This is a genomic window from Actinoplanes sp. NPDC051513 (genome assembly GCF_044454685.1).
Taxonomy (GTDB): Bacteria; Actinomycetota; Actinomycetes; order Mycobacteriales; family Micromonosporaceae; genus Actinoplanes.
This window is the reverse complement of the sequence record NZ_JBITDW010000027.1, coordinates 57672-113255: the sequence shown is the minus strand read 5'-3', so window position 1 is coordinate 113255 and position 55584 is coordinate 57672. Positions and strand designations below refer to the sequence as shown.

Here is a 55584-nt window from a genome sequence, read left to right as displayed (position 1 = left end):
GCCAGATCGACCTCAAGCAGGTCGTCTGCCCGCTGCACCTGAACGCCTGGGACCTGACCACTGGTCGCTCGCTGAGCGGCCAGCAGCCGGTGTCGGTCTATCCGGTCCATGCAGCCAACGACCAAAATCCTGCTGGGAGACTGACATGGCCGCGACCTTGCCCATTGCCCGCCCTGCGGTGACCGTCCGCGGTCACTGGATCGACGACTGGCGCCCCGAGGACCCCCGCCTTCTGGGAGACCACAGGCGCGCCGATCGCCCGCCGCAACCTGATCTTCTCGATCCCCGTTCCGCGAACCGGAACGATGTGTAGTTCTTAGGTTCAAGGAGTCGTCGCAACGTCGGCTCGTTGGATCGATCGTAGGTGTTCGTTCAGAGTTTCTGCTGACGTTCTCCACCCCAGAGACTTGCGGGGCCGGTTGTTGAGTGTGGCGGCGATGGCGTCGAGGTCGGTGATGCTGTGTCGTGATAGGTCGGTGCCTTTGGGAAAGTACTGGCGCAGCAGACCGTTGTTCTCGTTCGTGCCTCTCTGCCAAGGGCTGTGCGGATCGCAGAAGTAGACCTCGACGCCGGTGTCCAGACGCAGGTGGAGGTGCTGAGCCATCTCAGTTCCCTGGTCCCAGGTCAGCGAGCGGCGTAGCTGCTCGGCAGAGTCGTGATCTGTTCGGTGATCGCAGCCACCACAACCAGCACACGCGTTCACCCCAGGCCGCGTCCGGCAGGGTTTCAGCCATCTACTGCCCCGGATCGGCACCCCAGCCAGCCACCCGAAACCCACCCGGCCCGGCCCCGGACGCCCGAAAGGCTCCCGATCCGCGCCCGCCCAACGACATCCCGCCGTCAAGAAGAACCAGGTCAAGACCCCGAACCAGCGAAACCCACGTTAAACGCGAAGCTAAGGGGACTCGGGGGTTCTCGCCTGACGCGACTTCCCGCCAACTCGCCGTCCCCGGCCAGGCCGCGTGGCGAACTCGGGCCGGGCCCGTCCGCCGACCAATCCGATCGCGAGGTGGGCGCGAATTACTGCTATGGAGGTGCAACTCGACCTGAGGAGGCCAGCATGACTCCGCTTCGTCGTTCGGGGATCCGTCGCGGTGGGATCGCGGTGATCGCCGTGGTTGCGGTACTGCCGGTGTTTGCCGTGACCGTGGCGGCGTCCGCCGGCGCCACTACGCGGCCGGCGCAGGTTCCACCCCTGGGCCGGCCCGGCATCCTTGGCCTGCACGTTGGCCCGGGCACCGTTGACAGGGCGGGCTCGCCGGCGGCGACCAGCGGGAACCTGCTGCTGGACAAGGGCGTGCTGACCCCTCTCGCGGACGTCCCCGGCTCGGCGATGACCGCGTACGTCGACACCAACAACCGCGGGGAGTTCGCTGGCTACGCGGATGCCGCCACCGCGACGGCGCAGCTTCGTGGCTTTCTGCGGGACGCGCGTGGTCGCTTCACCAAGTTCGACGCGCCCGGCGCCACGCAAACGCTTGCCTTCGGGCTCAACGACCGGGGCCGGGTCGTGGGCGGCTACGTCGACGGCGGCGCCGTCCACGGCTTCGCGCGGAACCCGGGCGGCGGCTTCACCACGTTTGACGTTCCCGGCGCGGCAGTCACCCAGGCCATGGGCATCAACAACCGAGACCAGATCGTCGGCGTGTACGGCGATGCCGGTGACGGGGCACGCCGCGGCTTTATCCGCACCGGTGATTCCTTCACCACGATCGACGTCCCCGGCGCCGTCGGCAGGAGCGGAGCCTTCGACATCAACGACCGCGGCGAGATCGTCGGCGGCTACCAGGACACCCAGGGCATGACCCATGGCTTCCGGCTGCGTGATGGCGTGTTCACCACGATCGATCCCCCCGGCGCCCGCGACACCCTCTGCCCCGGACCTCCTGGCTGTCGTGCGGACATCCCGGGCTTCGCGGCGACCGCGCCGCTGGGCATCAATAACCGCGGTCAGGTCGTGGGCCAGTACGCCGACGCCCAAGGACTGCACGCCTACCTGCTCGACCACGGCGTCTACACCACGATCGATCCCCCCGGCGGAACCACCATTGCCGCCGACATCAACGACCGCGGCCAGATCGTCCTGCCCGGCCCTCTCGGCCTCTTCATCCAATACAGCGGACCGTCCTGAGGCCGGCCGCGGGCCGTACCGTCCATGGAGGGTGTCTCATGACGAAACGCATACTGATCGGGTTGGCCGCCATCGGATTCGCCGTGGCGAGCGTTGGGGCCTCGTCCGCGGCGACGGCGCGACCGGACCAGCCCGGGTTGCGGCCGGTCGCCGCATCGATCGACGATGTGCGGCAGCAAAGCCCGGTATTCGTGTACGTGCGGGGCCGGTACACCGCGTTCGACGTGCCGTTCGGTCAGTCCGGGGGCGACGGTGCGGCGATCAACAACCCTGGCCAGGTCGCGGGCGGCTACCGCGATCCGGCAACCGACTGTCTGCGCGGCTTCCTGCGTACCAGGAACGGCGCGTTCGCCCGCATCGATGCCCCTGCCGCGAACGGCGGCTCCACCCAGCCGATGCGGATCAATGACCGCGGCGTGATCGTCGGCAGCTACCGGGCCGATCCGTCGTGTCAGGACGCGGTGCCGGCGCGCGGCTTCGTACGCGACCAGCACGGCCGGTACACCACGATCCACATCGCCGGTGCCGTGCGGACCCAGGCCACCGGAGTCAACAACCGCGGCCAGGTGGTGGGCGACTACCTCAACCCCGATGGGTCCGTGCACGGCTACCGGTTCGACCGCGGCCGTGTCACCACGATCGACGGGCCGGCCGGCGCCGGCCAGGTGAGCGTGCTGGACATCAACGACCGCGGTCAGATGGTCGGCGTCTACGCCGATGCGGCCGGAGCGCCACACGGGTTCCTGCTCACCGGCGGCATCTACACCACCATCGACATGCCCGGCGTGACGTACACGTTTCCGTTCGCCATCAACGACCGCGGCCAGATCGCCGGCTTCACCACCGACGCGCTGCCGGTTCCCACGGCCACCGACGTGCACGGCTTCGTGCTGGGTGACGGAGCCGGCGGACCGGTGACCCGCATCGACGTCCCCGGCGCGGTTATCGGCACCGTCGCCCTCGACATCAACGACGCCGGCACCGTGGCCGGCATGTACGGCAACCCGAACGCGGCCCCGAGCGCGCCCGACGCCGGCCTAGCGATGCCCGGCATGGCCAACCTGCTGAAGGGAGCACCACATTGACGTGGCACCTCGGCCGGGCGGCCGGCCTCCAGCGGCCGACCGGAGCCACGAATTTCGTTCATCGACATGGTTAGGAGGAAATCGTGGATCAGCTCACCCCCCATCATCGCCGCGCCCTGCGGCTGGTCGTCGCCACCTCACTCGTCGCCGCCATGCTCGGTACTGGAACGTCTGCCGCGGCAGACGGACGCCAATCAGGGCCGCGAGCTCCTGTCCCGGTGTTCGTCCTGGAACACGGCCGCTACCACGGCTTCGATGTCCCGTTCGGTCCCTACGCGGGTGAACTCGTCGGGATCAACAACCGGGGCGACATCACCGGCGGCTACGCCCAAACCGCGGATGCGTGCGTGCATGGCTTCCTGCGCGACGTGCGCGGCCGCTTCAGCCGGATCGACTTTCCCGGCGCCGGCGCCACGCAGCCGATCGACCTCGACGACCGCGGCACGATCGTTGGCAGTTACCAGATTGCCGACTGCAACGACACGTTGCACGGTTTCGTGCGCGACCCTCGCGGTCGGTTCGTCAGCCTGGACGCGCCGGGGTCGGTCGCCACCCAGGCATTCGGAATCAACAACCACGGCCAGGTCGTGGGCCAGTACAACACCGGCGACGGCGGGACACACGGGTTCGTGTGGGACCGTGGCAGATTCATGGTCATCGACGGGCCGGCCGGCGCGATCGGCGCGACCATCCTTGACGTCAACGACCGCGGCCAGATGGTCGGCCTGTACGCCGATCGGGCCGGAACCTTACACGCGTTCCTATTGATCGGCCGCGACTACACCGTCATCGACGTGCCGGCAGCCCCGGTCACGTTCCCGTTCGGCCTCAACAATCGCGGCGACGTAGCCCTCACCACCGCCACCCGCCTGGTACTCGAGCCGGGAGTCGGTGGATACGCGCTCCGCGCAGGTACGCGCACGGAGGTGGCCTTCCCCAAAGCCGCGGTCACGGCGGCGCTTGATATCAACGACCACGGCACGGTGATCGGCGTCTACAACAATCCGGCACCCCGGACGGACCGGTGACGAGATGACGACACGCCCTACCACCACGCCACCGCCGACGGCCAACCAAACACCCCACCAACCTGGACGGGCGGATCGAGCGCCCAACTGAGTGCTCCGCACAAATTCGTGCCCACTTCGCGTACATGATCAATCTGGGTCAGCCACAGGGCCAGGGCGGCCACGGCGACCGCGATGCCCAGCAGGTAGACCAGGTGCCAGGTGGCCGGTCGCCGCCCGAGCAGCGCAGCCCGGCGGCGGGTCGATGAACGGCCGCAGCAGTGCGCCGAGCCACAGCCGCTGGTCGTGACCGCTGGCCTGAAGCTCGCCGAGGGTCATCGACCCGAGCACGAGCGCCACCGAGCGCGCGAGGCGGCCGAGCGCGCGAGGCGGCCGAGCAGCACACCCACGCAGCCCGCCAATGCGATCAGGGCCGGGCCGGTGCCGGCCTCCGCCAGATGGGGGGTACCGACGCTACCGGGCAGTGCTTGGTGGACGGCCGTGTGAACGTGATCAGGAAGCGGTCGATGGCCTCGTCGGTGCCGGCGATGCGTCCGTAGACGCCGTGGCCCAGCCGACAGGTAGAGCACGAACCAATGCCGCTGGTTCCTGGACCTTCGTGAGTCATCGGGGTGGACGGGGCGGCATGGCACTTGAGCAATAGGTATCGGGTATGTATCCTCGCTAGCCATGAAGGAAGTAGTGCTGGCCCTGCTCCACGGTGACGGCGCACACGGGTATGAGGTGAAGCAGACCCTGGACGGGAAGTTCGAGGACCTGTTGCCGGCGTTGAACGCGGGGCAGATCTACACCACCCTTGCCCGGCTGACCCGCGACGAGTTGGTGACCAGTGAGCAGGTCCGAGGGGACGCGCGGGGCAAGCGGGTTTACCGGCTCACCGCGGCGGGCCGGGCGGTGCTGGAGGAATGGGTCAACCGTCCGGTCTCCGGCATGCGGCTCAAAAGCGAGTTCTTGATGAAGCTCGTTGCGGTGGCGGCGGCGCAGCTGGCGGAGCCGGGCCGGCTGATCGAGAACCAGCGCCACGAGTACCTGCAGTCGTTGCGTGACCTCGACGGGCTGCTGCAGTCCCGTCGGCACGGTCCGACCGCGCGGTTGCTCGTGGAGGGCTCGATCCTGCATCTGCGCGCCGACCTGGAGTGGCTCGACCTGATCGAGTCGAGACTCATCGAAGAAGGGAAGATCGCGTGATGCCGGTATTGGAGGCGCGGGCGCTCGTCAAGACGTACCTGTCCCGTGGTGCGCCGGTGCGTGCCCTGGATGGGGTCGACCTGGCAGTCGAGCGGGGCGAGTTCGTCGCGATCATGGGACCGAGCGGGTGCGGCAAGTCCACGCTGCTCAACCTCTTGGCGGGCTTCGATCGTCCGTCGGCCGGAGAGGTGTGGCTCGGCGGGCAACGCATCGACGGGTTGAGCGAGGCGAAGCTGGCGCGCCTGCGCCGGCGCCGCATCGGGTTCGTCTTCCAGTTCTTCAACCTGCTACCGGCGCTGTCCGTGGCGGAGAATGTCGAGCTGCCGCTGCTGCTGGCCGGCCAGCGTCGACGGGCGGCGCGGCGCGGTGCTATCGGACTGCTGAACGAGCTCGGCGTTGCGGACAGGCGCGACGCGGGACCCGCCCTGTTGTCCGGGGGGCAGCAGCAGCGGGTTGCACTGGCTCGCGCGATGGCCAACTCGCCCGACATCGTGCTCGCGGATGAACCGACCGGCAACCTGGACTCCGCGGCGGCACGGGGAGTGCTCGACCTGCTCGGCGAAGCCCGACGGCGCGGGCAGACGCTGCTTATGGTCACGCACGATGCCCGGGCTGCGGCGGCCGCTGACCGGGTGATCCGGCTCCGGGACGGGCGGATCGTCGCCGACGGCCGACTGGAACCGGCCCGGACAGTACCGGACCTGCTCGACCTGGGCGGCGACCAGTGACGCTCACCCTGGTCCGACTCGCGCTCGCCGGTATCCGTTCCAGCCTGCTCGCGGCCACCTTCACGATAGTGATCACAGCGGCCGCCGCGGCGACGCTGGTCATCGCGCTGGAGGTACGAGCCAGCGCGGTCGATCCGTGGCAGCGGACGTTCCAAGCCGCGCACGGCGCAGACGTGCTCGCGGTCGTCCCGTCGCTCGACGACGCACACACGGTCGCCGCGTTGCCCGTCGTTGCCGAGCGGGACGACCCGGTTCCAAGCGCATTCGGAACCGCCATTATCGGTGGCCACAGCGAACCCTTGGAGTTCGCCGGGCTGGGCGGCCCGCCCGCAATCAACGCTCCCGTCCGGACCGAGGGCGCGTCGCAGCCGGGCTCCGGGATCGTGCTCGAACGCAGTCTCGCCGCCGCCCTGCACATCACGGTCGGCAGCGTGATCGGGGTGTCGACGCCGGCCGGCGCCACGAGTCTGACGGTCGTCGGTACCGGTATCTCACCCAGCCAACCGCGATACCCCCGGCACAACCCCGGCCTCGGCTGGATCAGCCGCGACGCCCTGCAGAAGATCCAGCCCGACCAGACCCGCTGGGTGTGGACCCAACCGGTCCGGCTGAGCGACCCCGCAGCCGCGCCGGCCTTCGCCACCGCCGCCCTGGCCGCACTCCCGGCGGCCGCCCACCCCAACAGCGGGATCGCCATGCTCTCCTGGCAGCAGCAGCGCGAAGACGCCCTGCTCGACAGTCAGCCGATCACCATCATCCTGGGCATGTTCACCATCCTGCTGCTGATCGTCGGCTTCGCCGTCACCGGCATCCTCACCGCCGCCCGGGTCAGCGCCCAGTACCGGGAAATAGGGCTGCTCAAGGCCGTCGGGCTCACCCCGGGTCAGGTCAGCACGGTGTTCCTGGTCGAGACGGCCGCGCTCGGACTCGCCGCGGTCGCCGTCGGGTTCCCGGTGGGCGCCGCCCTGGCCCCGCGCCTGGCCGCGCCCAGCGCGCAGACCCTCATCGGCGCACCAAGCCTGGCGATCCAGCCGTGGCACGCGTTGCTGGCCAGCGCCGTGGTGCTCCCGGTCCTGCTGCTCAGCGCCTTCCTGGCCGCCCGGCGCGTGACCCGGTCCAGCACCCTCAACGCCATCCGCGCGGGCTCCGCCGCACCCACCCCGACCGGACGGCTCGCCCGCGCCGTTGCCCGCGCCGGCCTGCCGCTGCCGGCCACCCTGGGCCTGAAGGATCTGATCGCCCGCCGCAGGCGCACCTTCTGGACGGCGACCGCGGTCGCCGTGACCGGCGCGGTTGTCGTCGCCACCATGCAGATGCGGGCTGCACTGCGTATCCCCACGGTCGGCACCGTCAGCGATGTACCCACCGAACTGTCCACGCTTATCTACAGCCTCGACGCCGTCCTCATCATCATCGCCACGACGACGCTGGTGGCGGTGATGCTGCTGACGGTCCGCGAACAGATCCGCGACTTCGGAGTGCTCAAGGCCATCGGACTGACGCCCGCACAGATCACCGCCAGCCTCGTCAGCGCCCAGGCGCTCGTGGCAGTGTTCGCTGCGCTGCTGTCGATCCCCTTGGGAGTCGGGCTCTACCTGGCGGTGGTGAGCATCACCGGCGGCGCCGAGAACGGTGCAGTCTTCGCACCATGGTGGTATCTCGCGCTGGTCCCGGTCGCGGTCGCCGCGGCGGTGGCCGTGACCACCAGCGTGCCGGCCCGACTCGCCGCCCAGATCCGAGTCACCGAGGCCGTCCGCTACGAGTAACGGGCCCGCCCGGACTCGCCCACGAACGTGCCAGCCAACACAGGGGAGGCACCCGACCATGACCACTCGTCGAACGCTGCTCCGCACCGGCTTCGCCACCGCAGTAGCAGCGACCACTGCCGTCGCCACCGGATCCCACACGGCCCTGGCGCAGCGGGCTCCCACATTGAGCCTGCCGGCACCCACCGGCCGGTACCGGGTCGGCACCACCTCCGTGCACCTGGTCGACCACACCCGTATCGATCCGCTGGCACCGACCCCCCAGGCGCGCGAACTGATGGTCCGGCTGTGGTACCCCGCCGCCGGCGACCAGCGTCAGCACCCGGCAGCGGCATATCTGCCCACCGCCGTCGCCACCCGCTACGTCCAGTTCATCAACGAGAACTCCGGCGCCCACCATCCGACGACCTGCTGGCCCTCCCCACCCACAGCCGCCAGGACGCCGCCGCTATCGCCAACCGGCGCCCGATCCTGCTGTTCTCCCACAGCTACGGCGTCAGCGTCGCCCTCAACACCGGGCTACACGAGCAGCTGGCCAGCCACGGCTACGTCGTGGCCGGCATCGACCACACCTACGACGCCGGCGCCGTCGAGTTCCCCGACGGCAGGGTCGTATCCCAAAAACCAGACATACCCATCGACGACCTGCTCCGCTCGGTCCGCACCGCCGACACCCTGTTCGTGCTGGACCGACTCATCCAGCTCGTCGCCGCCGGACGCAACCCCGCTGCCGGTTCCCGCCTGCCCCACGGCCTCCACCGAACCCTCGACCCGACCCGCATCGGCGGGTACGGCCACTCACTCGGCAGCCCAACCATCGTGACCGCCATGCAACTGGACCGGCGCATCGACGCCGGCGCCGGACTTGACGGCGACCTGCGCGACGGCGACCTAACCGGTACCGGCCTCGGCCAACCGTTGAGCCGCCATGATCTTTCCGGACAGGTGCACCAAGTAGAATTGGTTCGCCTGGGGAGGAAGAACTTTGCCTCGTGTGCTCGACGGTGTCGGCGGTTCGGCACGCTCGACGCCGTGGGAGTAGGCCGGAGGCACCGCGGCGGAAATGCCGGCGTCGCCATCCCGACGACCGGTTTGTGCTCGCCGGTGCCAGCGCGCTGTCCTTGACGTGCAAGACGCTATGCGACCAAGGACGGCCGCTGCCCGATCGACGGCGCCGCCTGGCTCTGTCTCGAATCAGGTCCGCGAAGTGACCCCGGGCCACTACCCGGCTCGGTCTCCAGCCAGAGGTGCGCGCGTGCGTACTAAAAGTTGCGCGCCCCGACCGCTACCGTGCCTGGCGTGGCGATCCAAGGGCTGGCCGGCGGCCCTTTTGGCCGCAGCTGGATGTCGCGATAGGACACGCTCCCGGGCGTCCGTCGCCTACCTCGAGGAGCGCCCCGTTCGGTGAACGACATCGACGCCGCCTGCCGACGCGCCGACGACCTGGCCGACGTCGGCCGGTACGCCGAGGCAGAACAGATCGTGCGCACCGACTTGGCCCAGGCGCCGAGCAGTGCGGAGCTGCTGACCATGCTCGGCTACCTGCTTCGCCTGCAGGAGCGCTATCTCGACGCGCTGGCCGCCTGCAATGCCGCCCTGGCGACGGCGCTTCGCTGGCTCTTGGCCGGTCAGATGACGTTGACCGCGTCCAGGAGACGGGCGGCGAGTTCGGTGTCGCCGTTGACGGTCACGTCGCTGTCGCGCCAGGAGGAGCGTTGTGTGCCCCAGTCGGGGAAGCTCAGTGCGGGGGCGGTGACGTGCGCGGCGACGGGGCCGCCGGCCGGAGTGAGGACACCCGCTGCGTCGATCCACCAGGTTCCGCCGGCGGGGCCGGTGAGAGTGAGGGCGACGCGGGCGTCGAGCCCGGCGACGGGCTTCTGCGTGATCTGGTTGTTCAGTACGGCGATCATCCAGGTCAGGACCGCCCGCATCCGGTCGGCGTCGGTGGGCGGGGTGGGCCGGTTGAGCGCGGGGGCCATGTCGTGGCGTAGGTGGGTGTGGTGGTCGAAGACGAGCGCACCGCCGATCATGAGGCCCAGGGGGTAGCGGCCGAGTTCGGCCAGCGGTACCCGCGCGCGGGTGGCGGGTGTGCGCCGCACGACGTCGAGCAGCGTGGCCGCTCGCCGGCTGGTGCGGGTGTATTCGGCCATGACCTGTGCCCGGCTCCAGGCGCGGCGCCGGTCGACGGGGCGCTCGTTGAACTGTTCGAGGCTCGGGGCGAGGACCGTGCGGAACCCGGCTGGGGTGTAGAAGTTCCGCGCGGTCGCACCGATGTGGGCGACGATGTCGGCGATGCGCCAACCTTTCGCGGCGCTGGGTGCCGCCCATTCGTCGTCGCTGAGGGAGTTGGTGAAGTCGAGCATTTGGGTGCGTTCGGCGCGCAGGGCGGCGACCATGTTGCGCAGGTCCGCTGCAGGGAGGCGAGAGGCCATGTCATCTTCTTCTCTCTGTTTTGGGGTCGCTGGCGGGTTTCGGGTCGCTGAAGGCAGCGACGTCCTGGTGATGTGGGTGGTCTAATACGTCGGACTGCGCGGCGGGGATGGGCTCAGCCGGGACGGCGGACGGCCCGTACGGCCGTGTCGTAGAGGTCGAACAGGTCGACCTGCCCGCCCAGCCGGACCCATTCCTCGTTGGCTGTCTGCAGGCAGGTGATCGCCGCGGCCGCGATCGCGCGGGCCTGGAGGGTGCGACGGTCGGAGTCGGGCAGTCGTGGCTCGATCAGTGGCGCGAGCAGGTCCTGCCAGCGAGCCTGCTTCTCGGCGTGACCGGCGCGCAGGGAGTCGTTACTGAACAGGAACGTCACCAGCTCAAGTCGCCGCTGCGCCGTCATCTGGATCTCGTCGAGGACCTGGAACGCCGCGCGTAGCGACGCCCAGGCGCCCTCGTCGGCCGGGCGCTGCGCGAAGCGCGCGGCGATCAGCTCGCCCTGTTCGTCCAAGCCGCTGAGCGCCAGGTCTTCCTTGTTGCGGAAATAGTTGAACAGCGTCCTCCGGGACACACCGGCCGCCGCGGCGACCTCCTCGACCGTCGTGTCATCGAACCCCTTTTCGGCGAACAACTCGACCGCGGTGCGGGCGAGCAGCGAGCGCACCACCGAGCGGGTCTGCTCACGCAGAGGTACCGGTTTCTGAGCCATGCACCGACGGTACATCTATTCATATCGTGTAGCAACTTGCACTCCGTGCAGGGCCGTGCATATAGTGTTGACATGACGAAGATTGACTACTCGAACCAGACCACCATCGTCACCGGAGCCAGCTCCGGTCTCGGCGCGGAATTCGCGCGTCAGCTGGCCCGCCGCGGCTCGAACCTCGTGCTCGTCGCCCGCCGAGCGGACCGGCTCGAAGCCCTGGCCGGCGAGCTCACCCGTGCCCACGGCGTCACCGTGACCACCATCGCCCGCGACCTCGGCCTGCCCGACGCCGGGCGCACGCTGCGCGCCGAGCTGGAATCCCGCGGCATCTACGCCACCGGGCTGGTGAACAACGCGGGCTTCGGCACCCACAACACCTTCACCGACGAGGACCCGGACCGTCTGCAAGACATGATCGCGCTGAACATCGGCGCGCTGGTCGACCTCAGCCGCGCCTACATCGACCCGCTGACCGCCGCCCGTACCGGCGTCCTGATCAACGTGGCGAGCCTGCTGGGCTTCCAGCCGACCCCGTACCTGAGCGTCTACGGCGCCACCAAGGCGTTCGTGCTCAGCTTCACCGAATCGCTGTGGGAGGAGACCCGCGGCACCGGTCTACGCGTCCTGGCCGTGTGCCCGGGTGCGATGCAGACCGAGTTCTTCGACGCCGCCGGCAGCCAGGCGGCCGACTACGGCGCGAAGCGGGCAATCCCCGAGGACGTCGTGCGGATCGCCCTCGACACGCTCGACCGCCGCTCCGCCCCACCGTCGGTGATTACCAACGGCCGGACGCTGTCGCTGGCCAGCAAGTTCCTGCCGCGTCGCCTCGTCGTCCGGATCATGGGGTCGACTCAGCGCCGCGCCATGAGCAACGCCTGACGTCACCGAGAGCAGACCCGCCGGGCGCTGCCCTCGTCGCCGCCGCCACCACCAACCGTCGATCGAGGAGCCATCCCATGACCAGCGCCATACCGCAATCCCCCGCCACGTCCGCCGGCCAATCCGACGCGGAACGCTTCGAAACAATCCTCGCTGTTCAGCGCGCCGCCTACCTCCGCGACGGGGCGCCGTCACTGACGAAGCGGCGCAGTGATCTGAAGAACTTCAAGGCGGCACTGCTCGCGCGACGCGGCGCCATCGAAGAAGCGGTCAACTCCGACTTCGGCAACCGCTCACGACCGGGATCCGCGGAGAGGCGGTTGGCGAGCACACACCCCGCGGGGCCGGCGCCGACGATCACGTAGTCGAACAGTGTCACAACGAAACTCCCGTCCTACCCGTCACGTCGCCGCCCGCACACGATGTGGACGGCCAGGCCGGCAGCACGTGCCGCCGGGGCCGACGCGCCGTCGTCGCCGTGAACACCGGCGCGAGCACGGCGGCCGCGACCGTCACGGTGGCCAGCCCGACCACGACAGCGGCGATCATTACGCCGCCATCACCCGTCGCCAGATTGCTGATCATGTGTTTGCCGTCGGTCAGGAATGTCGCGGCGTCGTAGCGGGTCATCGCGCGGCCGAGGGACAGCCCGGTTCCCCACATCACGGCGGCGACCAGCACGCTCAACTTGATGTTCACGAGCAGCACGAGCTTGGCGTACATGGCTTACCCTCGCGGCGGCACCTGTAACGGTCCGATGTGGACGCTGCCGAGCAGCCACCTGCCGGCCGACCGTACCGCGGTCAGCGAGATCCGGAACCGGCCCGAGTCGTACACCACTCCCGTGGACGCAACCCAGGACGTCTGCTGATACAGCACACCGACCACGACGGCGGCCGTACCGTGCTCGTGCACCTGCGGGTCGGCCACCGCGAACGCCCGGTTCTCAACGCCGTCTCCGAAGCGTTCCAGCCACTGCTGGCGGCCGAGAAGTCGCGAGCGGAACACCATGCTCAGCGCCGCGGCTGGCCTGACATCACGGTTTGCGGCCGATCACGGCGCCGTTCGCTCCGGCCGCCTCGAACCAGACCGTGCGTACGTCGTGGAAGCCGAGGTCGGCCAGCCATGCGCCGTACTCGGCCGGTGTGTAGTTGCGGCCCTCGGTCTCGACCAGCATGTTGAGGCTCATCAGTGCTGCGGCCGGGGGGCCGGTTCGCTCGTCGTTGACCAGCAGCTCGGCGATGATCACCTGACCACCGCTCGGCAGTGCCGCCCAGCATTTCCGGAGGATCGCGCGGCAACGGTCCTCCGCCCAGTCGTGCATGATCATGGACAGCAGGATCGTGTCATGCCCATCGGGCAGCGCGGAATCGGCGAAGAAGTCGCCGGCCACCGTACCGATCCGTCCCGCAAGGCCCGCCTCCTCGACCTTTCCGGCGGCGATGTCGGCCACCTTCGGCAGGTCGTACACCGTCGCGGTCAGGCCGGGGTAGAGCCGGCACAGTTCGATGTCGTACGCCGCGGAGCCGCCCCCGACATCGAGCAACCGGCGCGCGCCGCTGAGGTCGACGGCCCGGCCGAGCGCGCGGGCGGTGAACGTCGACAGCGAGTGCATCGCCTCCCAGAACACGGCGAGCAGCCGGGGATCCTCGCCCTCGAAGAGAGAGCTCTGCTTATCCGGATCCCACGTGGTCGGGCGGTTCGTGCGGATCGCCTCGGTCAGCCTGCCCCACCCGGGATACAGCCGCTGGTCGAGCATCTGCACAAAGCCACCGAAATAGTAGGGCGTGCCTCGGACCAGGAACTCCTCGGCGATCGGGCTGTTGACATAGCGGCTGTCGTTCTTCACGAGCAGCCCGAGTGCGGCGCACCCGGTGAGCAGCATGTCCGCCGGTCGATCCTCGATCGCGAGCGCCTCGGCAAGCTCTCCGGCCGTCGTACCGGCCGTACCGGACAGGCGGGAGAACAGGTCGAGCTCATGGGCTGCGGCGAGCGTTTTGAACGCCCAGAAGCCGGTCGCCAGTTGCATCAAGGGGACGGGCGACAATGCTCGATCGGTGTCCGTGGTCATGAAAACCTCCACAGGGTGTCGGTCATGGTGGTCGGCTCAGCTGGCATGCCTGAAGACGAAGCCCTCCATGGAGGTGGTCAGCTCGTCCCGGTTCTCCCGGTAGCGCAGGCAGTACCTGGTCGGATACCAGCCGGATCGCTCCCACGCGTGGGGCAGCTTGAGTGGGAAACAGGCGTCGTCCCGGGTGCCGTCGACCAGACCGCGGTACCACTCGTGGGTCACCATCGGCTCATAGAAGGTCACATCGTCGTCCCAGGTGCCGTAGACGAAGGCGTGGGTGAACCGTTCACCGTTGAACTCCGGCCCGGTTGGGTCGACCAGATGGTTGCCCATCGCCGGCTCCACCGCGTCGACGTCGGCGTAGTCCGAGTGCCGGTACCGCGGCGCGGGCAGATCCTTGCCCAGCCGGTAGTCCGCACAGTTCACGAGCGCCGGACACGGACCCGGCCGGATTGCGAGCCGCGCGGAGTTGTCGTTGACGTAGAAGTGCACGTCGAAATGCGGCAGGTCGTAAACCCCTGGCGGGACATGACCGGTCGGGTTCCAGTTCACCAGCACGTAGGTGAACGGCGAGTTCACGCTGCGTCGGAAGGCGTCGCTGAGGTGCAAGGCGTTCTCGTAGCCGCCGCTGCACTCGGTCATCCGGTCCTCGGTGCCATCGCCGTCGCGGTCGTAGCACCAGCGGCCTTCGTTCGGCGGATCGTAGGGCAGGCCGTCCAGGGTGCTCGCGTCGAACACCAGGCCGATCCCCCGCGGCACGCCGTTCTCGGACTGGGAGTACGCCCTCAGTACGCCGTTCCCACGTTGCGCGGACTCGCCGTACTGCGCGCACGGACCCCGGTACGACGCCGTGGCACGGACAAGATGCGGCACGGCCGAGTCCGGCACGTGCCGGGTGCGCTCGAGATCCGGGTTCCCGCGCGGCGCGAAACACACCGCGACGGTCCGACCGGCCTCGCTCGTAGCCGCGGAGGCCGCGGCGGGGACGGACAGGTTCGAGACGAGGACGGAGACGATTGCCGCCGCGCTGGTCAGGACTGTTTTCGGCATGAGACCTCCTGGATCGACGGCCGCGTTCCAGCCGGCTTCCGACCGGGGTGGGGATCGGTTGCTCGATGACAGGTGCCGGCGGCGGGCGCGAGCGGCACGGCGGCACCGACCACGCGCGGTGCCGTGTACGCCGCCTCGCCGGTGGCGACCGTCGCGCTGCGCGGCCTGTACCGGTGGGCGCCGGCGTTCGAGCGGAGCCTGCCGGTGCGGTGCAGTGGGAACTCGAAGGCGTGGAGAACCGCTCGACCAGCGCCCACGATGCGAGCAGCGTCGCGTTCGGGCAGTGTTCCATGACCTGGGCGAGGTTGCCGGTGTGGTCGACGTCGTCGTGGGAGATGAAGACGTAGCGCACATCGGCCGGATCGACCAGCCCGAACACGTCGTCCAGCCACTGCGCACGGTTAGCGACGGTGCCGGTGTCGACGATGACCGGCTCGGCGCCGCGGATCACCAACGAGTTCAGGTACACGCGCAGCGGCGCGCCGAGTGCCTCTTGCACCTGATGGATCAGCCACGCCTCATCGGCGACCCGCTTGGGACGGCGGATGATCGTGGGAACGGCAGGTTCGTAGGCCATGAGTATCGAGCGTACGAATGCGTCGACGCGCCGTGGATCCCGCGACCTCGGGTTTCACTGGAATGCTCCACGGGGGTTGACCCCCATGAACGAGGGGGTGACTGGACCCTTGACCCGTCGTACGCTGCCAAGAGTGGGCATCGACCAGGTTATTGCCGCACGGGACCGTGTGCTCGCCGCCGACGCCGCCGAGCGGCCGCTGACCGAGCTGCTCGGCGACGTGCTGGAGGCGCTGCACGGCGTCGCCGCGTTCTCGGTCGCGGCGCTGCTGCTGACCGACACCGACTCGATGCTGCCCTTCGGCGGCATCGTCGAAGGGCTCGACCCCTCCCAGTGCACGCCGTTCTGGGACAACGAGCTGCTTGACCCTGACTTCGCCAAGTTCACTTCTTTGGCGCGTAGCGCTGAACCCGTCGCCACGCTGTCGCAACTGACCGACGGCGACCTCGCTCGCAGCCCGCGCTACCGCAAACTGTACGAACCCGCCGGCGGCGGCGACGAGATCCGGGTGGCCTTCACCACCGGCGCGTCGTGCTGGGCCGTCGCCGCCCTGGTCCGCAGCGCCGAGCTGGGACCGTTCCCCGCCGCAGAATCGCACGCGGTCCTCGAACTCGTCCCCGTCGCCGCCCGAGCGATCCGCTCCGCCGTGATGCGCCGCGACCGCGCCACCGCCGACCAGGCGCCGACCATGCTCGTCATCGACAGCGACGCGTCACTCGTCTCGGCAACGCCCGGCGCAGCCGAGGTGCTGGCCGAGTTCGCCATCCACGGCGTCGACGTCGACGTGCCGACGGTCGCCCTGGCCGCAGCGCGACGAGCCGAGAATCTGAAGAACGCCACCGGGATCTCGATGCGCGCCCGCGGCAGCTCGGGCCGCTGGTTCCGCCTCCACGCTGCCCCGCTCGGTGAGTACCAGGTCGGCGTCGTGGTCGAGCCCGCCGGTCCAGGCGACCTCGTCTCCATCGTCCTCGAGTCCCACGGCCTGACCCAACGCGAGTCCGAAGTGGTGCCACTCCTCGCCCGGGGACTGTCGACCAAAGAGATCGCCACCGAGATGTGCATCTCGCGCCACACTGTCAACGACCACCTCAAAACGATCTTCTCCAAGTGTGGCGTGACCAGCCGCGGCGAACTCGTCGCCAGACTGTTCGCCGACCACATTCTCGAACATCACCACGCAGCAACCGTGCACCGCTGATCCGCCACAGTTCAGGGGTCGACGAGTCCTGATTGGTAGGCGAAGACGACCAGTTGGGCGCCGTCGCATGCGCCCGGCTTGACCATGGCCCGGCTGACGTGGGTGCGGGCCGTAGCGGGGCGGACCACGAGTCGTTCGGCGATCTCGTCGTTGCTGAGCCCTTCGCCGACGAGTCCGACGATCTGCCTTTCCCGTTCGGTGAGCGTGTCGATGTGCGGGTGCGGGTTGCGCGGGCGGGTGGGTCGAGACGCGAATTCGCGTACCACGCGGCGAGGGGGTCAGCAGGGCCTCGCCGTGGACGACCAGGCGGATCGCGCGTAGCAGTTCCGCGGCCTTGGTGTCTTTGGTGAGGAACCCACTGGCGCCCTGGCGTAGCGCGTCGAACACGTACTCGTCCAGTTCGAACGTGGTGAGCACGATGACCCGGGTGTTGTCATCGAAGGGTCGGCGGCCAGCCGGCGGGTCGCCTCGATCCCGTCGATGCCCGGCATCCGTACATCCATCAGGATGATCTCGGGGTGCGTATTGCCGGCCAGGGCAACGGTGGTGAGACCGTCGGCGGCCTCCCCGGCCACCCGCATGTCGTCCTCTGCTTCGATCAATGCCCGCAGGCCGATGCGGACGAGGTCCTGGTCGTCGGCGATCAGCACGCCGATCACGACGCGGCCTCGCCACTGGCCGGGGGCAGGGGCAGCACGGCGTGCACGCGGAACTTCTTGATCTGCTTGAGCAGCAATTCGTTCTCCTGGTCCCAGGCCGAGGCGGGCCGGTCCTTCATTCGTAGTAACCCGACCGGCACACCCCCAGCAACTGGCAGGACACCGCGACATCGATACCGTCGACGGCGAGCTCTTGGACCAGCCGGAACACTACTTTGGGAGAATGTTCTCCTTAGCGAAATACGCCGCCCGCCCGCTTGAGGATCTCGTTTTCCATCTCCAACTGACGGTTACGCCGGCGCAACTCGGCGAGTTTCTTTCTTCTCCTCGGTGCTCAACCGATCAGCGCGGCCGCCGTTGTCTGCGTCAGCCTGAGCCATCCAGTTCCGCAGGCACGACTCGCTGAACCGAAGATCTCTGGCCAGCTCAGGGACCGGCTTGTCGCCGATCCGCGCCTGCTCGACCGCCCGCTGGCGGAACTCGGCAGGGTGTGGGACAGGCATAGACGACATCCTTCCTGGACGCCGCCGGCCACCTCACCCCAGGTGTCCGGAAAACCGGGGGAAGCTCACGCGGTGTTCGCGCCGGGCCCGGTGTGCGTGTACGGCTGCTGGCTGCGGGCGGCGGGATCTTCCTCAGCGTCGGTGACGTCCTGGATCGTGCCGATCAGTAAGTGGCGTTCCCGCCACAGCCGCAGGCCTTAACTGGACGGGCCGAACCAGGTGGTGAGTGCGGCACGCAGAGATTCCCGGTCGTGGTGATCCGGGCGAGGCGTGTCGGTGGCCCAGGCGAGGTAGCAGTCCGGGCGCAGGAGCAGGCCGGTGGTCGAGGTGTCCTTGGTGTGGGCCGTGACGGTGTCGACGCGGTCGCGGCACTCGTGCGCCGCTGTTGCGAGCGATGCGTCTTCGGTGAGGTCGAGCAGCAGCGGCCGGGCGGTCGTGGTCAGCTCGGCGAGCCGGACTTGGCCCTTGCCGGTCGTGAGGAGCAGGTCGGGGGCCCACCGGCCGACGAGCGGGTGGGTCTCGCCGATTCCCATGTCGTAGCGAATGTCCGCGCCCGCCATCAGGTTCGCGATGTGCGCCACGGTGGTCTGGTCACGCAGGAGCTCGGTGAACAGTTCACGCAAGGCGGTGACCTCGGCGCCGGGGGCTAGCAGCGCGAGCTGGGCCTGGCTGTGCATGGCCACCCGCTCACCGACCGGCCGCCGCTCGGCGTCGTAGCTGTCCAGCAGCCCGGCCGGCGCCCAGCCATGGATCACCGCCGCCAGCTTCCAGCCGAGGTTGACCGCGTCTTGCAGGCCGAGGTTGAGTCCCGGTCCGCCGATCACGAAGTGCACGTGGGCGGCGTCGCCGACCAGCAGCACCCGGCCGTCGCGGTACCGGTCGGCCAGCCGGGTGTCGACGCCGATCCACCGATCCATCCGATACGGTCCCGAGCCGTCGGGTGGCCGCAGCGGCAGGTCCGCGCCCATGACCCGGTGGATGCTGTCGTGAAGTTCCTCGAGTGTCAGCGATCCGTCGACATCGATCCCGCTGGTTGTCCACTCGAGCGTGAACACCATTTCCGGTCGGGACGGAAGCCGCGCGTAGGCGAAGACTCCCTGTTCGGTGCGGTTGTACATCGGCGGGATGTAGCCATGACCAGGCAGGTTCAGCCCACCGGTGGCCGGGTCGACGAACTCCTCGGGTACGGCGACTTCTGCAAGGCGGCAGACGATGTCATCGCTTGCCGCGCCGGGAAATCCAATGCCGGCGAGTTTGCGGGTCATGCTGTGCGCACCGTCCGCGCCGACCAGGTAGCGGCCGTCGATCTGATAACGCCCGTTCGGGCCGGTGACCTCGACGGTGACAGTGTCGGCGTTCTGGGACAGCCCGGTCAGCTCGTGGCCCCTGCGGACCTCGACGCCCAGCTCGGCAGCGCGTTCGGCCAGCACCCGCTCGATATGGGTCTGCGGTACGGGCAGCAGATAGAAGGGGTTGTCGTCGAGCATGTGCAGGTCCATGGGCACGGCGCCGAAGAAGAACGCCGGGATCGGTTGCGGTGGCTCGGATGTCCCGGCTAGTGGTTGATACAGACCGCGGCGGTCGAGCATCTGGACCACCTGGCCGATCAGGGCGTTGGCCCGGTTCTCCCGCCTCGGCTCAGGCAGACGTTCCAGCACAACGGGATGCACGCCGGCCAGGCTCAGCTCGCGGGCGAGCATCAGCCCGTTCGGACCGGCGCCGGCAATCACGACATCGGCAACCATTGCAACGCTCCTCAGTCAGCGAAATCAATCGCCATCGTGGCGCGCCGCCGGCATACCCGGAAAACGTTTCGGCCGAGCCCGAAATGACTGCTACCCGCCGCCCGGTCGCATCGTGACGACACGATCAACCGCATGCTGAACACCATCGGAGCTCGATGACGGGGTGTTGAGCCTGATGAGGTCCAGGCCCAAGGCGGTCGTGCGGTGGATCACCGCCTTGCCGTCGCGGCGGCTGAAGATCAGGCGGGCCGCCCGCAGCGCCGCGCTGTGCGCCGACGCCGACGCCGCGCTGATGCCAAGCTGCCGTGCGATGTCACCGGTGGTGTGCTCGGTGGACAGCAGGCGCAGCACCGCGGCCCGGGTCGCGCCGAGGATCGCCGCGAGGGAGTCGGGCTCGGTGCCGACCCGGATGCTCAGCACGGCCGGGGCGGGGTAGGCGAGCAGGACCGGTTGATCAGGCAGTTCGCCCACCAGCGGCGGTCCCGTCCAGAACGCGGCCGGCGTGATCAGCAGCCCCCGCCCGCCCAACCGGACCGTGCGGTCCTGAGGACTGTCGATCAGCAGGCAGTCGCCGCGCCAGCGCGCCCCGGGTATCACCGTGGTCAGCGCGGCTCCAACCCCACGGCACGCCAGTAGCCGTCCGTGGTGCGCCAGTTCGCTGTGATGGTTGGCCCGGATATCGGCCCAATATGGTTGCGCCGCCGCCACGAACGCGGCTTTCGTCCCGTGCGCCAGCACCCGTCCGGCCTCGCGGTCGCCCTCGAATGCATAGCGGGGCAACAACGGAACACCCGAGTTGGGGGCGCTGAAATACAGCGCCATCTCCTGACGCAACCGCTTTGTGCCGATACCCAGAAACGTTTCCATCCCTTCGTCGAAGTCAGCGCTGACGGCGATCGTGGGTGACAACGCCCAGGAGAAGTGTCCGCCGAGTTGACGCACCGCCGGCCGCGCCGACACCGGGATCGCCGCCAGCGCGGCGCTGCGCCACCGCTCTCCCCACGACGCACGAATCCCCCGGCGCAGCCCGACGGCCACGAACTTCAGCTCCAGCATCGGAGCGGGCTCGGGCAGGAACCGCGTCGACGCGAGGTCTTCCGGGGTGAACAGGATTCGCAGCATGCTGTCCCCCTGACAGTCGCACCACAAGGTCCGTACCCATGAATCCTGCCCCGCTAACGGCTGGCTGCGGCGAGCTACACCTCGACATGGCCGTCCAGGTGAGAGCCTGACCTGAGGTTCACGGCGCTTCTCCAGCTGTTGTACCCCGTTGATCCGCCGTTCCCGCCGCACCGGGCCCACCCCCGGCCCGGACAGCACCTCCCCGATGCCCAGCGACGCGTCGACGCCACTGACGGCCGGCCCGGCATGACGCAGCCACACGATGAACAGGCCCAACTGCCCTACTACAACAACAAAAGGCTGCATTCCACCGTGAAACACCAGACACCACGCGAAGCGCGTGTCTGCTACCGTCCACCCATCGCCCTCGCGGCATGAATTTCCGGTGTCCGGTCCCGGGGTGGAACTTCAGTCCTGACTACCGTGACCGGGTCGACGCCGGGCGGGCCCTGGCAAGTTTCGTCGAGACGCCCCGTGCCCGGAGGCCGCTACAGAGACTCTTGCTCGACGCCGGCGACACCGCCGTCACCCTGGCGACTGCTCAAGCGCTGCTGCGGCGCGAGGATCCTGCCGGCCTTACCGCTGTCGCTTCGGCGCTGGCCGTCGCTGACCCCAACCACGCAGACTGCCTACAAACCGCCGTCTACGACGTTTTCGGCGTCTATGCCACCCAGCCGGCGCGGCGGTCCATGCGTGCGACGCGATCGCGGAAAGCCCGGACCAATCGCTTCGCGTGGAGCCGATCGGCTCGGCGAGCGCAGGTCGCTGCCCAGTCGCAGCCGGCCTACCGCTGCGACCTACACCGCGCGCGTAACCGGTGGCCCGGCACGCGGTGTGCTGGTGATGGCTCTATCCCTGACTAGGCTCTGGGCGTGAGAGCTATCGCCGAGCGGCGCCTGCGAAGCGCTCTTCTGGCCGGCGATCCCGTCTTGCGGGCGCCTGTGGACGTCGTGCGATGGTTTGGAGCGGTGCAGTCGCAGGACTTCGGGCCGGCCAAGTGGTCGCTTGGCGAGCGGCTGCCCGGCACCACCGACGCCGAGGTGCAGCGTTCCTTTGACGCGGGCGAGTTTCTACGTACCCACGTGCTGCGGCCGACCTGGCACTTCGTGACGCCCGACGACATCCGGTGGCTGCTGCGGCTTACCGGCCCGCGGGTGCACGCCACGAACGCGTACGCCTACCGTCGGGCCGGTCTCGACGACGGCGCCTTCGCCAAGGCACACGACCTGCTCGCCGAGGCGCTCGACGGCGGCGCCCACCGCACCCGCAAGGAGTTGGCCGATGTCGTCGGCGGCGCGGGCCTGCCGAACACGGGCTTTGGCTTGGGGTACCTGCTGATGCACGCGGAGCTCGACGGCCTCATGTGCAGTGGGCCGGTACGCGGAAAGCTGCACACGTACACGCTGCTGGAGGCGCGCGTGCCGCCCGCGCCCGAACGCGACCCGGACGAGGCGCTCGCCGAACTCGTCACCCGCTACTTCGGTAGCCACGGCCCGGCCACCGCCAAAGATCTCAGGTGGTGGTCCAGCCTCACCCTCGCCGACATCGCGCGGGGCGTGGAACTGGCCGGCGACCGCCTGCGCCACGACCTCGTCGACGGGGTGTCCTACTGGTCCGGATGGCATGAGAACGCCGTGCTGGCGTCGCCCACCGTCCATCTGGTGCAGGGGTACGACGAGTACGTGGTGGCGTTCGCGGAGAGCAAGTACGTGCTCGATGCCTCCGGCACAGCGCGCTCGCTCCCACCCGGCACGGCAGTGCCCAACGGAATACTGCTGCTGGACGGACAGGTGGCGGGGCACTGGCGGCGCACCTCCACCAAGGACACCCTGTTGGTCGAGGCGGTGCTCTACCGCGCGCTCACGCCCGCCGAGTCGGAGGCACTCGACGCGGCGGCGGCCCGGCAGGCGACCTTCCTCAACCTCTACCCACGGGTCGTCACCAGCCTGCTCGCCGGACTTGGCCAATAGCGTCAGCTCACTACGCCGGCGGCACGCACATCCTCTTCTGCCACCGAGCATGCGCGGGTCGCCCGAAACGCCATTACGGTTCGTAACCGTTCCTGATTGGCCGAACGGGGCTGCCTCGCCGAGTTCTGTGCGACGCACGGACGCGGATAGCGTCGTTCCCGATGCGACGGGTGGGCTGCCCATCCCGGTCGCGGGCTTCCGCCGGAGACCGCTGCATAGATCAACAGAACTTCTGGGTGCGGCTGGAGTTCGCGAGCCAGCCATACCGGAGGCTCGAGCTCCGCATCGGTGCCGAGTTCCGCGGATTCGACGACGAACAGCTGCGCGCGATCTGGTGCGACGGCCTAGTGCATCGTGATGCTGATCGGTTTACTTCTGGTTGTTCGCGACGAGTTTCTTGACGTTGAGCTGAGCGAGCCGGACTTTGGCCAGGATTTCGTCGGTGGTGGCGGTCCACTGGAACGGTCGCGCAGCGGTGTTCCACGAAGCGATGTAGGCCCGGATGGTCCGGACGAGGACTTGGACGACGGCGAAGGTTGTACCTGCCGACAATACATCCGCGCTGGTCAGTGGGTTTCCGGCAGGTGAAGACGATCTTGGATCGTCGGTCCCGTTTGCTCCTTGCCCTTGCCGTCGGTGACTGCACGATGATGCTGTCTCATGCTGCTGCGACTGGCGTACCTGGCTATCACGAACGCGTTCGCGTTGCTGCGGCTGTTGCGAGTACGAGGTCTCCTACAACACCCACAGACCGCACCAGGGCATCGCCAACGCCCGGCCACTCGCCCTGCTACCCGAACCGATCACCGATCCGGACCGGATCGCGCATTTGAACATCCACCGGCATGACCGCCTCGGCGGCATCCTGCACGAGTACAGGCAAGCTGCCTGACCTGCCCGGATGGCATCTTCGGCAGGTACAAGGTCGCGGCATTGCACGTCAGATACATGGACACCGACATGGTCGCGTCCGTCGACGCCCCGAAGTGCGATCCCGCGGTGATCGCCGCGCTGTCGCTCGACGCCCTCGAGGACGGCTCCATCGAGATACTCGCCGACGAGAACGCACGCCAGGTCCAGGCGAATCTGGCCGGCGGGGTCGCCCGCCTCTATTCGACCGCCAACTGAATGGGCGGACCCGGGTGCGACGAGGCCATCCGGCTCGCAGGCGAGTTGATGCCCGACGGCGAGGCCCGGGCCCATTGGCTGCCTTCCTCGCGCCGATCATGGTCCTGCGACCGCCTACTGCTGCTGTCCCAGGAGCCACTCGTCGAACGTAGTTTTGGCGAGGCGAGCGTCCTCACCCGGAAGCAGCACGTCTCCGGCCATCTCCAGGCCGAGCAGCCCTGACCAGGTCGGAACGAGCCGCACCGCGCGGTTACGTGCGTCGTTGGTGCGCCTGGCCATGTCGACGAGGTCATGCGTCTCCGGGCCGGCAAGGTCGACGTGGCGACCGCCCGGATCACCTGCTGCGATCTCGGCAAGGGCGTCTGCCACGTCCGCCGGCGCGATCGGCTGCACAAGCAGCGGCGCGATCGTGGCGACACCGTCCTGCTCGGTCCAGCTCGTCACCGTGGCGGCGAAGTCGTGGAACTGCGTTGCCGGGACGATCGTCCACGGCACCGGGCCCGCGCTCACGATCCGCTCCTGCTCCTGTTTGCCGGCGTAGTGTGCGTTGCCCTGGATCCGGTCGACACCGACGATGGACAACAGCACGTGATGACGAACTCCGGCGATCTTCTCGGCGGCGAGCAGGTTTCGCGCGGCGGCGCCGAAGTAGGCGACCGTCTCGGCCCGATCGCCCGGCGGCGCGCTCGTCACGTCGACAACCGACTGGACACCGTCCAGGGCGGCGTCAAGTCCTTCCCTGCTCACCAGGTCCACGCCGAGCGAGCGGCTGATCCGTACGACCTCGTGGCCGTCGCGCTGGAGGGCCGCGACAGTAAGTCTTCCGATATTGCCGGTGGCGCCGGCAACTGCGATCCGCATGGTGGTTCTCCTTCTCAGACGAGCCGACCTTATCTCGGATAAAAAAGGTCCGCAATATCTGCGATAGACTAGCACCGTGAAACTGCCTGTGAGCACCGAGTGGGTCCTGCACTGCGCCAGCACGCTGGCCCAGCTGGAACCGGGTACCACCGCGTCGGCGGCGCAACTCGTGGAGTACTACGACCTGCCGGCAGCCTCACTGGCCAAACAACTTCAGGCCCTGGTCAAGGCCGGTGTGCTGTCGGCGACGCCCGGTCCGCGGGGCGGGTTCCGCCTGGCGCGGCCGGCGACCGAGATCACATTGCTGCAGATGGTCGAGGCGGTGGACGGTGTGTCGGACCCCTACCAGTGTCGAGAGATCCGCCAGCAGGGCCGCGGGGCGCTGCCCGCCGACGAATGCCGCAGCGTCTGCATCCTGGCGGAGAAGATGGCCGAGGCGTACAACGCTTGGCGGCGCAGCCTCGCCGGCGTAACTCTGGCCGACATCCTGGCCACGCTGCCGCCCTCGGCGCCGGCTCGCACCCGGTCTCGCCTCACCGTGGCGGCCCGTTCGGCAACGGAGTAGTCCGGGCCCATCCACCGGAATCCAGCGCGCTTGCCCGGGTACCGACCGGCCCACTCGCTCTCCACGCTGTGCGGCGCGACCTCTGTCACACCGCTTACGCTCATCACTGCTCCCAAAAACAGATGATATGCTTCCCGTAATATCGGTCGTGCGTATTGCGGCCTCTGGGAGGGGCGACAGCGGAAGGCACCTGCAGAGCAAGCAGCTGCGAGCCGGATCGCCGGACCTTCACGTACGCGAAGGAGCAGTTGAATGAACACCACGTTGAATGTCGTTCTCTGGAGTGCGCAGGGCTTCCTGGCCCTGTTCTTCCTGGCGGGCGGCGCCCCGAAGGTCCTCGGCCGCGGCCTCGACAACTGGGTCGGGTTCGCCGGCCTGCCGCGCGCCGAGGTGATCCTCATCGGCGTCACGGAAGTCCTCGCCGCCGCGGGTCTGGTGCTGCCCGGGGCGACCGGGATCCTGCCGGGACTGACCCCGCTGGCGGCTCTCGGGCTCGCCGTCATCAGCTTGATGGCCGCCGGGTTCCACGTGCGCGCCAACGAGTTCCTCAACGTACTGGAGACATCGCTACTGGCTTGCATCGGCGCGGCGATCGTCATCGGCCGCTGGGACCTCATCACCTCGAGCCCGGATTTCTCGCCGTGGACGCTGGTCGTAGCCCTCTGCCTGCTGGTCCCCGCGGCCATCGTCAACGTCATCGTCCTCTACTCGGGCACCCGCCCGCAGTCCGCGCAGCCACAAGCCAGCTCCGGACAGGTCGGCGCAACCCGCCAGCCCGTCGCGTGACGACGTCGGCCACGGTCCGGCGTTGATGGTTGTCGAGAACCGCAGGGAGTTTCATCCTGCGGTTCTCGACGTTTCCGAGGCCGAGCCGGAAACCGTGCCTTCGGCCGGCGGTAAAGTACGAGAGCTGTATTATGTGGCTCGAGCGGAGAAATGTATGAGTCCCGTAGCATCTGAAGGTGTAGGCAACCGACGCCGCCAGCGGCAGCTGGTAAACGAGATCAAGGAGTCGCTACGTGAGCTCAGCATCCAGCTGTCGCTGCTCAACCACCAGGTCGGCGCCCAAGCCGACCTCAAGGATGTCGATCTCGACTGCCTCGATCTGATCAACCGGCACGGCCCACTCAGCCCGACCGCACTGGCCCGCCGCGCCGGCCTGCACCCCGCCACGATGACCGGCATCCTGGACAGGCTGGAACGCGGCGGCTGGATCGTCCGTGAGCGTGACACGGCCGACCGCCGGGCGGTCATTCTCAGGGCCTTGCGCGACCGCAACGCGGAGCTGTTCAGTCTGTACTCGGGAATGAACAAATCGATGGATCAGATCTGCGCGCAGTACGGGGAGGCGGAGCTGTCATTGCTCGCCGGATTCCTGCGTAACACCATCACCGCCGGGCAGACCGCCGCCGACAAGCTTGCCGAGGACTGACGCACCACTGTGCCACGCAGCCGGAGCCACCGGGCCGGCCCGGTGGCTTGGGGAGACAGGCGAGGGAGTTTCTAGAGGGTGAGGGTTTCCAGGTCTACGGCGTTGGCCATGGCCTGGTGGCCTTTGTCGTTGAGGTGCATGCCGTCGCCGCTGTCCAGGGCGGGGTCGATGCAGTCGGGGGCATCGGGGCTCTCGACCGCTCGGGCCACGTCGAAGACGGCGTCGAACGTGTTGGTGGTGCGGATCCAGTCGTTCACCTCGCGTCGGGCGGCGAGGCCCTCGGGAGTGCTGACTCCGGGGAAGACGACGCCGGCGAAGGGGCCGATGGTGGCGGCGAGGATCTTCAGGTCGGCCTCGTGGGCGCGGTCGGCCAGGGCTTCGAACCCCTCGACAAGAGCGTCGGCGGTGACGGGCCGCCCGCCGAACATGCCGGGCAGACCGAGGTCGTTGATGCCGAAGTGCACCAAGACGTGGGTCAGGCCGGGAATCGAGAGAACGTCGCTGTCGAACCGGGCCAGCCCATGCCTGCCGACCTCGTCGAGCAGTAGGCGGTTTCCGGCGATGCCCTGGTTGACGACCCATCCCCGGTTGAGCCGCCGGTTGAGAAAGTCCACCGCGCGGTTGTTCGCGCCGATCGTGGAGCCGACCCCCTCGAACCAGGAGTCGCCGAACGCCACGGCGATCGGAGTGACGTTCGGGGTGAGCACGTCGACACCGGAGACGTAGAACCGGCCTTCCTGCTGCTCAGCCTCCCGGAGTACGGGAGATGTGACGTGGTTCCCGCCTACGATGTGAGCGGTTTCCGCGGGCCTGTGGGAGTAGGTGGCCAGACCTGTCTCCTCAGGGAGATAGATGCTCAGAGACAGGTCGGCACCGGGGTCGACGGGCAGATCCACCGGGTCACTCGCGGCGTCCTCGCCGGGCGGAATGGTGACCTTCTCGGCACCGTCGAAGGTAAGGGCGGTCTGCCCATGCTCCGTCGCGGCCGTTGCGGCGGCGATGGTCAAGGGAGTCCGGCCGTAGCGGTTCGTCAGGCGTACGCGGACGCGTTCTCCGCCACCGGCCATGTGGAGCACCTGACGCACCGTCTGGTCGGCGAAGCCGCGCGGCTCGGTGAACTGGATCTGCTCGTAGGGACTGATCACCGCGGTGCGGAAGCCGGCTGTCCAGATCATGCTCGGTCCAATCGTTGTTTGTGGGAGTTTCTGCCGCTCACGCCGGGACCACGACGGTCTTGCCGGACAGTCGTCCGGTGGCGGCGCTGACTCAGGCGTCGATGGGAACCCGGCCGGCTCCGACGGTGGTCCGACGCCGTGCCGTGCGGATGATTGCCGCTGCGGTCAACGAGCAGAACGCCAGCAACGCAGCGACGGCGCGGATCGCGTGTGCGATTTGCCAGCGGTCGCGAACGCTCGCCCAGTCCGACGGCGGAGACTGCACCGACCAGTCGGTCTGATCGCCGTTGATCGGCAGGTTGACCGCCAGCGACGTGACGAAAACCAGCGCCAGCATCGCGAGCGCGGCCAGCACCAGCCACCGGTCATTGCCTCTGGCCCTGAACGTGAGGACGGCCAGGATCACCGTGCAGATCAGCGCCGGGATCAACGTGGCGGAGGCCAGGGTGTCGAGCGAGTCCAACTCGACCTGCCGTACCTGCGTGTAGACCGCGGCACCGTAGTCCCGCAACGACATCTCGAGAACGAGCACCCCGAGCAGGAACCCCGCGAAGAGCCCGGTGAACACCAGGCCGGCCCCACGAAGAAGTTTGAGAATGGAGCTCGCGGACATGACGGTCACGAATCCTTCCCGGTGGTGGACGTGGAGCGGATGAAATCGGCAATCACCGAGGCGAGCGCGGGCCCACGGTCCTCCTGGAGGAAGTGGCCGGCGTTCTCGAGGACGACCTCCTGTGCGCCCGGGATGCCGTCGCGCAGTGTTGTCCTCCCCTCGCCGACGCCCCAGTCGCTTTCGGCGTGTGCGTACAGGAAGGGGAGGGGCAGGGCCTGGAGAACCGACCAGGCCTCGCGATTCGGTACGGTTGCGTCGTCGTACGGTGTGAGGGGAATCAGCAGCGGGAACTGTCGGGCGCCCTGCAGGTAGCGCTCGTCGGGGAAGGGAGCGTTGTAAGCCTCCCGGACTGCGGGGTCGAGCTGGGTGACGGTGCCGCGGTCCACGACCGCGCCCGCCTCGAACGGGTTGGCCCGTTGGCTGAGCTGCAGCCAAATCGAGAGCGGGCCGCTGGGTTCCCGGTCTCCGGTGGGCAGCGAGGTGCTCATCGCCACGACGCGCCGGAACCGATCCGGGTGTTCGGCCAGCAGGCGCAGGCCGAGCAGGCCGCCCCAGTCATGACAGACCATCGTGACATCGCGCAGGTCGAGGCGATCGAAGACCGTCTCGCGGAGCCAGTCGACGTGCGCCTGGTAGGTGTAGGCGAACCGGTCGGCAGGCTTGTCGGATTTGCCGAAGCCGACCAGGTCCGGGGCGACGCAGCGATGTCCGGCCGCGACCAGCGGCGGGATGATGTGGCGGTAGAGGTAGCTCCAGGTCGGCTCACCGTGCAGCAGCAACACGGTCTCGCCGGATGCCTCGGCTGGATCAGGTCGTTCGTCGATGTAGTGCACCCGCAGCTGCGCTTCGGCGTCTATCGCGACGTAGTGCGGTTCGAACGGGTAGTCGGGCAGTCCGTCGAAGCGGGCGTCCGGAGTGCGGAAGCTGTCGATGGTCATCGGGCCACCGTCCGGAGGGCGGTGACGCCTTGGTTCTTGACCTGCAGTCCCAGCACGTGCCGGCGCAGGAAGGACAGCTCGGCCTCGACGGCCTGCTCATGTGCGTCCATGAATGGTGCGTAGTGGCCGCCCGGCAGGGTGATCACCTCGGCGTTGGGCGCCCGTCGTGCGGCGCGGACGGCGGGTCCGGCAGGCGCTGACTGATCCTGGTCGCAGACGACGACCAGCAATGGACTCTGCACTCGGGACGCGTAGCGGCCGGGCCGGTAGAAGGTGACACGGAGCGCGGAGCGGGCCGCCACGGTCTGCTGCCAGTCCGGGTATTTGTTGCCCGGGTTGAGAGCTTCGTCGCCGAGGCGTGCGTCCGGCGTGGTCAACAGGGCGACACTGCCCGGCTCGCCGACGAGGGGAACCAGCACAGGACGGCGGCCGACGAGACCGCCGAGTGCGTCGAGGATTCCCCTGCCCATGAGGCGCAGCATGGCCAGTGGCTTCTGATGGCGAGCCGCGTTGCGTGCGGAAGCCGGACCATCGACGTTCGGCGTCTGCGCGATCGCCGCCGCAAGCTGAGGGTTCTGCGCCGCGATGGGGAAGACATAGCCACCAGGTAACGAGAACGCCCATACGGCGAGCTTGGCCGGGTGGACGCCAGGCAGGGTCCCGGCGAATTCGATCGCGGCCTGCCAGTCGGACAACTGCTCCCGCAGGCGCGCGACCTGGCGAGGTTCACCACCACTCTCGCCGAGATGTCGATAGTCGAAGGCCAGGACGGAGAACCCGGCCTCGTGGAACCGCTTCGCGAACCTGTCGGTGCCCGGCTCCTTGGTCACCGCGAATCCGCCGGTCATGATCACGCAGCCGCCGTTTGTTCCCGGATAGTGCCAGGCGGCGCACTCGGTACCGCCGCTGATGAATCGGACCTTCTCGCGTTCCACGATCATGACAACTCCAGTCCTCTGAGTTCTACCCGCGCTGCCTGCTGCGCGGCGGGTGCCACGGCGGCCGATGTCCGAATGTCCTGATGCAGCGCCGACCGGTGGCGGGCGGCTGCGTCGGTCGGCTTTCCGGCCTGCGCCGTGACCTGCCGGTGAGGCCTGTCGATTGCGACCCGTGCGGTGGAGCGACGCGATTGATTCCACGGCGGCCCCTCCACGTTGGCGGCATCGGCTACCGGGAACGTAGCATATGAGTTCCGTATTATCTGTGACGGCGAGCACTTGACGATGCCGGGCGCTCGGGCACCCCTCGCTCTCCCGGGCAGGGCACGATGCGGGCCACCCGTGCGCGGCCACTTGATCCGGCCCGCGCTCCTTCAGGCACGGGAAATACCGCACCCTGAAGGAATGAGGTGGCGAAATGCTATTGCCACCTCATTCCTTCAGGATCGCGCTACCGCCGAGGGAACCAGGTACGGGACATTGCTTTCACCTCCTCGATATCTCGACTGATACCGTCAGATTTCGGACTCTTTTGGCTCGAAGCGACGAACCAAACGGGTACGGAGCCGCTGCAGCAGGGGCAGGAGGCCGAAGACGACGATCGGCACGGTGAGCGTGACGAGGACCAGCGTCCGCCAAACCAGCGGAACGTCTTGCATCAGATCGCCGACGAGAAGCTGCAGCACGGTGAGGGTCGGGAAGACAGCAATCCAAATCATCAATGCCAAGTGGTGCCTTGGCGGCGGACCGCCGGACGGCCGCCGCGAGCCGATCCCCCGCGTCGTCATCTTTTTCCCTCCGGATCCGTCGTGACGAGCGGTCTCGAGTACGGCGCCAGATCTCATCCGAGGTGAAATGGACGTCGTAGCGCTCCTGCTGCGGCAGCAGGCTGTCCGACGGCTCCCGGCCCGACGCGATCCGCTCCAGCTGCCGGAAATATCCGAAACGCTCGACCCCGGGCGCGATGACGACCAAGACCTCGGCAGCCACGCCCGGAGCGGCCCCGAACGCATGCGGAAGCTTCGGCGGCACGACCAGCAGTCCGCCCGCGCCGACGGTGACCAGTTCTTCGCCGAGCAGGAACTCCATCACTCCGTCCAGAACGTAGAACGTTTCGTCCGAGAGCTCGTGGTAATGCGGGTTCGCGCCGTCCGCACCCGAGGTGAGGATGAGTCGGTTGACACTGACGGCACCGCGGGCTGCACTGGCATCGGCGAGCAGCTCGAACGCGCTGCCGGATGGCAGTTCGACGACGTCGGCAGTCCCCGACGGCACCACCGTGGCAAGCCTGTTTCCGACGTTGGTTGACATGTGAGCCCTCTTTTCTCAGGAACCACAGTCAATCGCCGGAACAGGATGCGAACCAGAAGCAGTTGCAGCTGACAGATATCACCGGAATCGATCAATGGGGGCCCCGTGGAGATCCGCCAGCTGGAGTACTTCGTCGCGGTGGCGGAACACGGTGGCTTCAGCCGGGCCGCCGAGCACCTGCATATCGTCCAATCCGCGGTGAGTCAGCAGGTCCAGCGGCTCGAACATGAGCTGGGCGTGCGCCTCTTCGACCGGTCGACCCGCCTGGTGCGCCTGTCCGGAGCCGGGGAACGACTTCTGCCCGAGGCGCGTGCGCTGCTCGACGCTGCGGGCCGCATCAGTCAGGTGGCCGCGGGAGTCGTCGCCGGCGAGGACGGCGTGCTCCGGCTCGGCACCATTCACGAGACGGGCGGCCGGCTCTATAAGGCTCTGAACAAGCTGGCTGCGGCGGCGCCGCGGGTTCAGGTCCGTCTGATCGAAGCCGCACCCGCTGAACGGATCGAGGCTGTGCGTTCCGGGCAGCTCGACGCCGCGCTGGTTCGCGGCCTCGCCACCAGCCCCGGTGTGCGGTTCCTTCCTATCTGGACCAGTCCGCTGTACGTCGCTCTGCCGGCCGACCATCCGGTGTCCTCGGGCTCGGTCGTACATCGGGAACAGTTGAAGGAGCTGGAGCAGCTGCCGCTACGACTGGCAGCGCGACAGAACAATCCACCGTTCTACGACCTGATCGAAGCCCTCTGTCACACGGCCGGCATCAAGCCACCGCCAGGACCACCCTTCACCAACCTGCTGACAACATTGACCGCGATCGGAGTCGGCGCGCCTTCCTGGACGATCTTCTACGAGGTCAGCACCCTTCCGTCGGTTCATCGAGTCGCGATTCGCGCGCTCGACCAGCCCGCCATCACCACCTCGCTCGCGGTTCCGGCCCGCCGCCCCGTCCCCGCGCTACACCACCTGCTGGACGCCCTCACCGGGATAGCTTGACGAGTTCGTGCGGGCGGGCGCGTCGAGCGTGTACACGCCGCCCTGCATACGACCGGAGGCGGCGTCAGGCACGCCGGGGCAACGGGCCATGACCGGAAGACCCGTTCGCGTTGCCGGCAAGGTGCCGGTACCGGCCCGGCGCGGTTCCGAACTCCCGTTTGAAGGCCCTGGCGAACGCGAATTCGGAGGTATATCCGGTTCGTGCGGCGACTGCGGACAGCGGGGCATCAGTATCCAGCAGTTGCCGCGCGGCTGTGGTCATCCGCCACCAGGTCAGGTAACCGAGGGGTGGGCGTCCGACCGCACGGTTGAAACGGCGCGCGAACGCGGCGCGCGACAACCCGGTGGCCGCACCCAGCTCGGCCACCGTCCACGGGCGGCCGGGGTCGCGGTGCATCTCGTCCAATGCGGCCCGGATTGACGGATCGCCCAGCACGGCGGTCCAAACGCACGCTCGGCCCGCTGCCTCCTGGTCCTCGAACCAGGCGCGCAGGATGTAGAGCAAGAGCAGGTCCACCAGCACGGGCACTCCGGCGCCGACGCCCGGGCTCGTGGTGTCCAGCTCGCCGGTCAGCAGGTCGACGGCGGCGCGCAGCGGCCCGTGCCGTCCGTACCTGGTGGGCAGGTGGACGACGTCGGGCAGGTCACGCAGTAACGGATGCGGGCGGCCCAGGTCGAGGTGGTACGCGCCGCACAGCAGGACCGTTCGGGCACCGAGATCGTCGTGCCCGGACTCGACCGGCCATGACGATGGCAAAGGCTCGAGCGCTGTCGCCGGGTTGTCGGCGAGGCCATGCTCGCGGCCGCCGCGCAGCAGCACCACGTCGCCCGGTACGAGCTGTATCGGAACGCCATCCGTCGGCAGCAGCCAGCACGACCCCTGCAGCACGACGTGGAAGCCCGCCCCCGCGACGTTGTCGAAACGCAGACCCCATGGGGCTCGCAGCTCGACCCGTCGGGAGCTCGCCTGTCCGACCCGCATGGCGGCGAGGGCATCGCCGAGCAAGTCCATGCGGCGATGTTACCCATGCTCTTCCTGAGCGAGACGAACGGATATGCATGCAAGACGCAGCGTGCTTGGGCGTCTCACGGACGGACCATACGGTCGGACTGTCCACATGTCGGTCGACATCCGGCACACACAGCCCGCCCCACGACCATGAAGGAACCTCGATGTCATTGCACATTGTCGTCGGAGCCAACCACTGCGCGACGTCCACCGCCCGCCTGCTGGCCGAGTCCGGGGACCGCGTCCGCATCCTCAGCCGACGCGGCGCCGGGCCAGATCATCCGCTCATCGAACGGATCACCGCCGACGCCAGCGACGCCGCCGTCCTGACCGAGCTCGCCCAGGGCGCCGGCACACTGTTCAATTGCGCCTCGCCGGCCTACAACATGTTGCCGATCGAAACTCCGGCCCTGGCGGCCGCGCTGCTGACAGCAGCCGAACGTAGCGGCGCCGACTACATAAATCTCAGCAACATCTACGGGTACGGCCCCGTATCCGGGCCGATGACCGAGGATCTTCCGATGGCGCCGACAACCATCAAGGGGCGGGTCCGGGCGCAGATGTGGCAGGACGCCATCACCGCCCACGATCAGGGGCGGATTCGTTTCGCCGAGGTACGACCCGGTGACTTCATCGGTGCCGGCTCGGTGTCGATGTTCACCCTGATGGTCGTGCCGCCGGTGCTGGCCGGAACGCCGGTTCACATGCCGGCGGATCTGGACGCGCCGCACAGTTGGGCGTACCCCGGTGATGTCGCCCGCATGCTCGTCGCTCTCAGCCGGGACGAGCGAGCGTGGGGACGGGCCTGGCACGTGCCACCCGTCTCCGACGGATCGGTGCGCGAGGTAGCGGTCCGATTCGCCGAGCTGGCCGGCGCGCCCGCCCCCGAACTGATCAATATGTCGCCGCTCGACCTGCACAACCTGGCCATCTCAGACCCGGTCATGGCCGAGGTGCCGGAGATGCAGTACCTCTACCAGCGACCCGCCGTATTGGATGCCTCGCCGGCGGCGCAGATCCTCGGCCTCGAGCCCACCCCCCTCGACGACGTCCTGATCGAAACCGCTACTGCCATGAGCTCCGGCGCGTAAGCACATCGACGCGGCCGTGGGTGACCGCATCGATCAGGAACGTCGCATACCGGCAGCCACGACGCAGCGCGGGCCGGCCGTGCACGACCGCCGAGGCGCGCCGGCGCCGGCAGGCCCTGTGCGCCGCCGCGAGCGCGCCCGGCCGCCGCTACTCGTTGCTGATGATCGGGTCGGGCGCGGTGAACGACCCGCTCGATCGGAAGTGGGGCGAGGACGTCGGCATCGAGATCGACGGCCTGCTACGCCGCCGTCAGGACTGACGCCGGTAGGTGAGCACGACCAGCCCGCCGACGGTCTCGCTGCCGGCCAGGCGTAGCGCCCGGCCGCCGGTGAAGTCGCCGAACCAGCGCTCGCTCCGGTGATCGAATTTGTCGAGGACGACGAGGAGATCGCCCCGGGCGTCCGGATCCGCGCCACGCCCGGCCACACCCCGGGCCACAGCAGCCTGCAGATCACCGACGCGGCCGGCAACGACCCGCGCCGCCTGATCATCCTCGGCGACGTCATGCACTGCCAGGTACAAGTGACCGAGAGCCACTGGACCTTCGCCTTCGACGTCGACCCGGCTCAGGGCGCGACCACCCGCGAGCAGCTGCTCAAGGACCTCGAGGACGACCACACGATCCTGGCCGGCGGCAACTTCGCCGGGAACGTCTTCTGCCGCGTGCTGCCGCCTGTGGCACGCCGCACGTGGGCCAGTGGCGTCGTCGCGGGTTAACGTCGCCTCATGCGTACGCCACGCACCCGGCGCCCCCGGCCCGGAACACCGGGCCGGTTCCTGGCCTGGCTGCCCGACGGCCGCCCCGCCGACGTCTACAGCGCACCGTGCCCGTCGCGTCAGGTGCTCGACCGCATCACCGACAAAAGGACCGCCCTGATCGTCGGCTGCCTCTCGACCGGGCCAAAACGCTACAGCGAGCTGCGTACGGCCATCGATGGCGTCAGCGAGAAGATGCTCACCCAGACCCTGCGCAGCCTCGAACGTGACGGGCTCGTCGCCCGCACCACCTACCCCACCGTGCCGCCCAAGGTCGAGTACCAGCTGACACCGCTGGGTCACACCCTCACCGCCCCGCTCGCGGCCGTTCGCGACTGGGCCGAGCGGCACATCAACGAGGTCAACAACGCTCGCCTGCGCCACGACTTCAGCGCAATGCCGGGCTGATCCCGCTCAACTGCCGGATCGTTCGGCCGAAACGGCCAGCATGCCGTGGTCGGTGGCTAAGCGCCGCACGCGGCGCGAACGCTGCGCGCAGTCGATCGCCGGACGTCGTCCGGGCCTTGCCAACGTCACACATCGAACATGTAGCACAACTTAACAGAGGTGTAGAACCTTTCGCTTGTTCTACCGAGTTGGGTGCGGCACCGTCCAGGGGAGCGACCAAGGGGAACGATCGAAGGACGATGTCATGCACAGGACCTGGGCATGGGCGCGGATAGGCGTACTGGCCCTGCTGTGGGGATCGACCTTCCTCTGGATCGAACTGTCTCTGGACGCCCTGGCTCCGGTGCAGGTCACGCTCAGCCGGTGCGTAGTCGGATCGACCACTCTGCTGGTCGCCTGCCTGGCCTCGGGCCGGCGGCTACCGCGGGATCGGGTGATCTGGGGCCGCATCGTCGTAGCCGCCTTCTTCTGCAACGCCCTGCCGTTCGCCATGTTCAGCATCGGCCAGCAGACCGTCGATTCCGGGATCGCGGGCGTGCTGAACGCGACGACTCCACTGTGGTCCTTGCTGATCGGCGTCGCCACCGGCGCGGAGCGCGGACTCCGGCCGGTTCGGCTGGGCGGGCTCCTGCTCGGGTTCACCGGCGTCGTGCTGATCTTCGCTCCGTGGCAGACGACCGGGCCGATCGGCTGGGGCGCCCTCGCCATCGTCGCCGCGGCGGTGAGCTACGCCATCGGCTTCACCTACATGGGCCGCAACCTGGTCGGCCAGGGCATCCCCACCATCTCGCTGTCCGCGGCGCAACTCGTCGCGGCGACCGGCCTGACCGCGTTGACGCTGCCGGCCGGCGGGCTGACGCCGATCGAGATCGGCTGGAAGACCCTTGTCGCCGTCGTGATCCTGGGCGTCCTCGCTACCGGCGCCACGTTCCACCTCACCTACCGAACCATCGCCGCCGAGGGTGCCACGAACACGGCAACCGTCGGCTACCTGCTGCCGGTCGTCTCGGTGGCGTTGGGCGTCATCTTCCTCGACGAGGGCTTCAGCCTCCGGACCGCCGGCGGGATGGCGGTCGTGCTCGTCGGGGTCGCTCTGACCCGCCTTCCGGCGCCACGGCCACGGGCGGATGTGATTCGCCGCCGTCCGCGGCAAGAACAGGATGTGCGACCGTGACCCCGCTGACGGTAACCACGGACCCTGTCGCGGCGCTGCCCGCGGACTGCATCGTGGTCGGCGTCGCCAAGGGTCCCGACGGGCCGAGGTTGGCACCCGGCGCGACGGTGGTGAACGAGGCGTTCGCCGGCAGGCTCATCGAATTCCTCGGCGCGCTCGGCGTGACCGGCGCCGAGGGTGAGGCGGTCAAGCTTCCCGCACCGGCCGGCATCGAGCTCGGACTGATTCTCGCGGTCGGCCTCGGCTACGCCCCCGACGACCGCTACGAGGCGGAGGCGCTGCGGCGAGCCGCCGGGGTGGCAACCCGGACCCTGGCCGGCACCGAAGCGGTCGTCCTGGCGCTGCCGGCGGAGACGGCCGAGGTGTCGAGGCGGTGGCGCTGGGTGGCTTGCTCGGTGCGTACGCCTTCTCCGTCTACCGCACCACCGACCAGGTGATCCCGGTCCGCACGCTGACGATCGTCGCGGGCCTCGACTCCCGGACGCATGCCGAAGCCGCCGTGCGACGCGCCGAGGTGCTCGGCGGGGAACTGAACCGGGCGCGCGACCTGATCAACACGCCGGCCAACGACCTGTATCCGGAGAGCTTCGCCACCGCGGCGATCCGAGCCGTCCGGGAGTACGGGCCGGCGGTCGAGGTACTCGACGAGGAGGCGCTCGCCTCGGGCGGCTTCGGCGGCATCATCGGCGTCGGGCAGGGATCGGCCCGACCGCCGCGGCTGGTGCGGATCTCCCACACCCATCGCGAGGCGACGACGAACCTCGCCTTCGTCGGCAAGGGCATCACGTACGACTCCGGCGGCATCTCGCTGAAGCCGGTCGGGGCCAACGAAATCATGAAGCGCGACATGTCCGGCGCCGCGGCCGTGCTCGCCGCCGTGCTGGCCGTCGCCCGGCTCGACCTCGCGGTCAACGTCACCGGCTGGCTCGCGCTGGCCGAGAACATGCCGTCCGGCTCTGCTGTGCGTCCGGGCGATGTGTTGCGGATGTACGGCGGCCGGACGGTCGAGGTGCTCAACACCGACGCCGAGGGAGCCTCGTGCTCGCCGACGCCCTCCTACGCGCGTGCGAGGAACGGCCCGACGTGATCGTGGACGTGGCCACCCTGACCGCTGCCATGCGGTTCGGCCTGGATAACCACGTCTTCGGGGTGATGTCCAACGACGACGCCTTCCGAGACCGGGTCCTGGCCGCCGCCCAGGCGGCCGGCGAGCAGGCCTGGCCGATGCCATTACCGGCCGAACTGCGCCGGAGCCTGGACTCGCGGGTGGCCGACATCGCCAACTACGGCGAACGGATGGGGAGTGCCACCGAAGCGTCGGCTCCAGACCATCGGGCGCCCGTCGCCTGGACAAGACCGCCGGCGGGACCTGTCCGGGCGCCCGGCACCCGCACAGGCGCTAGGATTCCGCCACCGCCAGGACGATCTTGCCGGTGGTGCGGCCGGTCTCACCGATGGCCTGCGCCTTGGCCGCGTCGGCGAGTGGCAGGACCGTGTCGACCACCGGACGCAGCAGACCGGCGTCCACCATGGACACGATCCGCTGCAGACCCGCGTGGTCGGGCTCGACGAGCATGAACCCGGCGCGAAGCCCCGCCTCCGCCGCGGCCGGCACCAACTCGTCATCCGCGGGCGACGCGAGGGACACCAGTATCCCGCCCGGACGCAGGACGCGCAGCGAGCGGGGGCCGTACGCTCCACCGACCGGGTCGATGACGACGTCCACGTCCCGCAGCACCTCCGCGAAGTCCACCGCGGTGTAGTCGATCACCTCGTCGACGCCGAGCCCGCGCAGGAATTCGTGCTTCGCGGCGCTGGCCGTGCCGATGACGTGAGCGCCCAGTGCCTTGGCGATCTGCACCGCGATGTGTCCGAAACCACCGGCGGCGGCGTGCACGACGACCCGTTGGCCCGCCTGGACGCCGGCGGTGTCGACCAGCGCCTGCAACGCCGTCAGACCGACCAGCGGCAGCGTCGCGGCATGGATGTGGTCGAGCCCGGCCGGTTTCCGGGCGAACTGCCGGGCCGGTGCGGTGACGTACTCCGCATAGGCTCCCGCTTGTCGGGGGAACCACGGCATGCCGAAGACCTCGTCACCCGGCCGGAGCACGGTGGTTCCGGTGCCGACCGCCTCCACGACGCCCGAAACGTCATGGCCCAGGATCGGCGGATCACCCCACAGGCCGAGACCACCGGCCGCACGGGACTTCCAATCGGTCGCATTGACCCCGGCCGCGTGCACCCGCACCAGAACCTCGGTCGGCAACGGATCGGGACGCGGCAACGTGATCTCGGCGAGGACTTCCGGGCCGCCCCACGTCACCGGACTTATGGCTCGCATCGTGTTTGGCATGACTGCAGCATCCGGCCCGTTGCGCGCCGGCTACCAGTGGCCGGAATGACAATGTGCGCCAGAATCGGGCCACATCGGTCTGCGGCACCGCGCGTTGGCCGAAAGTGCCTCGCCACAACCTCGGTTATGGCTACGTCCTCACCTCGGCGGGCGCCGCCGCCCGCCCAGGCACTGCCCCCGTCAGGGCGGTCGGGCAAAGGTGCGCGGCTTCGCGCAACGCCAGGTCCAGAAGGCCAGGGAAACGCGCGTCGATGTCGTCGCGTCGCAGGGAGTTGAGCCGGCGCGTGCCGTCGTCACGCTGGCGGATGAGCCCGGCCTCGCGAAGCGTGCGGAAATGCCAGCTCTGCGTGGACTTGCTGACGGGCAGCGCGAAGGCGGCGCAGGGCCTCTCCGCTCCGTCTGCGAGGCCCGCGACGATGGCGAGCCCGGCGCCAGGACGTCGTCATCACCCTCACCGAGAACAGCAGCATCGACTGGTCCATCGGCAACGGGGTGGCCCAGCTGGTGGACGGCACGCGCAGTCGACCTATCTAGCCGCCCGAGAAGATCGTCGGGCCGGTGCCGGCATCCCGGGCCTTGCCCGATCAGGCTCGTAGGCCGCGCAGCAGGTGGCGGATCTCGCCGTGGGCGGCCCCCAGCGCTTCGGCGGGCGACGAGGACTCGGCAACAGCGGTGGCCGCCTCGCAGATGGCGCCGATCACCATGCGAGTGCGGAGCACATCGTCGCCAGGGATAAGGACGCCGGCCTCGCGCAGTCGGAAGAACGCCTGGCGCAGCAGGCCCGCCGCGTATCTGTCCTCGATCTCGCGGATGACGGCGGGGGCGAGCACGCGTGGACCGTCCACAACGACGATCCGCTGCAGCCGCGGCCGCGCGACGGCGGTCAGAAACGCCGTCGTTCCCGCCTCAAGCCGCGCCCAGCCGGTCATCTCGCCGGCGACGGCCCCTGTCGTACGGGCCGCGATGCGGTGGTGGGCATCTGCGTAAACGGCCTGGAAGAGCTCTCGTTTGCCGCCGAAGTGGTGATAGACGGCGCCCTTCGTCACCCCGGCCGCATCGGCCACGGCCTCCACCGAGACACAGTCGTAGCCGTCATTGCCGAAAGCGGTGCTGGCGTGCGCGAGCAACTCGGCCGTGGTGGCGGCGGAACGCTCGGCCTGTGTTCGGCGTGGCATAGGTCTCTCTTCGGTTGACATCGGTTCCCGTGTGTTCCCATGATACATACCAATGGTACGTACTCGAGGTATGTAAATGCTGGAGGTAGTCATGATGGACTTCGTAGACCGCTGGGCTGGATTCTGGAGCGCGCCCGACCCGGCCCGGGTGGATGACTTGGCCGCGCCCGAGATCGAGCTCCGCTATCCGGGCCTGGCCGAGCCGCTGCGCGGTGTCGAGGCCTGGCGGGACCGGGTGGCGTCCATCGTGGACCGCTTCCCCGACATCCGGCTCACCGTGACCGATCACGCCGCAGCGGGCGATCTGTGCTTCGTCAGCTGGCGGGGTAATGCCACCGTCAATGGAAAATCGCTCAGCTGGGAGGGCATTGACCGCATGCGCCTGCGTGACGGCCTGGTCGTCGACTCCCTGGTTGCCTTCGACACCGCGGCCCTGCGCGCCGCTGCCTGATAGCGAAGCCACAGAGAATGCCGCCGGCGATAGTGGACCGGGCGGCAATCTCCGTGGCGTGCTGACCCATCGGCTGCGGGCGGTTGGGGCCGCCGCCCATGGAACAGTGCTGGCGTTCGGGCCCGAGTGACGCCCGACCGGGCCGCCCCCGACGACCCGGCCGGTCGACGCCCAGCGGCCGGCGAACCGCTGGGAGCGTCATCGGGTGGGCGCGGATCGGCGACATTCGACCGACACCTCGGGATATTGGCTGGCCGGGCCGTCGAGCAGCGCAGCCGGAGCGCCCTTGAGCTGGTGGCCGAACAGCGCCAGCGTGTAGGCATTGACGATGGCGTGTGCCCGGCCGGCATCGATGGGTCCGGCGATGCCGAGCCGGGGCAGCAACGGGGAAACGGACGGGAAATCCGTCAGGTTGAGGTGGAACATGCCGCTCACCTGCACGAAGTAGCCGTCCGCCCGCAGGCCGTGGAATACCGCCCGCATGCTGTTGCGATGCTCCTCGATCTCCGATGGCGACCAGCCCTCCCGGTGCATCGTCGCGGCGTCCCGCGTGATCCACATCGTGGGCTGCGGCAGGCCGTCCCGCACGACATCGGTCGGCATCGGTGCATCCATGAGAAGACAGGCGTGCAACCGTGATTCCGTCCGGCACGCCTCGGCGCCCACGATGCCGCCGAGCGAAACGCCGAAGACTCCGGAACGCCGCAGATCCAGCCGCCCGGCCAGGATGCCGGCCGGGTCGCCCTGATCGAGCGCTTCGAGCCGGTCCAGCGCGAAGCTCACGTCCCGCGCCAGATACGGCACCACGCCGTCCGGCAACGCCTGGCCGTTCAGCGTCGGTATCGTCGAGGCCGGGGGCATACCTCGCCCGGACCAAGGGCAGCATCTGATCGCGGGTCAGTCCGGCCGCTTCCCGCCCGTTCGGCAGAGCCACCGATGCGGCGGCATACGGTTGATCGACGGCGGCGACGATGTACCCATGCGACACCAACTCCTCCACCTGGAAGGTGTTCTGCTGCCGAAATCCGGAGAAGCCGGGCAAGAAGATCAGCACCGGGTACCGGGTCTCTTCCCGTGCCACGGGCGCGAATGGCACCGCGTGCGTCGTGATGTACTTGAAGTGCCCGAACGCGAAGCCCGGAAGATGGAAGGCTCGCGCCAGCGCCGGGGCCAACGTCTTGGCATCGGGCACATAGGGCGCCCGAGATCTCGACGGACCGGCATCGGCGGGATACCAAACCTGAACCACGAGCTCTCGACGATCGTTCGGGTCAGCGGTAAAGAGCTCGGCACGACCCGGATCGACCCAGTGATAGGTCACCGTGCCGATCCGGTACTGCCCGGTGGGCTCGGGGAAACCGAACACCGGAACCACGACGGGCAAGGACCCGGCAACGACGAGCACCAACACTGCCGCACAGACGCCGGCCACGGCCGTCGCCCGTACCCACCAGCGCCGCGACGCCGGGGGCTGGACGGGTCTGCTCGTCCGGATCAGCCATAGCGCCGAAAAGACGACACTCAGCGCGTACGCGGGCACCATCTGCCATCGAAAGCCTTCCAGCCCCAGTTGCGCAGCGGTCGCCGGAACGGCGAGAACCACCGTCGCACGCAGCCCGCGCATCCCGCGAAGCGGCGGGGAAACCCATGCCAGCAACGCCCACGCGTCCACCACAACCAGCAGCATCTCCCACGGTCTCATGGCCACTCCCCTGGCCGCGGCGCAGCGCCGAGGGACTCGCCTGCCGGGGCAATGCCTTGCCGGAGGGGAGCCCCGGCGGACGTCGGCAGAACAAATCCGGCTTTGTATGCTACGTATTCCGTATATTATTTTCACGATACTATGAGACATCCTCCTGGCGCTTGACCGGAATCCGCGGTCTTCGCGAAGCTCGAGGTTCGGCTCACGCGCCGAGCTCACGGCGAGTTCGGCGGCGACGCACACGGGGCGTCGCCGCCCGAAAGACCGTCACGCGGTCGCCGGCACCTCGACCTCGAAGGTGAACCCGTACGGCCGCAGGAAATTCAGGAAACCCGCGATGTCGTACGCCTGGGCGGGCAACAGCACTCCGGACCGGCCCCCGTCCTCGACCAGACGGCGCGCGCCCTCGACGGCGATCGCCGCGGTGGATCCGTAGATGTCCCGGCCGCGTACCACGGCCCGGGCTATCCGCCCGTCCGCACCGACCGCCTCCGCCAGCACCGTGAACGCCTCCTCGGGCCGCTCGTCCTCGGCAGGTCCCTCGGGCATGCCGTCGATGATCTGATGCGCGATGTCGGCCGGGGCCTGCACGAGGTCGAAGAACTCCGGCGGCGCGGCCGCGGCGTTGACGACCACCTCGAAGCGCCGGGTGGCGATGTGGCGCGCGGAACCGTGGCCACCTCGCATCGGGGCCAGCCGACCACCGGCTCCGCAACGCCCGCGCCGGGAAAGACGATCTCGGAGCGGCGCGGCGAGCGCTGCTCCCACGTCCACTGGCCGTCGTCGTAGCTGAGGTGGCGGCCGCCCATCATCTCGTACGCCGAGCGCAGCGTGCCCCGGGTCATCCCGAATCCGCTGAGCTCGTACGCCACGGTGAGCTCTTCGACCGGCTCGGCCCGTACCCCGGCGAGGTGGGCGGCGAAGTCGCCCGGCAGGATGTCGTAGCCGGTGGCCGGCACGACCGCCACGCCCGCCCGCTCGGCCTACTCGCCGAACGTCTCGAAGAGGGACTGCACGAACTCCTGCTCAGCGCTGGTGTCGACGTAGTGGCAGCCGGCTGCGATCGCCGCGCGCACCACTGTGTGGCCGAACGCGGTGAACGGCCCGGCACAGTTGATGACCGCGGCGCATCCCTCGAAGGCCGCGGCGAGCGCGTCCGGGTCGGCGGCGTCGGCGGCGCGCACGTTCGTTCCGGTCAGCCCCAAGGAGGCCGCGGCCTGCCGCAGCCGCTCGGCGCTGCGGCCGGACAGGACGATGTCGAATCCGCGCCGGCGCAACTCCGCGGCGACGAGCCGCCCGGTGTATTCGCTAGCCCCATAGACAGCAATCTTCACGTGACATCCCTTCTGCGCGGCGCGGGCTCACCCGGCGCCGTCGGACGTCGCCAATGCTCGTCCGCGGCCGGCACCGAACCCATCCCGCAGATTCGGGGTCCTCGCCACCCCCGCACCTGCGGGATCACTCACGCGCGCGGAAGGTGCGGCGGTAGTCGCGCGGCGCCACCGCGGCGGGCCATGAACTGCTCGCCGAGGGCGGTGACGCCCGGCGGGGCGTACGCGGCGAGGCGTCGAAAGGCCATGCGTCATCCACTTGGAAGCAAAGGCGAAAGATTATGCCTCTGTTTTAAGCTTTCCTACATGCTTGATGTACGCCGCATGCAGGTGCTGCGCGCCGTGGTCGTCAGCGGCTCGGTGACCGCCGCCGCGACCCATCTCGGCTACACCCCGTCGGCGGTCAGCCAGCAGGTGGCCGCCCTGGAGAAGGAGGCCGGGATCGCGCTGCTCGAGCGGGCCGGCCGGGGCGTACGACCCACCGCCGCGGGCCGGCTGCTCACCGAGCACGCGGCCGTCATCGGCCGGCACCTCGCCGAGGCCGAGACCGCCCTGGCCGACCTGCGCGCCGGGCGCACCGGGCGGCTGACGATCCGTTACTTCGCCTCGGTCGGGCCCACCATGCTGGCGCCCGCCCTGGCCCGCCTCCGCGATCAGTACCCGGGCGTGATCGTCGACCCGCGGCTCTCCGAACCGGGTGACCCGCAGGCGGAGGTCGAGCGCGGGCAGGCCGACCTGGCCATCGTGGTCCGCCGCCCGTCCGACGACGTACGCCCCGGCGTCCGCGTGCTCCACCTGCATGACGACACGTACCGCGCCGTGCTGCCTACCGCACACCCTCTCGCCGCGCACGAGGCGATCCACCTGTCCGACCTGGCCGGCGAGCCGTGGGTCGGGAGCGAGCCGCCGGGCCCCTGCCTGGAGCCGATCATCGACGCCTGCGCCGCCGCCGGCTTCACCCCCGACTTCGTCGCCAGGTCCGAGGACTACACCACGGCTCAGGGCTTCGTCGCGGCCGGCCTCGGCGTCAGCCTCATTCCCCGGCTCGGCTTGGCGACACGCCACCCCGGGGTGGTCATCCGGCCGGTACGCCATCCGGAGCCGGTCCGGGCCGTCTATGCCGCGGCGCGCGAGTCCTCCCTCACCCAGCCGGTGGTCCGCGCGCTGATCGATGCCCTGACGGACGCACCGCGCAGTTGATGACCGCGGTGACGAGGCGGCCGGTGTACTCGCTCGCCCGCGGCGAGGTCGGCTCGGCTGGTGAGGATGTCCGGCGCCCGAGGTAATTGTTATGGTCATAATTTATGGAACACGCAGGAAAACTGGTCCACGCGTGCCGGCGTGACGGCCGGGGCGGCAACCCCACCGTGGTGCTCGACGAGGCGCCAATGACTGAAGCCGAGCGCCGCGCGATGAACTGGCCGAGGCTTCAGCCTCGATCCGTGATCGGCTTCGGGTTGATCGGTTGATCGGCTGAGGCGGGCTTGGTCAGCTGGGGCTTCACGATTCGGGAGAGCAGTCCCCGGGGATGGGGGCGTCGACAGCGATCGCGTGGATCCGGTTCCACCGGTCCACGCCACCGTGCGCGGCGACGGCGCTCGCGTGTAGATCGTTCATCGCTCTTGCTTCTCGGTAGGGATGCCCCGGCCGCCGAAACGGCGGCCGGGGCGAGTCCGGTCAGTCGACGATGATTCCACCGGTCAGGTTGGCGACGGTGCCGGTCATCGCGGATGCCCGGTCGGAGGCGAGGAACACCGCCGCTTCCGTGAGTTCGGCCAGCGTGGTCGGGCGCTTGCGATGGCTCATACCACTCGCTAGCGCAGTGAACTGCTCCTTGGTGATCCCCAGTGCGTCGGCCTGCAGCCCATACACGACGTCGATGACCGGTGTCTCCACCATGCCCGTGGTGCGGAGGCAGATCGCGCGAACACCGTGCTGGGCCCATTCGGCCGACAGCGCGCGGTTGAGAGCTTCCATTGCCGCCCAGCCGACGCTCATGCCGCCCTCCAGGGGCTGCGGCAAGCGGGCCGGTTCGGGTGTGTGCATCATGATCACGCCCGACCGCCGGGCGATCATGTGCCGTGCGACGGATTTCGCCGTGATGAAATGAGCCTGGGCATACGTGGTGATCGGGCGCAGGAAATTCTCGACCGGCAGCTCGGTGAGCGGTATTCCCTGCAATCCCACGGGCGAGATTCCGACCGCGTTGAACGACACGTCGATGCTGCCGGCGTTGGCGACGACCGCGTCCAGGTGCCCGGTCACGGATTTCTCGTCCCCGGCGTCCACCACGGCGGTCTCGACCGCTCCACCCGCGGCGGAGATCTTCTTCGCGACCGTGCTGATGACGTCGAGATTTCGCGCGGTCAGGAACACCCTGGCACCTTCGCGAGCGAAGCCGCGGGCCACTGCACTACCGACCGCGCCGCCCGCGCCGTAGACGACGACATTCTTGTTTTCCAGTAACATGATCTTCTCTTTCTGGTTGTTCACGCCATCGCGTGAAGTCCGTGGCCGGTGAGCTGGTACACCCGGTGCTCGTCCTGGTTGTCGGTGTCCTGGCACAGCCGCGATCTCGGTGCCGACGATGGCCGGCGCGAGAAGCGGTCGCAGTGCCGCCGCGAATGGTCGGTGTCGATTCCCTCCCGCTGGGCGTATGCGGCGACCCCGGCGGCGCCGAGTGCGTGGCAGACGTCAGTGGCGGCAGCACGGCGGCGAAGCCGAAGCCGAGCTGGGCGCGGCGGGATTCATCGGCGGCGTATTCGGCGTGCAATCGGATCACCTTTGCGCCCGAGGATCCGCCGCTGAGCGTTGAGCCGCGCAGGGCACCATCGGTGCCTTCACTCGCTCGATGTCTGGTTGCGGTGTCGTGAGGCGAAGGCGAACGTGATGTCGTGGGTGTGGAGATGGGCGAGGTGGGCGACCTGGTCGGCCATCCGGGAGCAGCAGATGCAGGCATGGTCGGGCCAGCCGTGCACGCCGGGTGCGTCTGCTTGTCGTACGGCAGGGCGCGAGGTCAGCGGATGGTGATCTCGCCGATGTCGATGGCGACCAGCAGCGGCTCCGGGACGAGTTCGTAGTCGCCGTGCCAGGCGTAGCCCCGCCGCGTGGTGGGGATGATGATGCCGTCGGCGTCGCGGTGGTCGGTGGCGTAGAGCATTCCGGGCGCCCCGCCGAGGATGTCGATGGTGAAGTCATGGCGGCGTAGCAGGCCGTCCGGGCCGAAGCAGGAGATCTGCTGGCGGGTATGGCTCTTGATGTGGTCGGGGAACGTCACGCTCAGCCGCCGCCACGTTTCACCGTCGACCTCGATGGGGGCGATCTCTTCGGTGATGAACCCAGGCCAGGTGTAGAGGAACGGCGTATTCAGGTACGTCCACAACGCCTCGCCGGCGAAATAGGCGAGATGAAGGTCCTCCCATGGCGTCTGGAACTCATGACCATCGAACGAGCTCTCCGGGTCGTCGCGTACGCCGGTCAGCGTGCCGTCAAGGCGCTGCAAGGCGACTCGGCCGGGTTCGAAGACCGCGCGTTTGTCCTGGCCGACGAAGTCGATTGTCACCAGCTCGCGCGTGGTGTCAACCTCGAAGCGAACCTTCTCGAGCGCATCGGCCTGGCTCTTTGCGTGGAAAAGGGCACCGGCGACCGACGCGTCGACCGTGATCGACTTGACCTTGTTCCACCGGTCCAGGCCGCCGTGCGCGGTGACCGCGTTCTCCAGTAGATCGTTCATTTCTGCTCCTGTCTGCGTCAGAGGTGGTGTTTGGTCCGGTCGCTCATGTCGTGACGGGCGCTGGCGTGAGGGCCGCCTGCTGGCGCTCTTGCACGTTGACCGGGCTGGCGTGTCAGCCCTCAGCCACCGACTGCGCCGCTCGGCACCTGCAGCACCTCGAGGACGTTTCCGGCCGGGTCGGTGAACCAGGCGGCAAAGGGTGGGCCGCTGCGGGTGATGCCTCGCTCGTCCTGGTCCATCCCGTCGTAGCGCTCGAACCTGACGCCGCGCTCGGTCAGTTCGCCGACCGCGGTCTGGATGTCGTCGACCTGGAACATGAGGATGGTGTAGGTGGCCGGGTTGTAGTCCGGCTTCTGGTACACCCGGGTGTCTCGGCCGTCGGCCAGGTGCAAGACCAGCAGCCCGTGTTGGTCGGAAACCGGAATCCCGAGTGTCTGGCCGTAGAACGTTCGGGCCTGGGCCAGGTCGTCGACGGCGAACGAGTCGAAAGTTCTCGTATCCGCGAACATGACATCCTCCTGAGTTGATCGGTGATCTCAGGGGGACGACGAATGGCGGCCAACGGAACCGGACACGCGCTAGGAAGTTTTCAGGTTCCCGATCCGCCGCTGGTAGGACAGGCGTTCGGCCGGGCTGCGGGCCAGCGCAATGGCCTGTTCGTAGTTCTCCCGGGCCGCGGTGTGGTGGCCGGCCCGTCGTGCCAGGTCAGCGCGGGCCGCCCAGTAGAAGGGATATCGGGACAGCTTCTGCTCGTCAGCCAAGGCGATCAGCTCGCGGCGGCCCGCGTCGGCGCCGTCGCGTTCGGCCAGGGCGAGAGCGCGGTTCAGTGCCACGATCGGGCTCCAGGACTGCTCGGCGAGGATCTGGTAGAAGCCGACGATTCGGTCCCAGTCCGTCTCCTGGATCGATGGCGCTATCGCGTGCTCGCAGGCGATGCCGGCCTCCAGATGCCATCGGGACATGTGATTGCCGGTGGCCGCGCGGGCCAGGTGCATCAGACCCCGCTCGATACGCGCCCGGTCCCAGCGGCTACGGTCCTGGTCGGCAAGGGGGACGAACACACCGTCCTCGTCGAGGCGGGTCGGCAGGCGGGCGGCGTTGAAGCAGAACAAGGCGGCCAGGGCGTGCACGTCCGGATGCGCCGTCGCCGTGGCGTCCAACAGCAGCTCGGTCAGACGCAGCGCGTCATCGCACAGGTCCGGACGTACCGGGTCTTGTGAGTTGCTGCCTTGGTAGCCCTCGTTGAACAGCAGATACAGCGATTGCAGGACCGATCCCCGCCGGGCGTCGATGTCAGGCAGGTCCTCCACGTCGGAAAGCCGGCCCATCTGACGCAGCCGGCCGCGGCCACGGTGCAGGCGCCGGTCGATGGTCTGGGTGTCGACCAGGAATGCCTGACCGATCTCCTTGGGCGACAGGCCACACAGCCACCGCAGGATCAGGGTCACATGCGTCTCACGGTTCAAGCCCGGGTCGCAAACCGCGAACATCATGGCCAACTGGCTGGTGCGCTCCTCGGCCGGGGCCAGGGCCGCCTCGATCGTGTCGGTCCACGCCGTCGCCGTCGCCAACGCCGGCAGCAACGAACGGTGCCCCTGGTCCCGGCGGATGATGTCGATCGCCCGGTTATGGGCGGCCCGGATGATCCACGCCTTCGGGTCCCGCGGCAACCCGAAGCGCCACGCGTGCATCGCGCGCACCAACGCGTCCTGAACGACGTCCTCGGCAAGCGGAATGTTGGATGGGCCCAGCACCCGGGTCAGCGCGCTGACCAGATGCGCGTACTCCCTGCGGAACAGGTCGTCGACGAGCCCCATAGATGCTGCCCCGGCGGGCTCTTCGTCCATCAGCGTCAGGTCTCAATAGCCCTGGACCGGCCGCACCTCGACCGAACCGCCGAACTCGTATGTCGGACACGTGCGCGCCACCTCGATGGCGTCCTCCAGAGAGGCGGCATCGAAGATCATGCTGCCGGTCACCAGATCCTTCGATTCCGCGTACGGACCGTCGGTGACCACCCGCTCGTGGCCCCGGACAACACCCCCTGGGTCGGCAAGCGCGGTCCCAGTATTCTGCCGACCCTTCCGGGCCAGCTCATCGGACCAGCGATACCACTTCTCCACGTGGGCCTGAAGCTCTGAAGGCGACAGAGCGTGCTCCCCGACAGCGCCCCCGCGAAAGATCAACATGAACTTGCTCCGCGGGGCATGCTCATCGCTTTCAGGTTCAGAGATCATGGCCCCAACCGTAGCCGCCGTCAGTTATCGTCGCCCAACTTCCACCCAGCAACCTCGCCCGCCCTTGACTGCACGGCGACCGCGCCGGCCGTCAGCGCCCCGGTCGCGCCGCAGGGAGCCGCTGTCGCCTCGCGGCGCCTGATGGCGCTCAGATCGTGAGGACGTCCAGGACAGAGTGGCAACGGCCAGTGGCAGGAAGAAGCACCCCGCCACGATCACCCTCGCGAGGCGATCCTCGCCGAGCGTCTGCGCGAAGACGGCGTCGGGCGCCTATTTTCACGGACTTGGTACGTGAACGCCTCCGCCATGGCGGCCAACATTTTATCGCGAGCATATCATACGATACTCTGATCATCGTGGCCTCGGCTCGCGCTTTGGCATCCGCTATCCAGGCCCGTGGGTCGCACTACGCGCCCACGGCGTCCTCGGCCACGCCAGTACGGTGACTTCCAGGCCATATTCGTACGCGAAGTGATTCACACGCAATCTCATCTACCGTGCGTATGGTATGTTTTTCATATCATCAGATCTCTCAAGGAGAGGGCGGGAATGACGTCGAGTACGACCGGCCGAACCAGGCAGGCCCGCCGGCGGCGACGGACCACCGAGATCAAGGACTCTCTGCGTGGCCTGGGCATCCAACTGTCCCTGCTGAACCGCCAGGTGGGTACACACCTTGAACTCAAGGACGTCGACTTCCGCTGCCTGGACCTGATCAACCGGTTTGGGCCATTGAGCCCTACCACCCTCGCGCGGTACGCGGGGCTGCATCCGGCCACCATGACCGGCATTCTCGATCGACTGCAGCATGCCGGCTGGATTGTGCGCGAGCGTGACCCCGAAACGACCGACCGCCGCGCCGTGACCGTGCGCGCGCTGCGTGAGCGCAACAATGAGCTGTACGCGCTACTGACAGGCATGAACACGTCGATGGACGAGATCTTCGCCAATTACACCGACGACCAGCTCGACGTGATCGCGGACTTCCTGCAGCGCACGACCGACGCCGGTCGGGACGCCACCGACGAGCTCGCCGGCCGGTGACGGCCGCCGGATCGCCCGGCGCGGCTGCCGCATCGCCTCAGTCTCGCGCGAGCGCATCGCGTCGCAGCATCTGCCAACGGTCGGCGAGCCGCCGGTGCTCGTGACGGCGACCGCGCGATCGGCTCGATCACAGGCCGCCCACCAAGACCTCGCCGACGACATCGCCAAGTACGAGGCCAACACCGGCGCCGAGCCAGTCAACGCCGCGCCCGCACCGCCCGAGCCGGCGAAGCCACGCCGGACCCGCAAGCCGGCCAAGTAGCCGCAGCAGCGGCGGCCCCGGCACCGACGCAGCGACCGATTGGCTAAGAAAAGCTATACAGCATCAAGACGGCCCGGCTAGGCCGGGCAGCGCACGCGCTAAAGCCGTTCCGACCCGCGCGCACGCCAAGCGGAACGGGACCATCAAGAACCTCGGAAAGATGAGACCGAACCACGGACGGCATCATTCGCCAATCGCCCGAGTGCTTGTAGCGCCAGGCGCCGCGCTGCTACGGGCCTTACGGCATCGGCAACCATGACCTGGTAAGCATGCGGCTAAGTCGTGGCCCGGTGCATAGCTGCATGATCTTGCGGTCGCCACCCATCGAAAAGCCTTCATCTGTATGAAGGACTGACATCAACCGCGACCAGCAACGGGAGCAACCTTCGGCACCTTCCTACGCCCGAGACCGCCGCCGCGCGCACTCCCGGCGGGCTACTGTAGTCACGCGCCGAGGTCGTCTGATTCACGGTTCGCAGCAGTCCCATCTCCGTTGTCACACCATTCCGCATGCAGGTCCGAAGCAATGACGCGAATACTGCCACCAGTCATCGCGATTTCGTGACTGCAACCCTGTTCGTGCGGAATTATCTCGTCAAGCTGGAGGTCCCCCAAGCGGTGGGTATCGGGCCAGGCGAATTCGTTTCGCCCTTCCGCATCGGCATTTACCGAAAACACGATAGCGTTCTCGTATCGGATTCGCAGACCAGAGTCGTGTTTGAATTTGTTAGGCGCGAACTGGAGCTCAACAGTGATCCGACCAACGCCGTCGCGGAGAGCCATGTTCGCTAGCGTCAAATCTTTGACACACTTGGTCGAAGCGAAGTCGTAGTGGCCCGGGTCTTCTGCGAACGCCGCTGCTCCTGCGGGTAGCTGGTCTCGAATCTCCACCAAGTGAGCTAGGTAGGGACGCGGATCAAGAAAGTAGCCGCCGTCCGTGCGCTCAATCTTTGCGAATCTCACTAGCAACCACCCTTTAGCCTAGGCATCTTCCATTTGTCGCCCGTGATGTCCCGTGTTCCCTGCGGACCGAGTCGACCAGAAGCCCTCATCTCTTCGACCGCTTTTCCCTTGAGGCGATTATATACGTTGTCAGGAACGGAGACGTCAGCAACTTTACCGTGCTTATCAAACCAGCCATTGCTGCCGAATATCCCCACCTCTGAGCCGCGATGATATACATGGATCTCGAAGTCAGTACCGGCACCCATCGGGAATCTGTCGAGCCGACCGGTATAGTCACTACCCAACCCAATCGGATCGGATGATCCGCCACCGTAATTGTGGACGAGTACCGGCGTGTTGCTGGCGAGCACATAGTACGTGTGGAGGTCCCGGACGGTCAGGTTGTAGGCGGTCTGGAGCCGGTGGAAGTGCGTGGTCGCGGTGATGGTCAGGTTGTGCCCGTCGGCGGTACGCAGGGTCATGCCCGACTTGAGGTCTCTGGCGTCGACCCACGCATGGGCGCTGGGTGACCAGAAGGGGTGATGGTCGGTGGCAACAATGAAGCTGTGCTTGCCGTCGACAGTGACTGTCGTGAAGTCGGTGTCGTCGGGGGTGACGATGGTCGCATCGACCTCTCGGCCGCCAGACTTCGCGGTCTCTGGATCAGTGGCTGCGACCTTGTCGCCCACCTTAAGTTCTTCGATGGGTTTGACTGTGCCGTCGGCCAGTAGGACAAGGGTCCCGGCGGGAAAGCTGTTCCGACAGGCGGCAGCCGCTTTTTCGGCGGCCTTGCGCGACCTTTTTATATCTCTTTCCGCGTCGATAGCGTCGTTGAGAATCTTGGCAGCCTTCGAGCCCTTGCCGCCAACCGGAATGAGCGCGGAGCAATCGAGGATATTGGGGTGATTGAAGCAACTCATCCCTTCCTGGTATGGGATGAATAGGTCAAACGCGAATCCCAGCCCACCCCACAAATCCAACTCGCCGCCTTGGTCGCCCCGGGCAGCCATAGCGTTATCACGGACCCACTCGTTATAATCGCCCTGGTTGCTTGAGATCAATGCCCGGATCTGGGCCTTGGTGTACTCGCCGTTAGGTCCCTTGGGGACCATCTTCGTGTCCCGAAGGTAAGGCGGAAGAGCATCTTGGGGACGGGGCTTGGCAGGCCCGTAGCATTGACCGTGGTGGCACGACCCTGCGGCCGGGTTTCCTGGGTCGAGGGGGCCCTCGGTGATGATCTTTCCGGAGCCGTCGCCCTTGGGTGTGCCGACACCGCATAGGTCAGCGGGGCACAGGCCGGTGGGGTCGCTGGTGGTGACGGGGTTGTTGCCGCTGTAGGCGTAGCCGTTCATCTGCTGCGGGCTGTCCGCGGCGAGGATGGGGTCGGCGGAGATGAAGCGGCCAGTGGTGGGGTCGTAGTCGCGGGCGCCGAGGTGGGTGAAGCCGGTGGGTTCGTTGGTGCCGCCGACGAAGCCTTTGGTGCCCGGCCAGGCGGTGGGTTGGGTGCCGCGGAGGCCGCCGAAGGGGGTGGTGCGGCGTTGCTGCATGGCCAGGGTGCTCGCGTCGATGGCGAGTTCACCGGTGGCCTGGTGGTCGGGGAGGTGGAAGGAGACCTTGTTGTCGTTGGTTCGGACCGCCCGGATGCCGTTGCCGAGGTCGTAGTAACGGGTGGCGCTGGGCGTGGTGGGCGGGTTGCCGCCCTTGCCGATGGTGATCTCTTCGCTGGCGAGGTAGAGGGTGGTGGCATTGGCGGTGCGCTGGAGGAGGCGATTGCCGTCGGCGTCGTAAAGGTAGGAGGTGGTCGGGCCGGTCTTGCCGGCTGGCGGGGCGACCTTGACCAGGTGTCCCTCGGCGTCCCAGGTCAGTTCCTGCTCATTGCCGCCGACGGTACGGGTGCGGGTGTTGCCGGACGGGTCGTACGAGTAGATGCTCTGGGCGGTGCCGCCGTTGGGTCCGGTGGTGTCGACCTTGGTAAGGGTGTGCGGTTGCGGCGTCTTGGCCGCGGGGTAGGTGTAGGTCTGCTTGACGTCTTGGGCGGTGTTGCCGCTGGGGGCGTGTTCGATCTGAGTGGCACGGTTGCCGGTGGCGCCGTACGTCAAGGACTGCCAGTACGGAGCCGGACCGCCGAGGACGGACGCGGACGGCGTCGCCGCGCAGCCGGTGGTGTTCTGGGCCCAGGCTTCGGTCAGACGTTGCAGGGCGTCGTAGGTGAAGCACTGGTTGTCGGTGCCGTCACGTGATGTGTCGGCCATCGACAGGATGTTGCCGACGGTGTCGTAGCCGTACATGGTGTAGCGGTCGACGCCCGGTATGCCTTCGCGGTCGACGCGCGAGGTTTTCAGGCGCTGGGTGCCCCACTCGTAGGTCGAGGTCAGCCAGGTGTGCTTGGTGCTGGTGGTGGCGACTTCGTGCTGTTGGGGTTTGCCGGTGTAGCTGTAGAGGATGTTCGTCAGGTATGACGAGGTGCCTGACACCCGAATCGGGCGGTGGACGGAGTCGTACGTGATATCGATCGATTCCCCGGGAAGCGCACCCTCGGGGGGCAAGCCCGTTGACTTCAGGGTCCCGTCCGGGTTGTACCCGATGTTGAACTGATAGGTCCCCGCCAGGGCACTCTCGCCCGTCACGTCCGGGATGGACACGGTGGAACGGGTGACCCGATACAGGCCGTCGTAATTGCTGATCGTGGTGGTGTAGGACTTGCCGTTGTCGTAGCGGGTGGCCGAGGCGAGCTCTCCCTTGGCGCCGAACGCCGTGTCGTAGGCCCAACTGGCGAGCTTGGGGCCGGTGGCGCTGTCCGCATGCAGTTCGGTCTTGCGACCGAGACCGTCGTACACATAGGCGAGAGTGTTACCACTGGTACGCGAATCGGTGCTGGACAGCAGCTGGCCGCGGTCGTCGTACTCGAAGCTTCTCGTGCCCGTGTCAGGGTCCGTCGCCTGCTTCTGCCGGCCGAGCTGGTCGTAGGTGTACGACCAGGAGTTCTCGTCGGCGTCGACGATGGAGCCGAGGTTCCCCTGGGGCGTGTACCCGTAGATCGTCTTGTCGGGCGTGCCGGTGGGGGCAGCCGTGTGGTACTGCCACAGCTCAGCGGTCCGGCCGCGCGTGTCGAAGAGCGCGGTGGTCGTCGT

At 68.2% G+C, this 55584-nt stretch carries 59 protein-coding genes and 5 pseudogenes (2 of these 64 running past the window's edge); 28 read left to right on the top strand and 36 right to left on the bottom strand.

Annotated features, from left to right (window positions below):
• On the top strand, positions 1-182 hold the 3' portion of the coding sequence (locus tag ACIA5D_RS43880) for a Rieske (2Fe-2S) protein (protein WP_396036585.1). The gene continues 154 nt to the left of window position 1, outside the view; only the last 182 of its 336 coding nucleotides appear in the window; its start codon lies off the left edge, out of view; it ends in the stop codon at positions 180-182.
• 140 nt (positions 183-322) lie between these two features.
• Here ACIA5D_RS43880 and ACIA5D_RS43875 read toward each other — a convergent pair.
• A pseudogene (locus ACIA5D_RS43875) lies at positions 323-643 on the bottom strand (IS30 family transposase); the annotation flags it as partial.
• Positions 644-1105: 462 nt separating this feature from the next.
• Here ACIA5D_RS43875 and ACIA5D_RS43870 point away from each other — a divergent pair.
• The 7 genes from ACIA5D_RS43870 to ACIA5D_RS43840 all read left to right on the top strand — a co-directional run bounded on the left by ACIA5D_RS43870 (position 1106) and on the right by ACIA5D_RS43840 (position 9051).
• Positions 1106-2131 carry a hypothetical protein gene (locus tag ACIA5D_RS43870; RefSeq protein WP_396036584.1) on the top strand — a complete coding sequence of 342 codons (1026 nt, stop codon included), beginning with the start codon at positions 1106-1108 and terminating at the stop codon, positions 2129-2131.
• 38 nt (positions 2132-2169) lie between these two features.
• Complete coding sequence (locus tag ACIA5D_RS43865; RefSeq protein ID WP_396036583.1) at positions 2170-3216, top strand: hypothetical protein; 1047 nt, start codon at positions 2170-2172, stop codon at positions 3214-3216.
• 83 nt (positions 3217-3299) lie between these two features.
• Complete coding sequence (locus ACIA5D_RS43860) at positions 3300-4244, top strand: hypothetical protein (protein ID WP_396036582.1); 945 nt, start codon at positions 3300-3302, stop codon at positions 4242-4244.
• Between the two features lie 669 nt (positions 4245-4913).
• Positions 4914-5432, top strand: coding sequence for a PadR family transcriptional regulator (locus ACIA5D_RS43855; RefSeq protein ID WP_396036581.1), 519 nt, complete (start codon positions 4914-4916; stop codon positions 5430-5432).
• Entirely contained in the window at positions 5432-6160 is a 729-nt protein-coding gene (locus tag ACIA5D_RS43850; RefSeq protein WP_396036602.1) for an ABC transporter ATP-binding protein, read from the top strand. The genes ACIA5D_RS43855 and ACIA5D_RS43850 overlap by 1 nt, the downstream gene beginning before the upstream one ends.
• Positions 6157-7926 carry an ABC transporter permease gene (locus ACIA5D_RS43845; protein ID WP_396036580.1) on the top strand — a complete coding sequence of 590 codons (1770 nt, stop codon included), beginning with the start codon at positions 6157-6159 and terminating at the stop codon, positions 7924-7926. The genes ACIA5D_RS43850 and ACIA5D_RS43845 overlap by 4 nt, the downstream gene beginning before the upstream one ends.
• A gap of 27 nt (positions 7927-7953) precedes the next feature.
• Positions 7954-9051, top strand: a complete 1098-nt coding sequence (locus ACIA5D_RS43840; RefSeq protein WP_396036579.1) for a hypothetical protein — start codon at positions 7954-7956, stop codon at positions 9049-9051.
• A gap of 503 nt (positions 9052-9554) precedes the next feature.
• Here ACIA5D_RS43840 and ACIA5D_RS43835 read toward each other — a convergent pair.
• Positions 9555-10358, bottom strand: a complete 804-nt coding sequence (locus ACIA5D_RS43835) for a maleylpyruvate isomerase N-terminal domain-containing protein (RefSeq protein ID WP_396036578.1) — start codon at positions 10356-10358, stop codon at positions 9555-9557.
• 113 nt (positions 10359-10471) lie between these two features.
• Complete coding sequence (locus ACIA5D_RS43830) at positions 10472-11062, bottom strand: TetR family transcriptional regulator (protein ID WP_396036577.1); 591 nt, start codon at positions 11060-11062, stop codon at positions 10472-10474.
• Positions 11063-11134: 72 nt separating this feature from the next.
• On the opposite strand from ACIA5D_RS43830, the gene ACIA5D_RS43825 reads away from it, so the two are divergent.
• Positions 11135-11938 (top strand): SDR family NAD(P)-dependent oxidoreductase, encoded by an 804-nt coding sequence (locus tag ACIA5D_RS43825; protein WP_396036576.1) that lies wholly within the window; start codon positions 11135-11137, stop codon positions 11936-11938.
• Positions 11939-12107: 169 nt separating this feature from the next.
• Here the strand turns inward: ACIA5D_RS43825 and ACIA5D_RS43820 are convergent, their stop codons facing one another.
• The 6 genes and pseudogenes from ACIA5D_RS43820 to ACIA5D_RS43795 form a co-directional block, all read right to left on the bottom strand.
• The gene (locus tag ACIA5D_RS43820) at positions 12108-12317 is read right to left on the bottom strand and encodes a hypothetical protein (RefSeq protein ID WP_396036604.1); all 210 of its coding nucleotides are present in this window, start codon (positions 12315-12317) and stop codon (positions 12108-12110) included.
• Positions 12314-12661 (bottom strand): hypothetical protein, encoded by a 348-nt coding sequence (locus ACIA5D_RS43815; protein ID WP_396036575.1) that lies wholly within the window; start codon positions 12659-12661, stop codon positions 12314-12316. The genes ACIA5D_RS43820 and ACIA5D_RS43815 overlap by 4 nt, the downstream gene beginning before the upstream one ends.
• Before the next feature lie 3 nt (positions 12662-12664).
• Entirely contained in the window at positions 12665-12949 is a 285-nt protein-coding gene (locus ACIA5D_RS43810) for a hypothetical protein (protein ID WP_396036574.1), read from the bottom strand.
• Between the two features lie 25 nt (positions 12950-12974).
• Positions 12975-14009, bottom strand: a complete 1035-nt coding sequence (locus tag ACIA5D_RS43805; protein WP_396036573.1) for a methyltransferase — start codon at positions 14007-14009, stop codon at positions 12975-12977.
• A 36-nt stretch (positions 14010-14045) separates the two neighbouring features.
• Entirely contained in the window at positions 14046-15059 is a 1014-nt protein-coding gene (locus ACIA5D_RS43800; RefSeq protein WP_396036572.1) for a hypothetical protein, read from the bottom strand.
• A 262-nt stretch (positions 15060-15321) separates the two neighbouring features.
• A pseudogene (locus ACIA5D_RS43795) lies at positions 15322-15636 on the bottom strand (MBL fold metallo-hydrolase); the annotation flags it as partial.
• A gap of 133 nt (positions 15637-15769) precedes the next feature.
• Between ACIA5D_RS43795 and ACIA5D_RS43790 the strand changes: the two are divergent.
• Positions 15770-16834 (top strand): LuxR C-terminal-related transcriptional regulator, encoded by a 1065-nt coding sequence (locus tag ACIA5D_RS43790; RefSeq protein WP_396036571.1) that lies wholly within the window; start codon positions 15770-15772, stop codon positions 16832-16834.
• Between the two features lie 11 nt (positions 16835-16845).
• Here the strand turns inward: ACIA5D_RS43790 and ACIA5D_RS43785 are convergent.
• The 5 genes and pseudogenes from ACIA5D_RS43785 to ACIA5D_RS43765 all read right to left on the bottom strand — a co-directional run bounded on the left by ACIA5D_RS43785 (position 16846) and on the right by ACIA5D_RS43765 (position 20863).
• Positions 16846-17493: pseudogene (locus ACIA5D_RS43785) on the bottom strand (response regulator).
• Positions 17490-17612: a hypothetical protein gene (locus ACIA5D_RS43780; protein WP_396036570.1), complete on the bottom strand. Its 123-nt coding sequence runs from the start codon at positions 17610-17612 to the stop codon at positions 17490-17492. Before ACIA5D_RS43780 ends, ACIA5D_RS43785 begins: the two are co-directional and overlap by 4 nt.
• Positions 17613-17783: 171 nt before the next feature.
• Positions 17784-17996: a transposase gene (locus tag ACIA5D_RS43775; protein WP_396036568.1), complete on the bottom strand. Its 213-nt coding sequence runs from the start codon at positions 17994-17996 to the stop codon at positions 17784-17786.
• 197 nt (positions 17997-18193) lie between these two features.
• Positions 18194-19741 (bottom strand): FAD-dependent monooxygenase, encoded by a 1548-nt coding sequence (locus ACIA5D_RS43770; RefSeq protein WP_396036567.1) that lies wholly within the window; start codon positions 19739-19741, stop codon positions 18194-18196.
• Between the two features lie 90 nt (positions 19742-19831).
• Positions 19832-20863 carry a hypothetical protein gene (locus tag ACIA5D_RS43765; protein WP_396036566.1) on the bottom strand — a complete coding sequence of 344 codons (1032 nt, stop codon included), beginning with the start codon at positions 20861-20863 and terminating at the stop codon, positions 19832-19834.
• Between the two features lie 872 nt (positions 20864-21735).
• On the opposite strand from ACIA5D_RS43765, the gene ACIA5D_RS43760 reads away from it, so the two are divergent.
• On the top strand, positions 21736-22833 hold the full coding sequence (locus tag ACIA5D_RS43760) for a winged helix DNA-binding domain-containing protein (RefSeq protein WP_396036565.1): 1098 nt from the start codon (positions 21736-21738) through the stop codon (positions 22831-22833).
• A 369-nt stretch (positions 22834-23202) separates the two neighbouring features.
• Here the strand turns inward: ACIA5D_RS43760 and ACIA5D_RS43755 are convergent, their stop codons facing one another.
• Positions 23203-23385, bottom strand: a complete 183-nt coding sequence (locus ACIA5D_RS43755) for a hypothetical protein (protein ID WP_396036564.1) — start codon at positions 23383-23385, stop codon at positions 23203-23205.
• A 381-nt stretch (positions 23386-23766) separates the two neighbouring features.
• On the opposite strand from ACIA5D_RS43755, the gene ACIA5D_RS43750 reads away from it, so the two are divergent.
• Entirely contained in the window at positions 23767-23961 is a 195-nt protein-coding gene (locus tag ACIA5D_RS43750; protein ID WP_396036563.1) for a hypothetical protein, read from the top strand.
• 114 nt (positions 23962-24075) lie between these two features.
• Here the strand turns inward: ACIA5D_RS43750 and ACIA5D_RS43745 are convergent, their stop codons facing one another.
• Positions 24076-24822, bottom strand: a complete 747-nt coding sequence (locus ACIA5D_RS43745) for an SDR family oxidoreductase (RefSeq protein WP_396036562.1) — start codon at positions 24820-24822, stop codon at positions 24076-24078.
• 76 nt (positions 24823-24898) lie between these two features.
• Between ACIA5D_RS43745 and ACIA5D_RS43740 the strand changes: the two genes are divergently transcribed.
• The 3 genes from ACIA5D_RS43740 to ACIA5D_RS43730 all read left to right on the top strand — a co-directional run bounded on the left by ACIA5D_RS43740 (position 24899) and on the right by ACIA5D_RS43730 (position 26819).
• Positions 24899-25387 (top strand): RrF2 family transcriptional regulator, encoded by a 489-nt coding sequence (locus ACIA5D_RS43740; protein ID WP_396036561.1) that lies wholly within the window; start codon positions 24899-24901, stop codon positions 25385-25387.
• A 252-nt stretch (positions 25388-25639) separates the two neighbouring features.
• Positions 25640-26173: a DoxX family protein gene (locus ACIA5D_RS43735; RefSeq protein ID WP_396036560.1), complete on the top strand. Its 534-nt coding sequence runs from the start codon at positions 25640-25642 to the stop codon at positions 26171-26173.
• 25 nt (positions 26174-26198) lie between these two features.
• The gene (locus ACIA5D_RS43730) at positions 26199-26819 is read left to right on the top strand and encodes a MarR family transcriptional regulator (protein ID WP_396036601.1); all 621 of its coding nucleotides are present in this window, start codon (positions 26199-26201) and stop codon (positions 26817-26819) included.
• Between the two features lie 71 nt (positions 26820-26890).
• Here ACIA5D_RS43730 and ACIA5D_RS43725 read toward each other — a convergent pair whose 3' ends face one another.
• The 5 genes from ACIA5D_RS43725 to ACIA5D_RS43705 all read right to left on the bottom strand — a co-directional run bounded on the left by ACIA5D_RS43725 (position 26891) and on the right by ACIA5D_RS43705 (position 31794).
• The gene (locus ACIA5D_RS43725; RefSeq protein ID WP_396036559.1) at positions 26891-27994 is read right to left on the bottom strand and encodes a GDSL-type esterase/lipase family protein; all 1104 of its coding nucleotides are present in this window, start codon (positions 27992-27994) and stop codon (positions 26891-26893) included.
• Between the two features lie 91 nt (positions 27995-28085).
• Positions 28086-28562, bottom strand: a complete 477-nt coding sequence (locus tag ACIA5D_RS43720) for an anthrone oxygenase family protein (protein ID WP_396036558.1) — start codon at positions 28560-28562, stop codon at positions 28086-28088.
• Between the two features lie 50 nt (positions 28563-28612).
• Positions 28613-29539, bottom strand: a complete 927-nt coding sequence (locus tag ACIA5D_RS43715; protein ID WP_396036600.1) for a haloalkane dehalogenase — start codon at positions 29537-29539, stop codon at positions 28613-28615.
• 2 nt (positions 29540-29541) lie between these two features.
• Positions 29542-30480: an alpha/beta hydrolase gene (locus tag ACIA5D_RS43710; RefSeq protein WP_396036557.1), complete on the bottom strand. Its 939-nt coding sequence runs from the start codon at positions 30478-30480 to the stop codon at positions 29542-29544.
• Positions 30481-30969: 489 nt separating this feature from the next.
• The gene (locus ACIA5D_RS43705; protein ID WP_396036556.1) at positions 30970-31794 is read right to left on the bottom strand and encodes a cupin domain-containing protein; all 825 of its coding nucleotides are present in this window, start codon (positions 31792-31794) and stop codon (positions 30970-30972) included.
• 105 nt (positions 31795-31899) lie between these two features.
• Between ACIA5D_RS43705 and ACIA5D_RS43700 the strand changes: the two genes are divergently transcribed.
• The gene (locus ACIA5D_RS43700; protein ID WP_396036555.1) at positions 31900-32781 is read left to right on the top strand and encodes a LysR family transcriptional regulator; all 882 of its coding nucleotides are present in this window, start codon (positions 31900-31902) and stop codon (positions 32779-32781) included.
• A gap of 64 nt (positions 32782-32845) precedes the next feature.
• On the opposite strand, the gene ACIA5D_RS43695 is transcribed toward ACIA5D_RS43700, so the two are convergent.
• Positions 32846-33793 (bottom strand): AraC family transcriptional regulator, encoded by a 948-nt coding sequence (locus ACIA5D_RS43695; RefSeq protein WP_396036554.1) that lies wholly within the window; start codon positions 33791-33793, stop codon positions 32846-32848.
• 161 nt (positions 33794-33954) lie between these two features.
• On the opposite strand from ACIA5D_RS43695, the gene ACIA5D_RS43690 reads away from it, so the two are divergent.
• The 7 genes and pseudogenes from ACIA5D_RS43690 to ACIA5D_RS43660 all read left to right on the top strand — a co-directional run.
• On the top strand, positions 33955-34881 hold the full coding sequence (locus ACIA5D_RS43690) for an NAD-dependent epimerase/dehydratase family protein (protein ID WP_396036553.1): 927 nt from the start codon (positions 33955-33957) through the stop codon (positions 34879-34881).
• Positions 34882-34901: 20 nt separating this feature from the next.
• Positions 34902-35141, top strand: a complete 240-nt coding sequence (locus ACIA5D_RS43685) for a hypothetical protein (RefSeq protein ID WP_396036552.1) — start codon at positions 34902-34904, stop codon at positions 35139-35141.
• A gap of 98 nt (positions 35142-35239) precedes the next feature.
• Positions 35240-35599, top strand: a complete 360-nt coding sequence (locus tag ACIA5D_RS43680) for a hypothetical protein (RefSeq protein ID WP_396036551.1) — start codon at positions 35240-35242, stop codon at positions 35597-35599.
• A gap of 9 nt (positions 35600-35608) precedes the next feature.
• Positions 35609-36046, top strand: a complete 438-nt coding sequence (locus ACIA5D_RS43675; RefSeq protein WP_396036550.1) for a winged helix-turn-helix transcriptional regulator — start codon at positions 35609-35611, stop codon at positions 36044-36046.
• 244 nt (positions 36047-36290) lie between these two features.
• Positions 36291-37220 (top strand): DMT family transporter, encoded by a 930-nt coding sequence (locus ACIA5D_RS43670; RefSeq protein ID WP_396036549.1) that lies wholly within the window; start codon positions 36291-36293, stop codon positions 37218-37220.
• Positions 37217-37657 carry a M17 family peptidase N-terminal domain-containing protein gene (locus ACIA5D_RS43665; protein WP_396036548.1) on the top strand — a complete coding sequence of 147 codons (441 nt, stop codon included), beginning with the start codon at positions 37217-37219 and terminating at the stop codon, positions 37655-37657. Before ACIA5D_RS43670 ends, ACIA5D_RS43665 begins: the two co-directional genes overlap by 4 nt.
• Positions 37594-38477 (top strand): annotated as a pseudogene (locus tag ACIA5D_RS43660) (leucyl aminopeptidase); the annotation flags it as partial. The gene ACIA5D_RS43665 and the pseudogene ACIA5D_RS43660, both read left to right, overlap by 64 nt.
• A 142-nt stretch (positions 38478-38619) precedes the next feature.
• Here the strand turns inward: ACIA5D_RS43660 and ACIA5D_RS43655 are convergent.
• Both ACIA5D_RS43655 and ACIA5D_RS43650 read right to left on the bottom strand, forming a co-directional pair.
• Positions 38620-39573 carry an NADP-dependent oxidoreductase gene (locus ACIA5D_RS43655; RefSeq protein WP_396036547.1) on the bottom strand — a complete coding sequence of 318 codons (954 nt, stop codon included), beginning with the start codon at positions 39571-39573 and terminating at the stop codon, positions 38620-38622.
• 584 nt (positions 39574-40157) lie between these two features.
• Positions 40158-40748, bottom strand: a complete 591-nt coding sequence (locus ACIA5D_RS43650; RefSeq protein WP_396036546.1) for a TetR/AcrR family transcriptional regulator — start codon at positions 40746-40748, stop codon at positions 40158-40160.
• Between the two features lie 91 nt (positions 40749-40839).
• On the opposite strand from ACIA5D_RS43650, the gene ACIA5D_RS43645 reads away from it, so the two are divergent.
• The gene (locus ACIA5D_RS43645) at positions 40840-41199 is read left to right on the top strand and encodes a nuclear transport factor 2 family protein (RefSeq protein ID WP_396036545.1); all 360 of its coding nucleotides are present in this window, start codon (positions 40840-40842) and stop codon (positions 41197-41199) included.
• 198 nt (positions 41200-41397) lie between these two features.
• Here ACIA5D_RS43645 and ACIA5D_RS43640 read toward each other — a convergent pair whose 3' ends face one another.
• The 4 genes and pseudogenes from ACIA5D_RS43640 to ACIA5D_RS43625 form a co-directional block, all read right to left on the bottom strand.
• On the bottom strand, positions 41398-42060 hold the full coding sequence (locus ACIA5D_RS43640) for a hypothetical protein (protein ID WP_396036603.1): 663 nt from the start codon (positions 42058-42060) through the stop codon (positions 41398-41400).
• 85 nt (positions 42061-42145) lie between these two features.
• Positions 42146-42742 (bottom strand): annotated as a pseudogene (locus ACIA5D_RS43635) (hypothetical protein); the annotation flags it as partial.
• Positions 42743-43168: 426 nt separating this feature from the next.
• On the bottom strand, positions 43169-43588 hold the full coding sequence (locus ACIA5D_RS43630) for a hypothetical protein (RefSeq protein ID WP_396036544.1): 420 nt from the start codon (positions 43586-43588) through the stop codon (positions 43169-43171).
• A 296-nt stretch (positions 43589-43884) separates the two neighbouring features.
• The gene (locus tag ACIA5D_RS43625; RefSeq protein ID WP_396036543.1) at positions 43885-44235 is read right to left on the bottom strand and encodes a saccharopine dehydrogenase NADP-binding domain-containing protein; all 351 of its coding nucleotides are present in this window, start codon (positions 44233-44235) and stop codon (positions 43885-43887) included.
• 303 nt (positions 44236-44538) lie between these two features.
• Between ACIA5D_RS43625 and ACIA5D_RS43620 the strand changes: the two genes are divergently transcribed.
• Complete coding sequence (locus ACIA5D_RS43620; protein WP_396036542.1) at positions 44539-45432, top strand: LysR family transcriptional regulator; 894 nt, start codon at positions 44539-44541, stop codon at positions 45430-45432.
• 104 nt (positions 45433-45536) lie between these two features.
• Positions 45537-45701 carry a hypothetical protein gene (locus tag ACIA5D_RS43615; RefSeq protein ID WP_396036541.1) on the top strand — a complete coding sequence of 55 codons (165 nt, stop codon included), beginning with the start codon at positions 45537-45539 and terminating at the stop codon, positions 45699-45701.
• A gap of 208 nt (positions 45702-45909) precedes the next feature.
• On the opposite strand, the gene ACIA5D_RS43610 is transcribed toward ACIA5D_RS43615, so the two are convergent.
• From ACIA5D_RS43610 to ACIA5D_RS43585, 6 genes are all read right to left on the bottom strand, one after another.
• Positions 45910-46725: an SDR family NAD(P)-dependent oxidoreductase gene (locus ACIA5D_RS43610; protein ID WP_396036540.1), complete on the bottom strand. Its 816-nt coding sequence runs from the start codon at positions 46723-46725 to the stop codon at positions 45910-45912.
• A 347-nt stretch (positions 46726-47072) separates the two neighbouring features.
• Complete coding sequence (locus ACIA5D_RS43605; protein ID WP_396036539.1) at positions 47073-47210, bottom strand: DUF899 family protein; 138 nt, start codon at positions 47208-47210, stop codon at positions 47073-47075.
• A gap of 38 nt (positions 47211-47248) precedes the next feature.
• Positions 47249-47965 (bottom strand): hypothetical protein, encoded by a 717-nt coding sequence (locus ACIA5D_RS43600; RefSeq protein ID WP_396036538.1) that lies wholly within the window; start codon positions 47963-47965, stop codon positions 47249-47251.
• Between the two features lie 119 nt (positions 47966-48084).
• Positions 48085-48474: a VOC family protein gene (locus ACIA5D_RS43595; RefSeq protein WP_396036537.1), complete on the bottom strand. Its 390-nt coding sequence runs from the start codon at positions 48472-48474 to the stop codon at positions 48085-48087.
• 69 nt (positions 48475-48543) lie between these two features.
• Positions 48544-49782: an RNA polymerase sigma factor gene (locus tag ACIA5D_RS43590; protein WP_396036536.1), complete on the bottom strand. Its 1239-nt coding sequence runs from the start codon at positions 49780-49782 to the stop codon at positions 48544-48546.
• A gap of 42 nt (positions 49783-49824) precedes the next feature.
• Complete coding sequence (locus ACIA5D_RS43585) at positions 49825-50202, bottom strand: YciI family protein (RefSeq protein WP_396036535.1); 378 nt, start codon at positions 50200-50202, stop codon at positions 49825-49827.
• A gap of 549 nt (positions 50203-50751) precedes the next feature.
• Between ACIA5D_RS43585 and ACIA5D_RS43580 the strand changes: the two genes are divergently transcribed.
• Together ACIA5D_RS43580 and ACIA5D_RS43575 are read left to right on the top strand one after the other, a co-directional pair.
• Entirely contained in the window at positions 50752-51246 is a 495-nt protein-coding gene (locus ACIA5D_RS43580) for a MarR family transcriptional regulator (protein WP_396036534.1), read from the top strand.
• A gap of 94 nt (positions 51247-51340) precedes the next feature.
• Entirely contained in the window at positions 51341-51508 is a 168-nt protein-coding gene (locus ACIA5D_RS43575; RefSeq protein WP_396036533.1) for a hypothetical protein, read from the top strand.
• Positions 51509-51952: 444 nt separating this feature from the next.
• On the opposite strand, the gene ACIA5D_RS43570 is transcribed toward ACIA5D_RS43575, so the two are convergent.
• Entirely contained in the window at positions 51953-52471 is a 519-nt protein-coding gene (locus ACIA5D_RS43570) for a hypothetical protein (protein ID WP_396036532.1), read from the bottom strand.
• On the bottom strand, positions 52471-55584 hold the final stretch of the coding sequence (locus ACIA5D_RS43565) for a polymorphic toxin-type HINT domain-containing protein (protein WP_396036531.1). It continues 3726 nt past the right edge of the window; only the last 3114 of its 6840 coding nucleotides appear in the window; its start codon lies off the right edge, out of view — the gene reads right to left on this strand; the stop codon is at positions 52471-52473. The genes ACIA5D_RS43570 and ACIA5D_RS43565 overlap by 1 nt, the downstream gene beginning before the upstream one ends.

What these genes read in the sequence shown, in the direction of transcription:
- ACIA5D_RS43865 (WP_396036583.1), top strand. Translation starts at nt 2,170, where the DNA reads ATGACGAAACGCATACTGATCGGGTTGGCCGCCATCGGATTCGCCGTG.
- ACIA5D_RS43855 (WP_396036581.1), top strand. Translation starts at nt 4,914, where the DNA reads ATGAAGGAAGTAGTGCTGGCCCTGCTCCACGGTGACGGCGCACACGGG.
- ACIA5D_RS43850 (WP_396036602.1), top strand. Translation starts at nt 5,432, where the DNA reads ATGCCGGTATTGGAGGCGCGGGCGCTCGTCAAGACGTACCTGTCCCGT.
- ACIA5D_RS43835 (WP_396036578.1), bottom strand. Translation starts at nt 10,358, where the DNA reads ATGGCCTCTCGCCTCCCTGCAGCGGACCTGCGCAACATGGTCGCCGCC.
- ACIA5D_RS43830 (WP_396036577.1), bottom strand. Translation starts at nt 11,062, where the DNA reads ATGGCTCAGAAACCGGTACCTCTGCGTGAGCAGACCCGCTCGGTGGTG.
- ACIA5D_RS43825 (WP_396036576.1), top strand. Translation starts at nt 11,135, where the DNA reads ATGACGAAGATTGACTACTCGAACCAGACCACCATCGTCACCGGAGCC.
- ACIA5D_RS43815 (WP_396036575.1), bottom strand. Translation starts at nt 12,661, where the DNA reads ATGTACGCCAAGCTCGTGCTGCTCGTGAACATCAAGTTGAGCGTGCTG.
- ACIA5D_RS43810 (WP_396036574.1), bottom strand. Translation starts at nt 12,949, where the DNA reads ATGGTGTTCCGCTCGCGACTTCTCGGCCGCCAGCAGTGGCTGGAACGC.
- ACIA5D_RS43805 (WP_396036573.1), bottom strand. Translation starts at nt 14,009, where the DNA reads ATGACCACGGACACCGATCGAGCATTGTCGCCCGTCCCCTTGATGCAA.
- ACIA5D_RS43800 (WP_396036572.1), bottom strand. Translation starts at nt 15,059, where the DNA reads ATGCCGAAAACAGTCCTGACCAGCGCGGCGGCAATCGTCTCCGTCCTC.
- ACIA5D_RS43780 (WP_396036570.1), bottom strand. Translation starts at nt 17,612, where the DNA reads ATGAAGGACCGGCCCGCCTCGGCCTGGGACCAGGAGAACGAATTGCTG.
- ACIA5D_RS43775 (WP_396036568.1), bottom strand. Translation starts at nt 17,996, where the DNA reads ATGCCTGTCCCACACCCTGCCGAGTTCCGCCAGCGGGCGGTCGAGCAG.
- ACIA5D_RS43770 (WP_396036567.1), bottom strand. Translation starts at nt 19,741, where the DNA reads ATGGTTGCCGATGTCGTGATTGCCGGCGCCGGTCCGAACGGGCTGATG.
- ACIA5D_RS43765 (WP_396036566.1), bottom strand. Translation starts at nt 20,863, where the DNA reads ATGCTGCGAATCCTGTTCACCCCGGAAGACCTCGCGTCGACGCGGTTC.
- ACIA5D_RS43745 (WP_396036562.1), bottom strand. Translation starts at nt 24,822, where the DNA reads ATGCGGATCGCAGTTGCCGGCGCCACCGGCAATATCGGAAGACTTACT.
- ACIA5D_RS43735 (WP_396036560.1), top strand. Translation starts at nt 25,640, where the DNA reads ATGAACACCACGTTGAATGTCGTTCTCTGGAGTGCGCAGGGCTTCCTG.
- ACIA5D_RS43730 (WP_396036601.1), top strand. Translation starts at nt 26,199, where the DNA reads ATGGTTGTCGAGAACCGCAGGGAGTTTCATCCTGCGGTTCTCGACGTT.
- ACIA5D_RS43725 (WP_396036559.1), bottom strand. Translation starts at nt 27,994, where the DNA reads ATGATCTGGACAGCCGGCTTCCGCACCGCGGTGATCAGTCCCTACGAG.
- ACIA5D_RS43705 (WP_396036556.1), bottom strand. Translation starts at nt 31,794, where the DNA reads ATGTCAACCAACGTCGGAAACAGGCTTGCCACGGTGGTGCCGTCGGGG.
- ACIA5D_RS43695 (WP_396036554.1), bottom strand. Translation starts at nt 33,793, where the DNA reads ATGGACTTGCTCGGCGATGCCCTCGCCGCCATGCGGGTCGGACAGGCG.
- ACIA5D_RS43690 (WP_396036553.1), top strand. Translation starts at nt 33,955, where the DNA reads ATGTCATTGCACATTGTCGTCGGAGCCAACCACTGCGCGACGTCCACC.
- ACIA5D_RS43675 (WP_396036550.1), top strand. Translation starts at nt 35,609, where the DNA reads ATGCGTACGCCACGCACCCGGCGCCCCCGGCCCGGAACACCGGGCCGG.
- ACIA5D_RS43670 (WP_396036549.1), top strand. Translation starts at nt 36,291, where the DNA reads ATGCACAGGACCTGGGCATGGGCGCGGATAGGCGTACTGGCCCTGCTG.
- ACIA5D_RS43655 (WP_396036547.1), bottom strand. Translation starts at nt 39,573, where the DNA reads ATGCCAAACACGATGCGAGCCATAAGTCCGGTGACGTGGGGCGGCCCG.
- ACIA5D_RS43650 (WP_396036546.1), bottom strand. Translation starts at nt 40,748, where the DNA reads ATGCCACGCCGAACACAGGCCGAGCGTTCCGCCGCCACCACGGCCGAG.
- ACIA5D_RS43645 (WP_396036545.1), top strand. Translation starts at nt 40,840, where the DNA reads ATGATGGACTTCGTAGACCGCTGGGCTGGATTCTGGAGCGCGCCCGAC.
- ACIA5D_RS43640 (WP_396036603.1), bottom strand. Translation starts at nt 42,060, where the DNA reads ATGCCCCCGGCCTCGACGATACCGACGCTGAACGGCCAGGCGTTGCCG.
- ACIA5D_RS43630 (WP_396036544.1), bottom strand. Translation starts at nt 43,588, where the DNA reads ATGCGAGGTGGCCACGGTTCCGCGCGCCACATCGCCACCCGGCGCTTC.
- ACIA5D_RS43620 (WP_396036542.1), top strand. Translation starts at nt 44,539, where the DNA reads ATGCTTGATGTACGCCGCATGCAGGTGCTGCGCGCCGTGGTCGTCAGC.
- ACIA5D_RS43615 (WP_396036541.1), top strand. Translation starts at nt 45,537, where the DNA reads ATGGAACACGCAGGAAAACTGGTCCACGCGTGCCGGCGTGACGGCCGG.
- ACIA5D_RS43600 (WP_396036538.1), bottom strand. Translation starts at nt 47,965, where the DNA reads ATGAACGATCTACTGGAGAACGCGGTCACCGCGCACGGCGGCCTGGAC.
- ACIA5D_RS43595 (WP_396036537.1), bottom strand. Translation starts at nt 48,474, where the DNA reads ATGTTCGCGGATACGAGAACTTTCGACTCGTTCGCCGTCGACGACCTG.
- ACIA5D_RS43590 (WP_396036536.1), bottom strand. Translation starts at nt 49,782, where the DNA reads ATGGGGCTCGTCGACGACCTGTTCCGCAGGGAGTACGCGCATCTGGTC.
- ACIA5D_RS43585 (WP_396036535.1), bottom strand. Translation starts at nt 50,202, where the DNA reads ATGATCTCTGAACCTGAAAGCGATGAGCATGCCCCGCGGAGCAAGTTC.
- ACIA5D_RS43580 (WP_396036534.1), top strand. Translation starts at nt 50,752, where the DNA reads ATGACGTCGAGTACGACCGGCCGAACCAGGCAGGCCCGCCGGCGGCGA.